Below are 48,766 nucleotides of genomic sequence, written 5' to 3' on the forward strand. Positions count from 1 at the left end.
GGATCAAACTCTCCAAATTGGTATTTAGAAAGAGCGATTGCTCAATTTGAAACATCTGACGAGAATTTACATTCTCTCGATGAAATTTCTAAAGCGTATAAATACGCTGTGAAACTCATCAGTTTTGGATCTCACTTACGTGATTTCCCACTCACTCGTTGTTCAGTTTTCAAAGATCAATGTCTCTTTTTTCGTCGTCGTTGCTTGTCAGCAGCGACCTTTATAATATATCACAGCACCCTTGCTTCAGTCAAGCGTTTTTTTAATTTCTTTTTTCGCTTTCCTTATTGGCAAGTTATCAAGTGATATCTTGTCCAAAGGGCCGAGACTTAATGTATCATAAATTAATAACATGCGTCAACCATTAAAACAAAGTTATTTTTAAACCGAGCAGCATCAGGACTCCCGGAAGTCCAAGAACCGTTACGGCGCCTATGGTTGCCGGGTTTAAGGGAAGATAAACTTCCGTAAGCAATCCGGAGAAATTCACTATATAAATACCCAGTGCAGCAAGAATAAGATGAGTTCCAAACAAACTGAGCCAGGCCCAGCCCAATTTTTTACGAAAAACTATTAATATCAATAATAACCCGGATAATATCAATACACCCATTGCAGCCAATCTTAGCATTGTGCCCCCCCTTTACATATCTTGTCCAAGCTTATAATAGACTGCGGTTAAGCCCCAAGCTTTTAGCATGCTTAAGATGAATCTGATATTTGCGTTCTGCTGCCTCCAGAATATATATCGCGTAGTCAATTTGATCCTGTCCCAGCGCCTCATCAAACATCAAATAAGCTCTTTGCCACTCCGCTTGTGCTTTGCACACGTCGAGGAATACATTCCAGTGCTCATCCAAGTCTGACACTTGAACATCTTTTGCATCGTTTCGCTGCTTTCTGGAGCCCCACCAACCCATTTGCGATTCCCCCTCAAGAATAATTCTATGCTTTGATAACGCAGCTTCCGCGTTTTGCATATTCTCATTCATATAAAGATGGGGACAAACTTAGAACTAAAAAAGTCCCACAAGGTAAGATGGCGGTTCATAGCTTATCTTGTATGTAATGTATCGTTAAAAGGACGTATGCGCCCTCGTAAACAAAAAAGAAGCCCTCACGGGCTTCCTTTGCTGATTATGATGTCAGAACTGCTTAGAGCTCACGACGGCCTTCCAAAGCTTTGGATAAGGTAACCTCGTCCGCATACTCCAAATCGCCCCCCACGGGCAAGCCATGGGCTATTCTGGTGATTTTAATATCGAACGGACGGACCAGACGGGAGATATACATGGCCGTAGCTTCACCCTCAATATTGGGGTTAGTGGCCATAATAAGCTCTTTCACTCTCTCGTCGCTCAGACGGGTCAACAGTTCCTTGAGTCTTATATCGTCAGGACCTATGCCCTCCATCGGTGAAATTGCACCCTGAAGCACATGATAGTAGCCGTCGAACTCCTTGGTTCTCTCTATGGCTACAAGATCCTTGGAGTCTTGTACCACACAGATCACTGAGGTATCTCGGGTTTTGTCCTGACATATACGGCATGGATCGGTGTCCGTAATGTTGCAGCAGACCGAGCAGTAATGAAGATTGCGTTTGACACTGACAAGCGCTTTGGCAAAATCAATAACTTCATCCTCTTTCATGTTGAGTACATGAAAAGCCAGCCGGGCTGCTGTCTTCGGGCCGATCCCGGGCAAACGTGTAAAAGCTTCGATCAGCTTGGCTAGCGGTTCTGGATAATACAAATTGATGGTTCTCCTTTGGTCTGGAGTGGAGTAGGCCTAGAATAAGCCAGGGATCTTCATTCCGCCGGTGAATTTACCCATATCGTTGTTAGCCAGCTCTTCAGCCTGGGTAAGGGCGTCGTTTACAGCTGTGATGACAAGATCCTGCAGCATTTCGATATCTTCCGGATCAACAGCCTCAGGTTTGATTTGCATGGACAGCAGCTTCTTATGGCCATTCACTTGAACGGTAACCACGCCGCCGCCGGAAGAACCTTCGATCGTCTTGCTTCCCAGCTCTTCTTGGGCTTTGAGCATTTGCTCCTGCATTTTTTTAACCTGTTTCATCATTTGGTTCATATTATTCATAAGTCGTCTCTCCTTTGGAATGCGCTTATTGCGCTCATAGGCTTAAATGCTACTCTTTTATGACAACAAGGTCTTCTCCAAAGAGCTGGATGGCCTCGTCAATCCATGGTTCAGTCTTTGTCTCCGCAGTTTCATGCTCATGCTCGAGACGAAGCTCCTCCTTGCCCGGTTGTGCAGCAGACTTCTGCGCCGCTTCATTCCAGTCGCGCAGAAGTATCGTGACCAGACGGTAGGGTTTACCCAGCCGTGCAGCTAACACATTCTCAATCACCTGTCTGTTAGCCGGTTTCTCTGTGGTATCCCGGTGAATTGTGTTCTTAAAGGCCACAAGCACCGCATCTTCCATTACAGACACAGGTTCACCGTCAACAAACCAGGCATGCACGGTTACCTTCTCCTCCTTCACCCCTTGCAAGACGACACTCCATTGTTTAAACACCGAAGCGAAATCAGCACTGTCTTTACTGGCGATGAATTTATCCAGCTGCGGAGGCAGCTTGGAGGGTGAGGAGATTCGTGGAGCCGAGCTTTGGGCTGGCTTCTGGGCGGAAGCCTGATCTCTTGAGCCGTTACCGGATATCCCCCCGGACTGCATAGCCTGCTCGAGCTTCTTCTCCAATGCGGCAATCTGACGCTTGAGAAGCTCCAGTTCCCCCGAATCCACGGAGGAGCTGCCCCCTGAAGGCTGCAGGGAGGTCGCTGAGCCAGGGGCAGCCGCCAGAATCGGAGCCCCTCCGCCCTGCTGCAGGCTGCATAACTTCATCAGCGCCACTTCAAACAAAGTCTGCGGATGAGTGGCATATTTCATTTCTCCCAGATAGCGGTTCAGGGTCTCGACAATTTCAAACAGCCGCTCCCGGGAGAACGCTGCTGCCATATCGCGGAATTCAGCCGGATTGAGAACCCGGTCTGTTAGCTGATCCGCGCCCGGCACCATCTTGATCATCAGCAGATCACGGAAATAATACAGCAGGTTCTCCAGACATTTGTCGGCGCTTTTGCCTTCGTGCATAAGCTGCTCGACAAGTTCCAGAAGCAGACCCATATCACCTTCCAGAATGGCTGTTGCAAGGCGGGCAAACTGCTCAGAAGGAATTCCGCCCGTCATCCCCAGCACTTGCTGGTAAGTCACATTTCCGTCTGTAAAGGAAGAAATCTGGTCCAGTATGCTGAGAGCATCGCGCATCCCCCCATCGGAAAGACGGGCAATGTACTGCAATGCATCTACATCTGCAGTAATGCCTTCCTTCTCACAGATTTCAGTCAGCCGGCCAGTCTGCTCTTCGAGCGATACTCTTCGAAAGTCAAAACGCTGGCAGCGGGAAATAATCGTTGCCGGCAATTTATGAGGTTCTGTCGTCGCCAAAATGAACATGACATGGGGCGGCGGCTCCTCCAGCGTCTTTAGCAGAGCGTTGAACGCTTCTGTTGTCAGCATATGCACTTCATCAATAATATACACTTTACGGCGTACTTCGGTAGGCGCATATTTCACCTTATCCCGCAGATCGCGAATCTCTTCAACACCCCGGTTGGAGGCCGCATCAATTTCCTGCACATCCATTACGTTGCCAGCAGAAATCCGTACACAGGATGGACATTCATTGCATGGCTCCGGACCCGGACCGCGCTCGCAATTGACCGCTTTGGCGAGCACTTTGGCAGCACTCGTCTTGCCGGTTCCCCGCGGGCCGCTGAACAGGTAGGCATGCGAAACCCGCTGTTCACGAATCGCATTCTGCAGCGTCTGGATAATGTGCTGTTGTCCTACCATGTCTTGAAACGACTGCGGCCGCCAAGCACGGTACAGCGCGATATGTTCCACTATGCATTACCCTTTCTTAGGCTGCCGCTTTCCGGCATTTGTCGCTAATTTATTATACTATATTCCCCAGACTTTGACCAAAAACAAAAAGCATCTTTGCTTGTGGCAAAGACGCTATCATTAACGATATGTTTATAATATAAAACCGTGCACCTGTTATTGATGGCTGCGATCCAAGCGGCAACCCTACAAGACTGCTCGGGCTAGGCCACCCTCCGGCACAAGAGTAAACTTGCTTATGGCTGCTTCCTTCCGGACCTGACCAGGTTCACAAGCACTCATTGCGGAGGACCCAACCGTCAACACAGTCCATAGGGACCAAGGCCTCACATCGACAGCACCTCTAACAGGAATTCAACCTCGCTACAGCGGATTGCGAGTTACAGGGCACCGCTACCTCCCCGTCTAGCACGGCGAAGATAAGTATAGCTCACCGCCTGGTAAAAATCAACCCGACAAGCGGTAATGGCATTATTTTCCTCTAGTATATAAAAACCCCCTGGCTAAAAAGCCAAGGGGCAGTCCAATCTTATGCCACTGAAAGGCAAGGCTGATTAGATGCCGTATTTCTTCTTGAATTTATCAACGCGACCACCGGCATCAAGGAATTTCTGCTTGCCAGTGAAGAACGGATGGCAGTTAGAGCAAATTTCGACGCGCAGCTCTTGTTTAACAGAACCGGATTCGAATGTGTTGCCACATGCGCAGGTTACCTTAGTAAGGTTGTACTTTGGTTGGATTGCTTGTTGCATTTCAATTTCACCTCTCATGCCCTAGGACTCATGCGGACCCAGAGTTATTAAACATACAACGGTATTTTAGCATGAAAGGTAGAAGTCTGCAATATATTTAAAGCCCATATTTCCGTGCTACATATGGACTCTGCGCTGTTTGGCACGGGCCAAATCCGCTGGAGGGACATGAGTGAAGGAGCCTATAACCACACCCGGAAGTTCCTCGCGGAAAATCTCAAGCATGGTCTTCATACCCAGAATTTCGCCTTGCGCCGGAGGAATGAGTTCTAAATAGCTCTCGGGATCAATGTTCAGATTACGCATCTGAATGAGTTTCAGATCCGTTCGTCTTACAAACTCCACCATGGCCTCAATTTCTTCCTCGCGATCCGTGACCCCGGGGAAAATCAGATAATTGATAGACGTATATACACCCTGGGCCGCAGCGTATTTCAGCGACTTCTCCACATTCGCCAAAGTGTAGCCGCGAGGCTTGTAGTAAGCGTTGTAATGGTCATCCAAGGCACTGATCGTACTCACCCGCATCAAATCAAGCCCTGCGTCAACAATCCCGCGGATATGGTCGCTCAGCCCGGCGTTGGTGTTGATATTGATGTAGCCCATATCGGTAACCGAACGCACTTCACGAATAGACTCAATGATTAATTTGGCCTGTGTGGAAGGCTCGCCTTCACACCCCTGACCGAAGCTGATGATGGACTGGGGCGTCTTCAGATGCTCCAGCATGACTTGAGAAATTTCATCCACCGTAGGCCGGAAGTTCATACGGGTCTGCGGCGATACAAACCCGCTGTCATCAGGCTGTTCGGAAATACAGCCAAAGCACCCGGCATTGCAAGAATAGGAGACCGGAACTGCACCTTCCCAACGACCTAAAAAGGTATTTGAGGAAGTCAGGCATTCATAGCCCAGCGCGCAGTTGGAAAGATGATCATATAGACGGTTCTCCGGATACTTGGCGGTCAAATCACCGACTCCGGCTTCCACATTCTCCCGGTCACAATTCAAAGGGTTCCATTGTTCGGGATCATCCGTAAGATCAGCAGCTACATAGAAGCCGCCATCCTTCCACACTACAGCGGAATATCCGAACAGCGGAAGCTTATATGACTTGTCTGTCTTGACATAACCAGGAAGACAGAGCCTTGTAAAACCCTGCGGCAACAGTGCACCTACAGCCTGCAAACCTTCCGGCAACGGCAGCATTTCCCCTGTCTCGGGGTTCATGCCCACTGCCCGCGTATTAGGCAGTCCTACCAGTGTCGCGCCTTCCGGCAGCGGAATCAATTCTTCCTCCAGCATCTCAACAATCATATCTCCGCTGCGGGCAAGCCCGTACAGCTCGGGATGATCATATACGTTTCCTTGCCCGTCGGCATATACCAAATACATGTTAGTCTCCTCTTATATCAATTCTCAGGTTGTAGGAACAGTAGGTGTCTTGGGCCGTGTTGTCCGGCGCGCCGACGAGCCGCTATTGGAAGTCCCGCCATTGCTGGCTGTACCGCTTGCCGATGAACCCTCTTTGCCTCCGGCCACATCAAAAGACGCCAGGAATTCGGCATTGGTCTTGGTGTCACGCAGCTTTTTGATGAATCCCTCTACAAAATCGTACGACTCGTTCATATTTTTGCGAATCGCCCAAATGGTATCGAGTTCTTCCTTGCTCAGCAGCACCTCTTCGCGGCGTGTGCCTGAACGGCGGATGTCGATTGCCGGGAAGATGCGGCGTTCCGCCAGCTTGCGGTCCAAATGCAGCTCCATGTTGCCCGTACCTTTAAATTCTTCATAAATGATATCATCCATACGCGATCCGGTATCAATCAGCGCTGTTGCAAGGATCGTCAGGCTTCCGCCTTCTTCTACATTCCGCGCAGAGCCAAAGAAACGCTTCGGACGGTGGAACGCCGCAGGATCTATCCCCCCGCTAAGTGTCCGGCCAGAAGGAGGAACCACAAGGTTATAGGCGCGCGCCAACCGGGTAATGCTATCCAGCAGAATAACAACATCCTTTTTATGCTCAACCAAACGCAGTGCCCGCTGCAGGACAAGCTCAGCTACCTTAATATGATTCTCCGGAAGCTCATCAAATGTGGATGCAACCACTTCGCCTTTTACAGAGCGCTGCATATCAGTTACTTCTTCTGGACGTTCATCAATCAGCAATACAAACAGTTCAATCTCGGGATTATTAGTGGAGATACTGTTGGCTATTTCTTTCAGAAGGAGCGTTTTTCCTGCCTTGGGAGGTGCTACAATCAAACCGCGCTGCCCCAAACCTACAGGAGCAAGTAAATCCATTATTCGGGTAGATAAATGAGTAGGGGATGTTTCGAGCGGCAGCTTGTCTTGCGGATAAAGAGGTGTCAGCGCCGGGAAATGCAAGCGCTCCGCTGCACTGGCAGGATTCTCGCCATTCACGGCATTTACTTGAAGCAATCCAAAATAACGTTCATTTTCTTTCGGTGTGCGGCATTTCCCGGAAACAAGATCGCCGCTTCTTAAATCAAATTTGCGAATTTGCGAAGCCGAGATATAAATATCCTCCGCGCTGGGCAAATAGTTAATCGGCCTCAGGAAACCATAACCTTCAGGCAAAATTTCCAGTACGCCTTCCATGAACATGAGCCCGCTTTGCTCCGCCTGTGCACGAAGAATCGCAAAGATCAGTTCCCGTTTCTTGAGCGTTCCGTAGTAGGGAATCTGGTATTTCTTAGCCAGCTTATACAGATCGGTCAGCTTCATTTCTTCCAGATCGGAAATTTGAAGATCCATGTAATAACCACCTATTCAATTTTTGTATGAGTTCGGGCAAAATATGAGTCTATTAAATTGCTCATTAGGATAGGATTACCCAAATTGGAAGGAGATATGCAGTTAAGAGGCAAATATTACTCCTCCCAATTCCTCAGGCAACCTCAATTTCTATTCGTTCTCGCGCCAGACCTCGGCACCCAAATTACGGAGATTGCTAACAAGATTATCATATCCGCGGTCAATATATTCCACACCCGTCACCTCGGTAATGCCTTCCTGAACAGTCAGTCCGGCAATGACCAGCGCCGCACCCGCGCGCAAATCGGCAGCCTTTACTTTAGCAGCGTTAAGCCTGCCGCCTTCAATAATGGCGGATCGCCCTTCTACGCGGATCTTTGCGCCCATCCGCACGAGTTCCGGTACATGCTTAAACCGGTTGCTGTAGACAAAATCGCTAAGGACGCTAACTCCCTCAGCCTGGGTCAATATACTTGTCATCGGGGATTGAAGATCGGTGGCAAAACCGGGGTATACCAAAGCCTTAACATCGACATGCTCATATTGGGCTCTGCCGATAACACGAATGCTTTCGTCCAGTTCTTCAATTTCTACGCCCATCTCCAGCAGTTTGGCGGTTAATGCCTCCAAATGTTTGGGGATAACGTTATCTATTAACACGTTGCCGCGCGTCGCTGCAGCAGCAATCATATATGTCCCAGCTTGAATCCGGTCGGGAATGATGGAATGACGGCAGCCATGCATTTCCGTAACGCCTTCGATCCGGATGGTTTCGGTACCGGCGCCTTTAATAACTGCGCCCATAGAGTTTAATAGGGTAGCTACATCTATAATCTCAGGCTCTTTAGCCGCATTTTCAATAATTGTAGAGCCTTTGGCCCGTGAAGCCGCAAGCATAATGTTAATGGTCGCACCAACGCTGGACACATCCAGATAAATTTTCGCACCGCGCAGTTCCTTGGCATAAAGATGAATCGAACCATGATCATTGGTTACGGTCGCTCCCAGCGCCTCAAAACCTTTAATGTGCTGGTCAATGGGGCGGGGTTCAAAATTACAGCCGCCGGGAAGACCAATTGTCGCTTCTTTGAATCTTCCAAGAAGTGCTCCCATCATATAATATGAAGCCCGCAATTTCTTGACGGGGCCATTAGGCATTGGAATGGAGACGATACGGGAGGGATCAATTCTCATCTGGTTGCCTGACCACGACACAGTCGCACCAAGCTCTTCCAGAATTTCAGAGTAAACAGCCACATCACTAAGGGAGGGCAAATTATCCAGAACAACTTCAGATTCGGCTAAAATCGCCGCAGGAATAAGCGCAATTGCGCTATTCTTCGCTCCGCTGATGGTTACAACGCCCTCTAGCGGACGTCCACCGCCAATCATTAATTTTTCCATAGATTTATCTGGTTCCCCCTACGTGTATTGCAACTTATCCGGCAATACCTGCTGTGGCATTTTTGGTGAATAAAATGGAAAGACACCGGCTAAGCGGTGTGCTTTCCATATCAAACTATTCAACTGGACAGCGTTAAATAACCTGTCCCGGTGCATAAAGATATTAATCTGTGCAGATGCACAAAGGAAAGAGCACTCTAAACAAGGGTAGCTCGTCCGTTAAGGGCTGAAATAAATTACGCTTTGTTGCTGGATCCGAACTCGCGGATTTTGCCAATAACGGTTTGTTTGATGGCATCGCGGCCTGGTGCGATAAATGTACGTGGATCGTAAGCATCAGGTTTAGCAGCAAGAACTTCGCGAACTACTTTAGCAAATGCGATTTGGTTCTCAGTGTTTACGTTGATTTTGGAAGTACCCAGGGAGATCGATTTCTTGATATCGTGCTCAGGGATACCTGTACCACCGTGCAGAACCAGTGGAAGTTTAACCGCATTGCGGATTTCTTCCATTTCTTTGAATCCGAGGTTAGGCTCGCCATGGTAAGGACCGTGTACAGAACCAAGTGCCGGAGCCAAAGTGTCGATGCCGGTTTCTTTAACGATGCTTACGCATTCGTTCAGGTCAGCATATTGAATGCCGCCAATAACGTCATCTTCTTGTCCGCCAACTGTACCTACTTCGGCTTCTACAGAAACACCTTTAGCGTGTGCATAGTCAACGACTTTTTTAGTCATTTCAATGTTTTCGCTGATTGGGTGGTGGGAACCGTCGATCATTACGGAAGTAAATCCGGCATCAATGGCTTCTTTACATTTGTCAAAGCTAGAACCGTGATCCAGGTGAATCGCTACAGGAACGGTGATTTTCATGTCATGAACAAGACCTTCAACCATCTTTACAACAGTGTAGAATCCGCCCATGTGACGAGCTGCGCCTTCGGATACACCAAGGATAACCGGTGATTTCTCTTCTTCTGCGGCACCAAGAATCGCTTGAGTCCACTCCAGGTTGTTGATGTTGAACTGGCCTACTGCATATTTTCCTTCAAGTGCTTTGTTTAACATGTCTGTCATAGATACTAATGGCATGGTTTCAATCCTCCTAAGAATGTTGGTTGCTTATATATAAGCCGACATCACATACAGGCTTATTATAGCACATCCTGTGTTAAATACTAAATAGGGCACACAAAAAAATGTCCCGGTGGGACGATATTCATCCAGCCCATATCCTTAGCGGAACTCATCCTCTTTAGACTGTCCATTTCAGGAGCATCCCAAACCGCCTATTCCAACACTAGCTGCACTGGTCTATCGACTTGCTGTTAAGATGCATGTTCACGGCTACCCGCATCTCATCAATGTCAAAAGGTTTGGTAAAGTGCATCAGTGCTCCGAGTTTTGTCGCTTCCTTAATCATATCCAGCTCTCCGTAGGCAGTCATCATAATCACCTTTATGGCCGGATTGATCTCCTTCAAATGCTTCAGGATTTCGAGTCCGTCCATTCCCGGAATCTTCATATCAAGCAGAACCAAGTCTGGGGATTCACTACGAACAATGTCCAGTGCCAATTTTCCGTTAGCTGCTTGAAAAGTGGTATACCCTTCGCTATTAAAGACTTCCATGAGAAGAATCCGGATTCCGTTCTGATCGTCGACAATTAAAACTTTCTTCTTTTCCATATCATACCCTCCCAGATTTAAGGCAGATTGACTATACCGCGCTCCGCACAGCTAACGGCCCACTACAACTTAGTCTATACGAAACCTATAATTCGTGCTTTATAGCCAAAATCCTGCTAATTGGATAAAATGGGTAAATACAATCCATATAATGGTTAATACTGACTACCCGGGAATGGTAAATTCAAAACTATAAAAATTAAATTTCTCAACACCATTAAAGGTATACAAACCCTTATAACCAAAAAAAACGGCTTTGCCGTCCTTAACGAAGGACGACATCCGTTTCTGTAGAGATGAAGGAAAAGGTATAGCGCACAACCTGTACTGCCCCATATTTTGAAGAAAGCCTCCAGATGGAGGCTTTCAAAGACCCGTGAGGGCCGGTTTGACATATGAATTACAGCTGTTCGGAATGAGTCAGTGAAGCTTTGACAAATTCACGGAAGAGCGGCTGCGGACGGTTCGGACGGGAAGTGAATTCCGGATGGAATTGTACCGACAGGAACCAAGGATGACCCGGAAGCTCCACAATTTCCACCAGACGTCCATCAGGTGAAGTCCCGGAGATCACAAGACCCGCTTTTTCAATTTCGTCGCGGTAGGCGTTATTGAACTCATACCGGTGACGGTGGCGTTCATAGACCAATTCATCATCATAGCAGGACATAGCCAGTGAATCCGGCAAAAGCTTGCAAGGATACAGTCCAAGACGCATGGTGCCGCCCATATCTTCGATATCCTTCTGCTCAGGGAGCAGATCAATCAGCGGATGCGATGTAGTCGGATCAATCTCCGAACTGTTCGCCCCTGCCAGTCCCAACACGGAACGGCCGTATTCGATAACGGAAACCTGCATTCCCAGGCAAATCCCGAAGAACGGGATCAACTGCTTACGGGCATAACGGATTGCGGAGATTTTACCTTCAATCCCCCGGTCGCCGAAGCCGCCTGGCACCAGAATGCCGCCTACTCCGCCAAGCAGTTCGTCCACATTCTCGTCGGTCACCATCTCGGCGTCCACCCAGCGGAGCTTCACTTCCGCATTGGCTGCGAAACCTGCATGCGAAAGCGACTCCACCACACTCAGATATGCATCATGCAAAGCAACGTACTTGCCGACAATAGCGATCTCCACGGTGTGTTCCAGCTTCTGGATCCGCTCCAGCATGCTTTCCCATTCACGCATATCCGGCGCAGGTGTAGTCAGCTTCAAATGATTAACCACAATCTCATCCAGACCTTCATCGCGCAGGTTAAGCGGAACCTCATACAGTGTGGAAGCATCACGGCACTCAACTACTGCATTGGCGTCGATGTCACAGAACAAGGCGATTTTGGCTTTCATGTCATCAGAAAGCTGATATTCCGTACGGCACACGATCACATTCGGCTGAATCCCAATGCTGCGCAGCTCCTTGACACTATGTTGTGTCGGCTTTGTCTTTACTTCACCCGCAGCCTTAATATAAGGAATCAAGGTTACGTGGATATACATTACATTTTCCCGGCCAATATCACCCTTAATCTGACGGATAGCTTCCAGGAACGGAAGGCTCTCAATGTCACCCACAGTACCGCCGATCTCAGTAATAACTACATCAGAGCCAGTCTCGCGGCCGGCGCGGTATACCCGTTCCTTGATTTCATTCGTGATGTGAGGAATAACCTGAACCGTGCCGCCCAAATATTCCCCGCGCCGTTCTTTGCTGATTACGGAGGAATAAATTTTACCTGTCGTCACATTGCTGTTCTTAGACAGATTGATATCAATAAACCGTTCATAGTGTCCAAGATCGAGGTCAGTTTCCGCACCATCATCGGTGACAAATACTTCCCCGTGCTGATAAGGACTCATAGTTCCAGGGTCTACATTGATATAAGGATCAAATTTCTGGATCGTCACCTTCAGACCTCTGTTCTTGAGCAGCCTGCCCAGCGAAGCAGCGGTGATGCCCTTGCCCAGGGAAGACACAACGCCACCCGTTACAAAAATATACTTTGTCACTGTAAAACCCTCCTAAATAAAGTCCAGAAATTCAGGCGACGCATTTGTTTATCGTAACCCTTTTTTCCATCATCAAAACGGGGAACTTAAAAGTTACTTCTGCCATCCCAAAAAACCAGGGATGTGTTCATCCAATCACGGAAAAACCATCTAAAAAAACAAAAAAGTGACACCCGTAGAGCCGGGGCACTTTTTATTTTAGAAAATAATATTAACGTTCATTATAAGCCCATGCAATAGTTTACTCTGACGGTCCTACCCATGTCAAGGGAGGAATTCTGCCCTAGTGCACTATTCTAAAATTCGTCCTTCTCGTCCTCGTCGGCATCTTCGCCTTCGCCGTCTTCGGAGTCATCTTCATCCACTTCGTCTTCGTCAATGTCATCTTCATCAATGACAACATCCTCGTCAACTTCTTCTTCGCTGTCGTCGTCTGAATAGAGGTCGTCGCGATCTTCGTCGATAACGTCGAAGTCCTCTTCCTCAGCAGCATAGTTCTCTTCTTCTTCGGCAAAATCATCATCTTCCAAATCGTCGTCTTCATCGTTGATGATACGAACGCGTTTGGTATTGCCGACAGGATCATCGGAGCGTTCCAGAGGGTACCAGCGTTTCAGCCCCCACAGGTTGGTTCCGACACAGGCAAAACGCCCGTCAATGTTAATCTCGGTATATAACTGGGCAATAGTATCTTGGCTTTCTTGCTCGGTCATACCGCGCAGCTTGGCTACTTCAACCATCAGGTCACGGTAATAAAAAGGTGTGTTGGCTGCTTTAAGCACCAGGAAAGCCAGGTCCACCATCGGTATTTCTTTAACTTTCTCAGGGTCCAGCTTTAAATTGAGTGGCGTACTCACTAAAGGACACTTCCTCTCACGCATTGTTCACATTACAAATCATGCTTAATTTATCATATCCATTAACAAACCTAAGTAAAACCTATTTGCCAGCAAATTGCAAGTCAATTGCGGTGAGAGGCCGGAAGATTCGCTTTGCGGTCCTGGTATGGAGAATTGTTTCTGGCGTCCCTGAAGGATTGAAGCGCTTTCGGATGTCTCAGTCACTGCTTGCACGGGCACGTACGAAGCAGTTCGATCTGATCATATGTACCCGGCTGTCCCAACGCCAGGAAATTGTGTTAAGTACAACAGAATATGAAGATAGTATAGCGCCAAGCTTATACTTCTAATTTGCTAAAAAAGGCGGAGGAAATTCCTCCGCGCATGACTGTATCCACGCCAAGGATCGGCTCCTTACGGGATGTTGCAAAGAGAGGTTTAGATCTCTTCCGTTTATTTTATGTGAAGCGCCGCCTTTTGACACGATGGGCAGCCCATTTCGCTAAAAAAGGGCAAGTTCCCATTCGGACGTACGCCTTCTTTCATACAATATGGCAGCACGGCACCGAGGAGGGGACGGCGTATAACTTATGGACTATTACGGATTTTGGCAGATGCTGCTTGATGAGATATCGGCTGCCCCCAAAAATACTACTGAGCGGCGTATTGTTACCTTCAACGATGCCCGCCAGTATGCCGGAGCGCTGTCACAGTGGAAGGCGCTGAAGAAAAAGCGGCCCGGGCTGCGGCAGGTCCAGGTTTCCCCGCTGATTCGGGCCTTCTTTCTGCCTGCTGCGGGTGCAGAAAGACTGATGGATAAATTCTCCGATTTGCTGCGCATTGAAGATGACCTGCGGATACAGGTCCACTCCGTGACCCCGGACAAGAGCGGAACCGCCGTCATGCCATGGGGGGTGAAGGCGATACATGCTCCCCAGGCCTGGTCCAAATCAACCGGAGTGCATGTGAAAATAGGCGTCATTGACACGGGAGCCGATTACCGCCATCCCGATTTGAAGCATTCCCTGGCCTCCGGCGTGAATCTGCTGCACCGAGGCATGCTGCCGCTCGATGATAACGGGCATGGCACTCATATTGCCGGTACACTGGCCGCAGCGGGCGGCACTCGCGGAATGATGGGCGTAGCCCCGCGGGCACTGGTGTATCCGGTCAAAGCCTTTGACCACAGCGGCTCCGCCTATGTGTCAGATATTGTCCTCGGGATCGACTGGTGTGTACAGAACAAGATCGACATTATCAATATGAGCTTCGGGATGAAAACAAGAAGTAAAGCACTTCATGATGTGGTGATCAAGGCCTATCGGGCCGGGATCGCCATCATCGCTTCCTCCGGCAATGACGGCAAACGGGGCGGGGATTATCCCGCCCGTTACCCCGAGACGATCGCCGTCGGCGCTCTGGACAGAAGGCACCGCGTAGCGGCCTTCAGCAACCGCGGTCCGTACATCGATGTGTACGGACCAGGCGAAAGCGTGCCCTCCTGCTGGCTGAGGGAGGGCTACAAAGAGATGAGCGGCACCTCCATGGCGACCTCACATGTCACCGGTGCCGCTGCACTGCTGCTCGCACTGCGGCCGTCGCTTACGCCGCGCGAGCTGAAGCTGCTGCTGCGCCGCACGGCTTCGCCGGTGCGGCTGCGCAAGGGCCAGCGCCGCGCTTCCCTGGGCGGCGGCGCGGCCGATGCCCTGCGCCTGCTGCGGGCGGGCGCACGGGCGAAGCCCGTTGCCGCCGCCGCGAAGGCGTAGGCAACGGGCGGCAGCTGCCGCCGGGCGCTCTGCGGCGGCGCGCAGCAGCAGGCCCCTCGGCACGGGGGCCTGCAACCAGCCCGGACCGGGGGCCGCCCAGATTGCGGGCGGTCCCCGGCCCGGCGTTATTCAAGGCAGGACCCGGCGGCACCGGTACTGCCTCACGCCAAAAGCTCCGCCTTCCTTTCACCGGAAGGCGGAGCTTTTAAGTTGCTGGCGCAAGCTGCAGCTACATGCGGTCAGGTGCAGTGACACCGACAAGGCGCAGCACGTTGGCAATCGTCGTGCGCGCAGCGCCCAGCAGGGCGAGACGGGCCACGGTCTGTGCGGCATCCTCGGTGATCACGCGCTCGGCTTTGTAATAGCTGTGGAACAGCGCAGCCAGATCGTAGACATAGCGGATCAGGCGGTGCGGCGCATAGCCTTCGGCAGCAATGGCAATCTCCGCCGGTAATTCGCCGATTTTGCGGAGCAGGTCATATTCATGAGCTGCCGTCAGCTTCGTATAATCGATATCGGTGTAATCCGGCAATGTGATGCCCTGCTCTTCCGCCTGGCGGAAAATGCTGCAGATCCGCGCATGCGCGTATTGAACGTAGAATACAGGATTTTCATTGGACGTGGAAATTGCCAGGTCCATATCGAAGTCCAGATGCGAATCCATGCTGCGCATCGTGAAGAAATAACGGATCGCGTCGAGGCCGACTTCTTCCATCAAGTCTTCCATCGTAACCGCTTTGCCGGTACGTTTCGACATTTTGACCTTTTCGCCGTTCTGGAACAGACTGACCATTTGGGCAATCAGCACCACAAGCTTCTCCGAATCGTTGCCAAGGGCCGACATCGCGGCCTTCATCCGCGGAATGTAGCCGTGGTGGTCAGCGCCCCAGATATTGATCATTTTATCGTAGCCGCGGCTATATTTATCGCTGTGGTAAGCAATATCAGGCGTGAGATAGGTATAGGTTCCGTCGTTCTTGATCAGTACGCGGTCCTTGTCGTCGCCATATTTGGTCGTCTGCAGCCAGGTTGCCCCGTCCAGCTCGTATACCTCTCCGCGGTCGCGCAGCTCATCTAGTGAGCGCAGCACCTGTCCATTCTCATACAGCGAGGTTTCGCTGAACCAGATGTCGAAGTTGACACGGAAGCGGCCGAGGTCGCGTTTGATTTTGTCCAGCTCCTTGGTCAGACCGTAAGTGCGGAAGAAAGCGGCACGGTCCCCCGGAGTCAACGCAAGCAGAGAATCCCCCTTCTCAGCCACAAGCTCTTTAGCGAATCCCTTGATGTCTTCGCCATGGTAGCCGTCCTCCGGCATTTCGGCCGGCTGGCCCAGCTCCTGCAGGTAGCGGGTCTCAATCGACTTGCACAGATTGGCCACCTGGTTGCCGGCGTCGTTGATATAATACTCACGGGTTACTTTGTAGCCGGCATAATCCAGCACGTTGCAGAGTGCGTCGCCGACAGCAGCGCCGCGGGCATGCCCCAGGTGCAGGCTGCCGGTAGGATTCGCGCTGACGAATTCCACTTCAACCTTTTGCCCTTGGCCAACATCTATGCGGCCGTAGTTGTCACCCTGCTCGTGGGCAAGAGCGATTACCGGATAAAGGTAGCTCTTGGACAAAGTAAAGTTGATGAAGCCGGGTCCGGCAATTTCTGCTTTTTCAATAGAAGCACGGCCCGTATCCAGGTGCTCAATGATCGCCTCGGCGATCTGGCGCGGATTACGCTTTGCAATCTTGGTAAGCTGCATCGCGGCGTTGGTTGCCAGATCGCCATGCGCTTTGTCCTTCGGCACTTCCAGCACGATAGCGGGAAGCTCTTCTCTGGTCACCAGGCCTGCGGCAACAACTGCATCGGCGATGGCTTCTTTCACCCGTTCATTGGCAAGCTGAAGCGGATTTGAACTTTGTGTCATGATTGTGGTTCCTCCTGTATATGCAAACTGATCGCGAACTGTCCTGATAACTCCTCGTAAACGTACAGGTCATATTCCCATGAAACCGTCAGCGACCGCCCGTTCCGGACCATATCCAGCTTCCGTGTTTCTGTAGAGAGATTGAACTGTGTGTAAGGGGAGCGGTAGAATCCCGGCAGGCGGCGCCCCGGCGCAAAAGACTGCTCGGACTGGATTCCGCCGTGACGGATCAGCTTCAGCTCGCTGTCTGAAATCTTTATGGTGGTGCGGACGGAGACAGCCTCGCCCTGCGGGCCCTGACTGGATTCTTCATAACGGATATATAGCTGCGGCCCTCTGGCAGTAACTTCTCCGGCTGCTTTTACAACATTTCGCTGCCCGTCCTGCAGGCTTTCCAGTGTCACGGAAACACCGTATTTGTCGGACTGTACTTCAGCCATCACGTGTTCCTCGCTTATTCTTTCTTATATTTAATCAAAGTCATATTCGCTTTCCCATTGTACACTATATCCAGTTCAAGAGAGCAATTCAATGGCTAATTCGCCATGAGGAATAATTAAAGCGGCAGCAGTTCAAGCTTATCCTGGGCACGCAGACCTTCCACCATCGACAGCCAGGCCTCAGGCTTATCCTCCAGCACAGCATAATAGCGGGTCAGGAAATTGCCAACCAAAGATGCATCCAGCCGGTCCTGCTCCTCATCTGCGGGCATGAAACAAAGATCCAGTCCGGTTACCGCTTCCCCGTCGCCCGTCCACGAGGGATGTACATAAGGAAAATCAAGACGTTTATAGCCTAAGTGCGACAGCACCTCACGGCGTACAAACGGATCCATCGGCTTAACGCCTCCAAACTCATGATGCTCGGCCCGGTAAGGATCGTAGATTTCTGCGAACATACCGTACAGCATTTTGCCGCTATCCGCAGCAATCTTGTTCAAGTCTTTCAGCCGGTTCCGGGCCAGAAAACGCCCGATCCCCAGACCCTCACGGCCAATGATGGTGAAGTCGGTCATTGCCACATTCCAGTCCGAATAATAACGGTATTCCGTTGTGCCCACCACAGCTCCGTCATGGACGGCGGCAAATACGCGAATCCCGGGATCTTCAAGCGGCGCTTTCCACAAGCTATACTCCAGCACTTCCTCCGGCGGGAACACCTCTGCCAGCAATTGATGCACTTGTCTGAACAACGGGTCCCCAATATCGGTGATTCTTATATATTCCATATTCCATTTCCTCCTCCATCCGGTTATGAATTCACTACGACTTCATACACGTGAAACAAAGGGGTTGCGCCACTCCATCAGTGCAGCGAAATTGCCCGATTCTTCATCGTCCAGATAATCGGCTACGACCCCGACCGGCGTCCGCCCGCAGCGCAGCAGGAAGGTAATCACAGGATCAGCTAGTGTGCCGGCGGCCACTTCGGCCAGATACTTCTCCGCCGGCATCCGGGAAGCCTGCAGATGATAGCCGGGCATTCTTCCCGCTCCCAGTAGCCGCTCCAGCTTCTGCTCCACCACAACGTGATACAGCGACTGCACCAGTTCCTTGCCGAGTCCCAGCTTGCGGTATTTGGGACGTACGCATAAATCGGCGATATACAGCGTATTTCCATCCGGCTGATGCGTGGTAATATAACCGTCTGCTGTAACCTCCGACCACGTATGATGAAGCCCTTCACCCTCCGGCTCAAAATTAATTTTCAGCCCTGTCACCGAGCCAGCCAGTTCCCCGTTCACTTCCACAGCGAGCGCGCCTTCCGGAAAAAGCGTCACATGATTCAGCAGCTGCTCCCGGTTCCACCATAATTCAGCAGGATAAGGCGGCGGAAATGCTTCGGACTGAATGGTGATCAGCTCGGCAAAATCGTCTTCGGTATACTGGCAGATAACCGCAGGCACCGGGATTTTTCCGTCAAAAGCATAAAAGGTTTTGTAGTACATACCGTGCTCCACTCCTTACTTCCAATCTGTGTAGAGGTCTGTCCTGCGGTCCCGCCACGTCGTTACAGAACCTTTCTCGCGCACACTGTACAGCAGCTCCAGATCCAGATCGGCGGTAATGATCATATCGTCATTAATTTCACCTTCGGCGAGCAGACCTTGCGGCGGAAAAGGAATATCATTCGGCGTAATGACCGCTGCCTGGCCGAAATTGGCGCGCATCAGGTCGACAGTCGGCAAGGAGCCTACGGTCCCCGTCAGCACCACATAGATCTGATTCTCAATCGCGCGGGCGTGACTCGTATATCTTACCCGGTGGAATCCATGGCGGTCATCCGTACAGGAGGGACAGAAAATCACGTCTGCACCTTTGGCTCTGGCCATGCGTACAATTTCCGGAAATTCAATGTCATAGCAGGTCAGCATGGCGATGGTGCCTTTATCGGTCTGGAATACCTCCAGCCCTTCTCCCGCCCCCATATTCCAGCCTTCAACTTCCGCAGGTGTAATGTGCAGCTTGGCCTGCTCGGCAATTCTTCCATCCGGATAAAAGAGATGCGCCACATTGTACAGCTTGCCATTTCTGCGCAGTACGTGGGTTCCGCCAATAATATGTACACCGTACTTCCGGGCATAACCAGAGAACATTTCCCGGTAGCGGCCGGTAAACTGCGGCAGGTCGTTAATTCCCAGGGCCTTGCCCTGCTCATCACCTATGGACATTAGCTGCGTCGTTAAAAATTCGGGAAACAGGATGAAGTCGGCGCTATACTCCTCCGCTGTCTTTATGTAGTGCTCGCATTGAGCGGAAAACTCCTCAAATGAAGAGATCGTATGCAGATGATATTGCACAGCAGATACGCGAAAAGCCATATTGGAAGTCCTCCTAATGGTTATTCAAGATTGTTTGGATAAGCAACCCTTTCACACGCCGGGCGCCTACCTTAGAAAGTACATAAAATTTTACCATACCGGCGAAAAAAACACACTTTCCCGGGGTAGTAACTAGATGTTCGAAATACAAAAAGCGGCCCCCAGAGGAGCCGCCATCCGTGCAGGACCATGCGGTCCCGCTGCCGGATAATTATTCTGTTCCTTTAAAAGTCAATTTCAGCTTCCAGGTGGTACCGCCGTCTTCCGTAGCGTACAGGGAGGAACTATTGACGCCTTTCATGGCCATCCAGCCCACTTTGCTGCCGGTAAAAGAAATCATACCGTCAACCCCAGGAATGGCCGGCTGATTTGACCACTGCTTGCCGCTGTTATAAGTCCTGCCAACGGCTACCTTCTCTCCCGCCGGAGAGAAGCCGGACAGAAAAGCGGTGCTGTTGCCAACCAGCTGCATGTTGCCCGGTTTGCCGGAAGCAGGTCCCGTCTTGAGCGGCTCGGCGCCGCTGCCCGGCGCAGGTCCGCCACCAGCCGAATCCTCGGCAATTACTCTGCGCCAGCTGTTGCCCTTATTACCGCTGGCATACAGTGAATAAGAGGTCTGCGACATGCCGCTTCCCCCGTATAGTAAGGCGTATACTTGATCACCCTTCGCATAGATTCGTCCTGATTCAGGATAGGCAAAGGCGGACTTCAGGCTAAGCTTCCAAGTGGAGCCGCCATCTGTAGTCTTCATGATCCGGTAGCCGGAACCCGGTGCAGTTACAACTGCCCAACCGTTACTGCGGCTGTTGAACTCTGCGCCGCTGGTGTGGGCCGGTGTTGAGATCTTGCTCCAGCTAAGGCCGCCGTCCGCAGTGTAGTAGGAAGAGGTCCGGTTGTACCCAAAGCCGTGCATCCTGTCTGTAAAATCAATTCGCTCAAAAGTTACCGCCTTGTCCGAAAGTCTCTTCCAGGTAGAGCCTCCGTCAGAGGTTGTAATCAGATAGACCGCTGAACCGTCTTGAACTGAAGCCAGTGCCCAACCTTTGACGTTGTCCGGGAAATCCATTTGGCGGAAGTTCCATTGTCCCTTGTAGATCTCCTGAAAGTGACAACCGCCATCTGACGTACCGATCATAAAGCCGTTTCCTGCCGCCCGGCCTGTATCTGCGCCAAGAAATTGGAGATCGTTAAAGCTGGGCGGTGCGCTTTGGGTGCTGCTCAGTTTCGCCTGCAGTTCCTGCAACAATCCGTGATCGCCGCTGCCGCAGGCAGGTGCCGGTACTGACGCTGCCTGCGCCGGTGAAGCGGATGCTCCCCAGCCGGAAACCGCCAAAAGGCCCGCCGAGAGGAGCGTTAAGGCCGTGTGGTGTATTTTATGGGTCCAATTCATGAGAACACCTCCTGTAAGATATATACCCTTTTCTGTAAACACTACTCTGTTATACTCCCCCGCCGCTGCTCGATCCACCAGAGAAAATCACAAAAAGAAGACAATTTGGTCACCGTCCTTCAAACGGCTCCCTCTTGTCTCTTTTGATGCAAAGTACAGGTCTCCTGAATATCTGATCCCATCCTTCCCCATAATGAAAATTAATGAGGAAATAAGAATACAGCCGTCGTTTCCTATAATTTAGATATTTATAAAGAAGGAGCCTGATGCCATGCCGCGCGATTCTGATAAACCCAAGGCAAAGAAACACCGCTTCCGCGGGCTGTTCCGGCTGCTGGCCGTCATGACCGTACTGTTGCTGCTCGCTTCCGGGGCATTGATCGGCTATCTATATCAGAAAGACCTTCCTCCGATCGGAGATGATATCCGCTCCAAGCTGCTCGATTCCCGGGGCAATGTGCTGGCCACCTTCACCAACGACGGGCGCAGCCGGGACCCTGTAAAGCTGGAAGAGATTTCTCGGCTGCTCATACAGGCAACCCTGGCCGTGGAGGACCGTAAGTTCTATGACCACTCCGGCTTTGATCTAAAAGGTATGGCCCGGGCTGTACTCGTCAATCTGGAGGCGGGCAAACGCACGCAGGGGGCCAGCACCCTAACCCAGCAGCTTGCGCGCAATCTTTACCTGACCCATGAGAAGACCTGGACCCGTAAGGCGAAGGAAGCTTTATATACGATGCAGCTTGAGATGAAGTTTAGTAAAGACGAAATCCTGAACATGTATTTAAATGAAATCTATTACGGACATGGAGCCTACGGCATTGAAGCGGCTGCACGAATGTATTTCGGCAAAGCTGCGGCGGATTTGGATCTGGCCGAGAGCGCCATGCTTGCCGGGATTCCCAAGGGCCCGACCTACTATTCGCCGTATACGCATATGGAGAATGCCAAGAAGCGGCAGGGCATCATTTTGTCCGCTATGGCCAATGTTGGCGATATTACCGATGCGGAGGCCCAGGCAGCAGCCCGGGAAGGCTTGAAATTCAAGCCTCAGGGTCAGAAGGACACCACTGTGGCCGCACCCTATTTTCGCGATTATGTGCGCAGTCTTGTCATCGACACCCTGCATATCAGCAGCGATGAGCTGGACCAGGGCGGGCTGAAGGTCTATACCACCCTTGATTCCGATATGCAGCAGGCGGCAGAGGATGCTGTCGATAAAGGAATGGACGGCAGCAGTGAGCTGGAGACCGCCCTTGTCTCCATCGACCCCCGCACCGGTTATATCAAAGCGATGGTCGGAGGCACAAATTACCGCACCAACCCGTTCAACCATGCCTTAGCCACAACGCGCCAGCCGGGATCTTCCTTTAAGCCAATTATGTATTTAACCGCACTCTCGTCCAAGACGATGACCGGACTGTCTGTCTTTAACAGCCAGCCGACGCTGTTCCATTACGACAATAACCGCAAAACCTATCAGCCCCGCAACTTTGGCGACAAATATCTTGGAGAGATCAATATGCGTCAGGCGATTGCCGCCTCTGACAACATTTATGCCGTGAATACCATTATGAAGGTAGGGGCGGATAAGGTCGCCGAAATGGCCGCTAATATGGGTATCGGCAGCCCGCTGCAAAGCGTGCCCTCACTAGCGCTCGGCACCTCGCCGGTCAGTCCGCTGGAGATGGCCTCAGCCTTTGCGGTGATTGGCGGCGGAGGGACTAAGCTGCCTGTGACGGCTATCCTCAAGATTACCGACTCCAAAGGCAATCTGCTCTATGAGGCTCCGCAGGGCCGGGGGCAAAAGGTTGTCGAGCCGGCAGCGGCCTATGTGCTGACCCGGCTGATGGAAGGTGTATTCGAGAGCGGCGGAACGGGAAATCGTGTCGCCTCCGTTATCAAACGTCCCGTGGCCGGCAAGACCGGCACCACTGACACCGACGGCTGGATGGTCGGCTTCACCCCCGAGCTGTCTACCGCAGTCTGGGTAGGCTATGATAAAGGGCGTGAGATCGCCACGTCTGACGGAAGGCGGGCTGCGCCAATTTTTGCGGAGTTCACGGAAAAAGCACTGGCAAACGTCCCGCCAAAAACTTTTCCGATTCCCGACGGCGTGGTTAGCGTGTACATTAACCCGCAATCCGGTAAGCTGGCCACGGCCGCCTGCCCCGAGAAGGAGCTGGAAACCTTCATCAGCGGTACAGAACCTACGGAATATTGTGACCAGCATGGTGCAGGCGAAGACACCGCTCCATCCGGCGGATCAAAGGACAGCGCAGTCCCTGCCAAGGATGAACATTCCTTGTGGAGCGACATTAAGCGCTGGTGGATGAACTGATCCCTGTTGCAGCCATTGCCCCGTCTGCGCTACGATGGGACCAATGAACGGCAGAAGCACAGGCTTTAAGCCCTGCTTCGCCAGGGAGAGGTGCCATCAATCTATGAATGCGAATAACGCTGCCAGCGGCAGGGAACCGTTCCCTTCTTCTCCACTTCTGTCCCCGGAGATCTATGCGCATACAGCGCTTAGGGCCGCGCCGCTTCTTCTTGGCCAGCATCTGGTCCGGCGCACGGAAGACGGGGATATACGCTGCCGCATCGTGGAAACGGAAAGCTACGGAGGCGCCGAAGACAAAGGCAGCCATGCTTATGGAGGCCGCCGCACCGCCAGAACCGAAGTGATGTTCAGCTCCGGCGGCACCGCCTATGTATATCTCATATACGGCATGTACCACTGCCTCAATGTGGTTACCGCCGCGCAAGACGATCCGCATGCGGTATTGATCCGCGCGGTGGAGCCGCTCACTCCCGCCGATGCGGAGCGGATGGCATCTTACCGGGGCATAGCCGTCAAGAAGCCGGTCGACCTGTCGGGCGGTCCGGGCAAGCTCTGCCGGGCGCTGCGGATCGACAAAAGCCTGAATGAAATCCGCCTGGACGTACCGGGCGGGCCGCTCTGGCTGGAGCAAGGCGCAAGCCCCGAAACTCTTGATATTGTACAGGCTCCCCGCATCAATATTCCTTATGCTGAAGAATATGCGGAGCTGCCCTGGCGTTTCTATCTCAGGAACAATCCTTACGTTTCGGTAAATGCTAAGCAGGCCAGCTCTTTCAGAGTTTAAAGACTTCCCTGCCTGTTTCGGTATCCCGGAATTGGGTAAAAAATAATGAACCCTAATCAGCCTCTGCCAGCGGACCTCCGCCGGCAGAGGCTTTTCATCTCTTTAATCTCCAAATTCCTATAAATGTATGCGCTTCCCCCGTTCTCTTAACTTACAATTACTGTTATAATCATAGATATCCACACCAAAAATATAAAGATGCAAATGAGGGACATGAGATGAAAGATACAGGCATGATCCGGAGTTTAGACAGTCTTGGTAGAATTGTGGTTCCTGTAGAAATCCGCATGACACGTAATATTGACATTGGGGATCCTATCGAGTTTTTCATTCTGAATGAAGAGATTATTGTGCTCAGAAAGTACACCTCTACAGAATGCACTTTTTGCAGAAGCCTTGACCATGTAACTTACTTTAAAGATCAGTTTATTTGCAACAGCTGCCTCAAAGAGCTGGGGGATCCCGGGCTTGTTTCCGATGCGGCAGAGCAACCGGTAAGTCCTGTTGAAGACAACACTGCATTACTGCGTGGCGGCCGGAGAACAAAAACAGAGGAAATGAGCCAGCGTCTCGAGAAGGCCATCGCGGACCATCCGTATGCCAACCAGAAGGAGCTTGCCGAGGTTCTTGGCATCAGCCAGGCCAGAGTCAGCCAGCTAAAGCGCAAGATCAATGCAGCAGGCAAATAAAAGAACACAAACATCTTGATTCATCCCTCATGAGCATTCAAAAGGCTTGGCCTTTCCCGTTTCGGGAGGGCCAAGCCTTTTTAGCTTGAATCAAAGTATGTTGCGGGGGACATCTCCTATTCCGACAGCGCCGCTTTCAGCTCTTCCGGAGAGGCATTCCACCAAGCTTCATTATGAGAAATCAGCAATGATTTAAGCGCCGCTCTTTCCACCGTACCGAGCCCCTCCAGAATGATCTTCCGCTTCAGAGCAGCATCCAGCTTGTTCACATGATCGGCAAGAATTTTCCAGCCGCGCCGTGCCTCTGTATCAATCCACATCTCGCAAGCGGTAATGCCCCCGTAGAACTGGCCCTCCGCCGTACGGTCTACAGCTACCCAGACAACCCAAACCTGTCTGCCCGCCGGCACATCCTCGCGGTTCATGGAGAACTTAATCCCCTTCTCTACCTTGCTCTTGGCATGCATGGCACCGATATCGATAACTGCTTCACCGCCGTCAATAATAACGGGCGATACATTGTTCAAATCAATGGAGCCTGCGCCGAAGCCTTTATGTTTGCTCTTGGCATTCACAATATTTAAGGCAATCTGTTTCTTGCCCTCCGGTTGTATGTTATCCACAAGTGCACATCCTTCCCTTTCACTAATAATTTAATTTTAGCTAATAATGCGGCGAATGCAAACATATACATCCCGTAGATGCTTGTCACGGGAGGAATCACAGTATGAAGCCACTGTCATTAAGGTACGTTATCGTCTTTGCGGCCCTGTCCGCCCTCACTCTGCTGGGAGGGGGAATAGGGGTCCTTTCAGGGTATGGTGCAGAGCACAGCCCTGCCGTTCTGACTGCTGCTGTTCAAAAAGAGGCCAAGTCCCCCGCTGCCCTGCCTAAGCCCAAAGCCGTGCAGCCCGTTCTTCCCCAGAGCACTCCCCTTCCGGTCTCAGAAGCGTTAAGCCAGCGGGTAGTGGAGTATCATATCGACGTGCAGCTGCTGCCGGACACCACCTCTCTAAGAGCCTCAGAGACGGTGACCTGGACTCACCCGGGCCTAAAACCGGTACAAGAACTCTACTTTCATCTTTATCCAAACGCATTTGCTTCTGAAGATACTACGTTTATGAAAGAATCTGGAGGCGAACTCCGGGGTGATGCCATGCCAGCGAACGGATTTGGCAGCATAACCCTGACCGATCTCCGGACTACGGATGGAGTCTCGCTCATGCAGCGGCTGCAATACGTGCAGCCTGATGATGGCAATGGCAATGACAAGACACTCGTAAAGGTGCATCTCCCGCAGCCGGTTAACGGTGGGGAAAGTGTTACGCTTAGGGTCCAGTTTGAAGTTAAGCTGCCCAAAATATTCGCCCGCATGGGTTCCGCCGGCAATTTCGTGATGGCCGGGCAATGGTTTCCCAAACTGAGCGTCTATGAACCTGCCGGTACCCGGGGTGTACATGAGGAAGGCTGGAATGTGCACCAATATCACGGAACATCCGAATTTTACAGCGATTTCGGTATCTACAATGTAACCATCTCCGTCCCCCCCAATTATATCGTTGGCGCAAGCGGGTTCCCGGTCAAGAGCGCCAAGCTGAAGCAGGATCAGAAGGTGTATCAATTTTATGCGGATGATGTCCATGACTTCGCCTGGACCGCTTCCCCGGACTTTGTGGTAGCCGAAGAGGCCTTCTCTACAGACTATGTACCGGGCGTGAGAATCAAGCTTTATCTGGACCCGCTACATAAACATCTGCAGGAGCGTTATTTCCAGGCAGCGAAGGCCGCTCTGACCAATTTCAGCAAATGGTACGGACCTTATCCTTACTCTACATTATCCATCGTCGTACCTCCCAAAGAGGGCAACGGCGCCGGCGGGATGGAATATCCCACACTGGTTACTGCTTTTGGCGCGGCCGAGGCTTCTCCAGGCACCTCTCTGGAGCGCACGGTCATTCATGAGATCGGCCATCAATATTTCTACGGGATGTTAGCCAGCAATGAATTCGAGGAGGCCTGGCTGGACGAAAGCTTCACTTCCTACGCTGAAGACAGGCTAATGGAGCAGGAGTATGGGGTATCATCCAATCATGTCCTGCAGGCCAGCCTGGTGACATCCTCCCAGCCGCTTAACCTGGAAACCTGGAAATACACTCCTGCCGATGCCTATGCCCGAAATGTGTACATCCGCGGCAAGCTGGTGCTGAAGGATATCGAACAGCAGGTCGGAACCAAGACGATGGATGCCATAATGGCGGCCTATACCCGTAAGTTCCGCTTCCGGCATCCTTCTACCGCCGACTTCCAGAAAATCGTGGAGAAGGTAACCAAAAAATCCTGGCAAGCCTACTTCGACCAATATGTATACAGCGGCGGTTCTCCGGATTTTTCAATTGATCACATTAAAATCTCTGACCCCAAAAAAGAGGGCGGCGATGATAATGCCCGTTACGAAAGCTCAGTAGCGGTCAGCAATAAAGGAAATCAGTATGGTGACGTCCCCATAAAGTTCACCTTCCTGGATGGCTATACTGTCCAGCAGTTTTGGAATGGGACAGAGAAGGAAACCACCTTTCAGCTAGCCTACAAAGCGCCTCTTTTGTCTGCAGAGATTGATCCGGAGCACTCCATTCTGCTGGAGAGTAAGCATCTCAACAATTTTAGACTGGCGGAGCTGGAGCGAAAGACGCTCTCCCGCTGGACGCTTAGCGTAACGAAGCTGCTTGAAACCCTGCTCGGAACTCTTGTCTGGTGAGGTGAAGGATTGTGAAAAGATCGATAGTTCGCGGCTGGTACAGCATGAAAGAGCAATTTTATATTCTGATTCTGCTTTTTATCTATCGGCTGCTTTGGGGCTATTTCCTGTACAGATTCGTCAGGTCAGCCCTCATCCCGGTGCTGCTCCGTTATCCCGATACACACGCCGGCGGCAGCGGAATAGGCAGATTGCTGTATTATATCGAAGGACAGACTGCACTTAGCACAGACCCCGGGGTGCTGCGCTGGCTCTGGCTGCTGCTGGCCCTCTCAGCGCTACGGCTGCTATGCTCCCCCTTTATCCGCGCAGGGCTGCTGCATGAGCTGCACCAGGAGCGCAAAGGGGAGCGGGGAATGTTCTTTTTTCCCGGAATGAAGCTTTACGGACTCCCCGTACTGCTGTTCAGTCTAGCGGAATGGCTTCTGGCCGCAACACCGCTGTATTGGCTTCTCCCCAAAATGTATGGGCTTCTCCTCAGCGGTATTCTCGATTATACTCTGCTGCTGAGACTGGTTCCTTATGTTCTGGCCTGGCTCCTGTACTTCTACCTGATCCGCATTCTGCTGCTGTACATGCAGTTTGGCTTCACCGGAGGAACAGGCATGTTTTCTTCCTTGCTGGTTGGCCTGAGGGTAATCCTCCCTTCCACCTGTATATCTGCACTGTTCGGCGCCGGCGGCCTGCTTCTGCTGCTGCTCTCTGGAGTGACCGCACTTTTCTGTCCAGGCCTGCCCGCACTGCTGTTCCGGCAATTTTCACCGCTTCCCTCAACGCTGTTCAAAATGTGGAGCCTAGCGGGGCAGTATCACCTTTGGTGCAGTAAAACATTTCCACAATAATAACGCCAGTCCCTTGGCATAATAGAAGAGTCACTGCCCCAGATAAAGGGCGGGACTCTTCTTTTGGTTACAACGTGATTTAGGGTATTTGCAAAACTGTAAATCCTCTGGTACAATGATGCCTGTACCAGTAGTAACAACTTTGTAATCTTTTGAAACTAATTTGAAGCAAATGAATGTGCCTTTAAGCATTTAACCTTGTCGACACGTCACTGTTTCGGTGCATAAAACGCCAAATTCCCGGCACCGGGAAGTGGGGGAACCATATTTTGGGTGAATTGATCTCGCTTTAGAGGGGTCATAGGGGAACCTTCTACCGAATCCTTAAGCTAACCTCGCAGGCCTTGGAAGGAGTACATCTTTTGAAAAGTCATAATTTTAAGAAGAAATGCACCGCAGCAGCATTAGGGCTGGTGATGGTGTTCACGCTTGGAGCAGGGAGCGCTTTCGCCGACTCCAGAATGGATACGGTTATTACAAAAACACTCGGAACGACATATAAAACCGGGGGCACAAGCACTGCCGGCTTTGATTGTTCTGGATTCACCAAATATGTATTTAAGAACGTTGGCCTTACCTTGCCCCGCACTTCCAAAGCACAATTCAGCGTTGGAACCGCCGTATCACGGAGTAACCTCCGTTCAGGCGATCTGGTATTCTTCAATACCCTTGGCAATGGAGTCTCCCATGTCGGTATTTATGTCGGCAACGGAAAATTCGCCCAATCCTCTTCATCCCGTGGTGTAACTATCAGTTCAATGAGTCAATCCTATTGGGCCAACCGCTACGTTGGAGCCAAACGAGTAATGAGCACAACAGCTTACAAAGCTATCGCTTACGATTGACATCCCTCAGGAATTCCATCCTCCAATAAATAATTGTAACTTATAGAAATCCGGAAACTGATTATTGCCGTAATCATTTCCGGGTTTTTCCTTTTTGTCTTCCTTATTCTACCTTTTACACGTATTTGAGGCCTGTGAAACACCTTTTTACTAAAAATCCCAACAATTCTAAGTTAAAGCTTACTCAGCGTGTAAATATAAGACCTTTTTAGCAAAATCAACTCTTAAAAAGCGTAAATATTATGCATTAATATGTTTTAAGTGATTGCCAACTGGCGAAGTCTTTGTTACAATTATCGCAGTGAGTTTTTAGTAACATTTTTGTAATTATTCAATCGGGTTTTACAAAGGTTTTGTCATGTATTGGTTAACAAGCTAATCCTAATCAACAGTCATGCCGAGTTCCCTAACCATTAGGGAAACGGGGGAACCGATTTTGGGTGAATTGACCTCCTATTCACAGAGGGGTCATAGGGGACCTTCAACCGAACCCTTAAGCTAACCTCGTAGGCATTTGGAAGGGGTATTCACTTTTGAAGAAGAAGTTAGCAGCAGCAGTACTAAGCTTTTCCATTATGCTTACCATCGGAGCAGGAAGCGCTTTCGCGGATTCCAAAATGGATAAAGTCATCGACAAGACCATCGGAAGTAAATACGTATCCGGCGGTGTATCGACCAACGGCTTTGATTGCTCCGGATTTACAATGTACGTTTTTGATAAGATCGGTATCAATCTGCCACACCAATCCGGTTCCCAATACCAAATGGGTACCGCCATTTCCCGGGACGATCTGAGAGCGGGAGATCTTGTATTTTATAATACCAGCGGTAAAGGTGTATCCCATGTCGGCATTTATGTCGGTGAGGGCAAATTCGCACATGCTTCATCCTCCCGTGGTGTAACCATCAGCACGATGAGTGACAGCTACTACGTCAACCGTTACGTTGGCGCCAAACGTATCATGAGTACAGATGCTTACCAATCCGTTACTTCTGATTCCCAAGACAATGATGACGTGCAATAAGTTGTCGTAAAACGGGCACTCTTCCATGATTTTTGCCGAAATCTGGAGGGGGCCTGTTTTTTTTGTCTATAAAATTACTTACCCCTCTCAATATCCGCAAAACATAAATCTACCCAAATTTCCTCCATTTCATAAAATATTTTTCCCACTTTGTCAAGTTTCCGCCTTTCAGGAAATTTCTGAGTCGAATCAGGCCAGTTATGGATATAATTAGGTATAGCTAGTGCTGTTGCTCCCTATGAAAGGAGGCCGGTGGCCTTATGATTAGCTCCCCCGTTACATTCCATGTGGTTCCCATGGAGATCAGCCATGCTGAAGACATCGCCGCATGGAATTACAAAGCGCCTTATAATATTTACGAATGGATGCCTTGGTCCCAAATGGAGGCGCTTGGCATTGAATTTGGCGATCCAGAGCTCCGCAGGGACCAGTATGTTTCCGTGGTCAACGAGCAAGGCATCCTTTGCGGCTTTGCGCAGTTGTTTCCGATGGAGGGTGTCGTCAGGCTGGGTATTGGAATGCGCCCCGAGCTTTGCGGACACGGTCTTGGCCACATTTTCATGGAAGCCATCGTTCAGGCCGCGCTAAAGCGGTATCCCGGGCGGGAGATTGATTTGGAAGTATTGACCTGGAACCAGCGGGCGATCCGAACATACCAAAAATGCGGCTTCACGATCACGGATACTTATGAACGCCTTACTCCAACCGGAAATAAGCCATTTTATTGCATGGTCTATGATAAACAACATAACGTTCCATTAAATTGAAAATTTTAGTGTTGAAATCGTCCACTTTTTTGACACAAATGCTATGATAACGCTTCACCATCCTATATAATGTAGGAAGCAGCTTACATGGAGGGGACGGATGAAGATGCAGAAATGGATCATGGGCGGTTTGTTTTTCGCAGCCTGTGCCTTTGCGGTAGTGCTCTTGTTCACATTGCCCGGCAAAGCAGAGGTAGCCGAAGAAAATAACCCGACGATGCCGCAAGTCACACTGGATGCCACCAGCGCCGAAGCGATTGTACAGGCAAGCTGCATTACCTGCCACGGTGATCAGCTACAGGGCGGTCTAGGCCCTAGTCTGCAGCAGGAAGGCGGCCAGCATAACGCAGAAGAAATCTACACCATTGTTACGAAGGGACGCGGCCAAATGCCGTCTTTCAAGGATAAGCTTGCTCCCGAAGAGATTGCGAATGTTGCCATGTGGCTTGCAGAGAAGAAATAAACCTGACCTTAAAAATACAGAATGCCCGTACAAAGGATATTCAGACATCCTTGCACGGGCATTTTTATATCTATTCCTATGATAAGTCGGTTTCTCCTGCGCCTAACGCGTTTTGTCGAAAGCTTCGTTAAATTCATGCGCCTGGCGGAACTCTAGCGCGGCAAGCCCGCTCTCTTCTTTTGCGGACAAGCGCAGAATTACCGTTTTGTAATCAATTGTAATATGCGGATGATGATCAAAGGCTTCCGAGATCGCAGCCACCTCATCCACAAAGGCGATACCCTTCATATATTCATTAAACATATATTTACGCACCATCATATTCGGCTCCAGCTTCCAGCCCTCCAGCTTACTTACCTGCTCACGCAGCTCTTCCTCCGTAAAATGCAATTTGTTTCCTCCCTTACTAAGTTAGCCGTAAAGTCCGTACAGCCCAGCTCCCCATATCCCTTAAACAAAACATCCCTCAGCTTCGGTAAAGTCCAAGGGATGCGCCAGGATGAAGGCTTTTTTTCGGTTTAATGTATTCTAAGATCCCGGCAAATAGTACTCGGCATCTTCAATTTTACCACGGGCCGCAGACAGGGGGCAAACCGTCCTCCTGTTACTCTGCTGTTCTGCTGCTCTAAACGAGTACAACCGAGGCCAAATCCTCTTCACCCAGCAAAATATTGATACGGTGCGTCTCCTTGTCATAGATAACCACACCACTGCCTACCTGAATAACAGGCTCGTTGCCCAGCGCGTAGAATAGATCCTCTGCGAGCGCTTCCCATACCTCCAGCTTGGATTCCTGCGGCAGTTCCTGCCACTCATCCGGCTCCATCTCAAAAAACACATACCCGTCAGAAATACGTCCGACTGCTTCCGTCAAATCACTAAGAATCTCGCTGTAATCTCTGCCATGTTTCACACCCACGTGTATCACTCCGTTTTCTTCACAGATGAATAATAACTTACCTTATCATTATAGCCGAAAAAATGACTTCACAAAAAACGGAATACTGACGATAAATAAGAATATACGTGATTTGGTTACGTGCAGGGTGTCCCGCCGCTGTTCAAGGATGAAATATGCGGTCTGAACGGATCACTTCTTAATTCTCATGGACGAGGTGCATAATGGAAATTTCAACATTACTAGGCTTAGTATTTGGTCTCATCGCAGTTGTCTGGGGAATGATGCTCAAACATGCCCCGCTTACCAGCTTGGAAAATCCGGCAGCTTATGTCATTATCTTTCTTGGTACGACTGCCTCAATCTTTGTGGCCTTTCCCATGTCGGAGGTCAAGAATGTACCCAAGCTGTTCAAGATCCTCTTTATTAAGAAAAAGATGGTCAGCAAAGCTGAACTGATTACAATGTTCATGGAATGGGCTTCCATTACACGGCGCGAAGGTCTGTTGGCGCTGGAGTCCAAGGTCGATGAGATCGAAGATAACTTCCTCCGTAACGGTATGCGGATGATTATCGACGGCAACGACCAGGAATTTGTCCGCGATGTGTTAATGGAAGATATTCATGCTACAGAAGACCGGCATAAAGCGGGAGCCCTGATCTTCTCACAAGCGGGGATGTACGCTCCTACCCTAGGGGTATTGGGTGCCGTTATCGGGCTGATTGCCGCTCTGGCGGATATGAGTGATATGGACGTTCTGGCGCACGCAATTGCCGGAGCCTTTATTGCTACATTGCTCGGTATTTTCACCGGTTATGTAATGTGGCATCCGATGTCCAACAAGCTCAAAAGAATTTCCAAGCGTGAAATTGAAATCCGGCTGATGATGGTAGAGGGTCTGCTGTCTATTCAATCCGGAGTATCCACAATCGCTATCAATCAGAAGCTTTCCGTCTTCCTAACACCTTCTGAACGTGTCAAGCTAATCGAAAAGGGAGGCGGCTCAAGTGAGCAAAAAGACTAGGCATGAAGAACACGAAGAGCATGCCGATGAATCCTGGCTATTACCCTATTCCGACCTGATGACGCTCCTAGTGGCGCTGTTCCTCGTTATGTATGCCATGAGTGCTACAGACGCCAAGAAATTTGAAGACATGGCTGATGCCTTTAGCTCTGCGCTCAGTGGTGGTGGCGGTGTTCTGGAGTATCGTTCCGATGCCCCGACAAATACCCAGCTTGATCAGGGTAAGCAAGATAAAATGAACAGTGTTATTGATAAGAATACCGGCGAATCCGACATGGCCAAGCTGCGGGCGAAAGAGCAAGAGGATCTGGAGAAACTAAAAAAGCAGTTTGATCAGTATATTGAAAAGAACGGGCTGACCGATTTGCTCAGCACCAAGCTGAATCAATCGCAATTGATGATTACCATCAGCGACAACGCCCTCTTTGCTTCAGGACAGGCAGACGTAAAGGATGATTCCCGCCAGCTTGCCAAATCAATCTCGAACATGCTGCAGCAATTCCCTGATTATGACGTCCTTGTACAAGGGCATACGGATAATATTCCGATTTCCAATACCAGCTATTCATCTAACTGGGACCTCAGCGTAGACCGTGCACTGCATTTCATGAAAATCCTGCTGCTGAATCCGAATCTGAATCCCGTTAAATTCAGTCCTATCGGATATGGGGAATACCATCCAATCGCACCCAATGACACTACTGCCGGACGGGCCAAGAACCGCCGCGTAGAAGTTTCTATTCTGCGCAAATATCAAGAAGTCACTGAACCAAAGGGCATTACCCTCCCTAACCAATAATAGGCACTCAGATAAAAGAGCTGTTCCAACGATCCCGCGAGAGATCTTCTGGAACAGCTCTTTGCTTTCTTCGGCAGCACTTTCTAATGGCTACTGCAGCTCATAGTTTAGCATTTCCCCAAGTTCTTGCTTCTCCTGAGGGGACAGCTCACGCCACTCTCCGGTTTGCAGCGTCCCAAGGCGGATATTCATAACCCGGATGCGCTGCAGCTTTCTGACCTCATAACCAAAGGCGCTACACATGCGGCGTATTTGCCGGTTCTTGCCTTCAGTCAGGATGATGCGGAATACCCGCTCTGTCATTCTTGTCACTTCACAGGGCAGCGTTCTGCCGCCCAGGATCTTCACTCCACTCGACATCCCGGAAATGAAGGAAGGCGTGACAGGCCGGTCTACAGTGACTACGTATTCCTTCTCATGCTTGCCTTCGGCCCGCAATATCTTGTTAACAATGTCTCCATCATTGGTAAGTAAAATTAACCCCTCTGAGTCCTTGTCCAGCCGGCCGATCGGAAAGATGCGCTCCTGATGTCCGACAAAGTCAACAATATTCCCCTGAATGTGGCTTTCCGTGGTCGATGTGATGCCCACCGGCTTATTAAGCGCAATGTAGACGATCTGGCTTCCCGTTTCCAGCGGCTTGCCATCAATCCGTACTTCATCGCCAGGAACGGCCTGACTGCCGAGTACGGCCGGCTCACCGTTAATGGTAACCCTGCCGCCTTCCACCAGCTTGTCTGCTTCACGGCGTGAACAATAGCCTGTCTCACTGATGAATTTATTAATTCTCATGATTGTCTTCACTCCGTTCTTTATTCATGCCCTGCTCTGCAGCAGGCTCAACTGGTGCGGGCAGTTTAATAATAACCTCCGTCCCGCAACCGTATTCACTGCGAATCTCCAGACTGCCTTTGTGAGCCTGGATAATCCGCTGGCTGACCATCAGCCCAAGTCCCGTCCCTGACTCTTTATTGGTATAGAACGGCTCGCCCAGCTTGGGCAGCATATAATCGGGAATGCCGCCTCCCTCGTCAGAGATCACAATAACAACAGAGTCTTCATCCATATACTGCTCCAGTGTGATGGTTCCGCCGTCCGGCATGGCTTCAATGGCATTCTTGACGATATTAATAAACACCTGCTTGAGCTGGTTCTCCTCGCAATGCACCGTTGCCGGCAGCTCTGCGAACCGTGACTCAAACTCTATGCCAAAGAGATGGGCCTGGCTGCTCAGAAGGGAAATTACATCATTTAGAATGTGCCGGACATCCTTTTGCTGAAAGTGAACTGCCTGCGGCTTGGCCAATATCAGAAATTCACTCACAATGAGATTAATTCGTTCCAGTTCGGAGAGCATTAAGTCAATATGCAGCGGGACCAGCACCTGCTTTTCTTGTTGAAGCTGCAGGAATCCCCGTAGCGTTGTCAGCGGATTACGGATTTCATGGGCAACCCCGGCGGCAAGCTGTCCTACCGTCGTCAGCTTCTCAGAGCGTCTCAGCAGCTCTTCGATCCGGTTGCGCTCTGTCATGTCACGGGATACGTGGACAAAGGCCTGTGGCCGTCCCTCTTCGTCGCGAATGATCGAGGTGCTGACACTGACTTCGACCATCGAACCGTCTCGCTTCAGCCTTACAGTCTCTACCGGAGGCAGAACAGCGCCATTCTTCAGCTCCCTAAGCCTTTCTTCTTCCTGTTTCTGCACCGTAGCCGGTACCAGATAAGGCGGCTTAACCAGGGCATCTGCGGCACTCCAGCCGTACAGATCCTCAAATGCTCTGTTCGTACTGGTGATCCGTCCATCCATATCTACAGTATGAATCGCATCGGAGGTGCCGTTGATCACCGATTCCAAATGTTCCTTAACCGCCCGGTTCTCTTCCAGCGTCTGCCCTAACCGGTTCGTATGCTGGGAAAGATGGGAGGTCATCGCATTAATCCTGTGGGCCAGCTGTCCCAGCTCATCCCGGCTGTCCACCTTTAACGGCGGCTCAAATTTGCCTTTTGCCACATCATTGACCTTGGCCAGAATATCCTGAATCGGACGCGTTACCACACCGGCAAGCACATAGCTGCACACGAAAAAAATGATAAGCAGCAACAATGAAGTAGTGATATTATTGAACAATTGGTCTTTGATGACCGAAGAAATGACCGAATAGTCCATGACTACAGAGACGACATAATCATCAGCACCCGGCTGGTTGATCGGGATGAAGCTTTTGAGCACTCTTTTGCCAAGAGCCTCCGTATCCAGCGTGACCGGCTGCCCTTTGCCGAGGGCTGCCATCATCGCCGACTTATCCTCTTCCACATTGCCAAAGATATAGGTGCCGAATTTAATGGGACGGCTGCGCAGCTTCTCATTCACGCGGTCTTCACCATTAGGCATCATGCTTGCAGAGGCAAAGGTTTTGGGATTGATTCCTGTGACCTCCAGAAGTCCCGGATTGACCTCTTTGGACTGCTGAACGATCTCATCGGGATTCATAATTTTGACGTAATCACTCACTGCTGTACTCCGTATGTAAGGATCTATGATGTAGTTAGTCGAGGCATCGTGATAATATCCCCACTTTTCAATGAACTTAGGATTGGAAGTCGAAAATTCAAAAGGTCCGGACCAGAAATTCTCAAGGCTCTGCCCCTGCTGAACGGATACTTTCTGACCGGCAAACAGCTCGAGAAATGCGACGTACCAATACCCCATTCCTTTGGTAGGCAGTCCAATCTCATTAGGATCAGACGATTTGGCAACCACTATATCATCATCAGTCTTGACCAGAAGTGAAATATTAGACACACCAAGCTTATCCGCCAGGTACACCAGCTGTTCATTCTTCACATTCTTGATATCCGGGTCAAGCTCTTCAGAGGCTAGAATGGCGGTCATCCGCAGGTTCTGAGCCAGCTGATACTGCACATAGTTCGAGCTATAGCTGCTCTGTTCGACTGAAACGGCAATCTGCATGGCGGTCATCTTCATATTATTTTCACTTTCAATACGCAGATTATCACGGGCCGCGTAAAGATTCAGTGTAAGATTGAGCGCCAAGATCAGCAGTACCGAACCAAAAATAATAGCCGATAATTTCGTTTTTATGGACAAGCTGCTTTTTCACCTCTTATCCGCTGGTAAATCCTAGCGGAGTGTTCATGAATATCATACCTTTTGCCTATCCATTTGAAAAGACATTTCAGAGACGGGGCATATTTTGCGAAGCATTGAATTTTATAGGGAGTTTCTCTACAATGGATAAGAAAAACATAAGGTTAATCCACAGGATATACACATATAAACATTTTATTAAATTCTAATGTGTACAATATTGTGTATAAGTCGGCGGTTATCCACAGACTTATACACAATTTGTTCAGAACGAATATTTGTTCGTTGCACAAGGTACAGAATAAGAAGGGAAGATGCACTTGAATATATTACTTGATGAACTGCCGCCCGAAGAGCGGGAGGCTCATGAATATTGGATGCGGGAGGCGATTGCGGAAGCCCGCAAAGCAGAAGCACTGGGCGAGGTTCCCATCGGAGCAGTAATTGTCCGCCATGGCGAAATCATCGGGCGCGGCTACAATCTGCGTGAGACCACAATGGACTCCACGGCTCATGCTGAAATGGTAGCCATCCGCAAGGCCAGTATAGCTATGAATTCCTGGAGGCTGCTCGATTGCCGGCTCTACGTTACCCTTGAGCCCTGTCCGATGTGTGCGGGGGCCATGGTTCAATCTAGAGTCCCTCTCACGGTATATGGCACAACAGACCCTAAAGCCGGCTGTGCAGGCACCCTCATGAATCTGCTGGAGGAACCGCGGTTCAATCACCGGACCGAAGTCATTCAAGGGATCTTGCAGGAGGAGTGTGCGGATCTGCTGACTTCCTTTTTCCGCCGCTTGCGCCAGAAGCCGTCCAAGCTATAGTTATTCGCAAAAATGACCAAGGAGGATTATATGTCTCTTAAACTGTACAATACGTCTCAAGGTATCTATCTCTCCCTGCTGCAGCTCCATGATGCGGATGAACTGCTTCAGCTGCGCCTGCGTAACAAGGTACAGCATCAGCCGTTTGAACCACTGCGCGAGGACGATTATTTTACCCTTGAAAGCCAGAAGCAGCTCATTGGCCAGCGTTTGGAGGATGCCCGTCAGGATAGAGCCTATATGTTTGGCATCTTTCTGCTGGACGGACAATTAATTGGGCAGGTTACCATTTCCAATGTGGTACGTGGCGTCGGACAGTATGCCGATATCGGCTATTTTATTGACCATGAGGTACAAGGAAAAGGGTATACCAGCGCCGCTGTAGGCTTAATCCTGGAGTATGCCTTCCATGCTCTTGGGCTGCATCGGGTACAGGCTTGCATCCTGCTGCATAACGAAGGCTCCCGCCGTGTATTGGAGAAGAACAGGTTTCAGGCAGAAGGAATTGCCCGGCGTTTCATTAAAATCAACGGCCAGTGGCAGGACCACCGCACCTACGCTATTCTGAGCGATGATTACTATCCGGAGAAGGGACAGCATTAGCCCTCACTACATATTGCAGCCAAACTATGTAAACCAGTGGAAACGGTTCGCCGTCCTCAAAAGCATATAAATTTTTATATTTGAACAAAAAAATCCCGCATGAGCGCGAACAATACGCACGCATGCGGGATTTCTATGCTGCTTAGATTAATAAGTGCCCATTCCACCGAACTGCTGTTGCAGCTCTTCCATTGTAACTACATCATCGCCCTGCGGGATGCCAATCGTGAAGGTCTGCTTCTCATTAACTTTGCTGTATTGGTTGCTTCCGGTTAATGACAGGCTGACGTTCGTTCCTTGCTCAGGATCTTTGACGATGATATCCATCAGCAGGTTTTGGTATACAGGGAAGCTATCTTTGTCGATCGCGGTATCGAGTTTGAATTGGTTGATCGTCAGATACTTGTTCAAATCAGCCAATCCTTTGTCGACCTCAGCTCGGGTCTCGCTGGACTGCAGCTCTTCTTTGGCTTTGGCTAAATCAGCCTCGTCAATTTGCAGCATAGTCTTGTATTCTTCCTTACCCACAATATCAATAATCTTCGGCAGTGCATTATTCACGAGGATTGTAAGTGCTTCTTTGACATTGTCATTGGTCACCTGGAACTGAACCACTTGTTTAGCCTTGACGTCCTCCGGTAATGCTGCATCTTTAGGTTTGATGTCGGTAAAATATTTTTCTTCATCATACTCAGCCAACAGTGTGCTTACCACTTCATTGGAGAGCTTTTGCATTTTTTGCGTGTCTACTGAAGCCGGGCTCCATTCGGTGCCGCCCTGCTCTGCCAGTTCCTTCAGGTCAAGTTCTACGTATTTCCCTACAATTGTCTCCGGAAGCGGCAAGAACGGAATCGACGGTACTTTGACGTACATCTTCTCTGCGGTCATTACCATAGGGATGTTAAAGGACATCGCCATATCGCCCTTCAGGTTCAGTACCATAGTCATTTCTGTCTGCATCGGATCCGCTTGGTATACCCCATTCACGGAAATATCAGCGTTCTTCAGCATACTGAGCACCATACCTGTCGTGGCATCCGTTGTACCTTCACCGGCTTCCACAGTCAGGTTGTTAATGACTAGCTTGCTCTTCATTTCATATGAAGTCAATGCAGTCGCTTTAGCGGCAGCCGATTTCAGGGCCTCTTTTGGTGCCTCTTGTTTGTTCGCGCATCCCGGCAAAATAATTGCAGCTGCAAGCAGCAATGCGGAAGCGGATAACCCCCATTTTTTGTTCATTGTTGTTCTCCTCTCCCATGTAAAAAAATTGTTTCCCCTTCCTAATGATAAACCATTTGGCAAAAAGGGGAAACAGTTCATTTCTCCTTTCTTTTCCGGAGGTGTTATCCCTGCGGATTATGATGATCTACATGGTTAGCCTGTTTGACCTTTTTGGAGCCGGAAAGCGGCTTGGGCGCTGAAGAATGATGTTCTCCTCTAGGCTCGTGATTGGTGTCTACCCCGGGAACCGGCATACTTTTAGGCTTGCTCATTTTTAATTCCCTCCCTATGGATTAGTCAAATCTTGTAGCGCTTGTGCACATTCATGAATCTGTCTTGAATACTGCTGAGCGAGTAATTGTACGGCATCGGTACGCTCATCGGTATGCCTTCCGGCTTGCTCGGCATCAATCAGATTCACAGCCACTTCACGGCTATCGACATAAGTGCAGCGAAAATCAAGAGAATAATCCTGCCGCCCTGCCGCATTGAAATGAATCAGCAGACTGTTCTGGTCAGCTGCATCTCCCTGCACACTAAAGCTGTCTCCATCCTCCATCAGTGCAGGCAGACGCTCCTGCCATGCGGTAACCAGACTTTGCTGGTCCAGTTGCAATTGTCGGTTCATTGTTCTTATCAGCCTCCCTTCTTTAATACATTGCGGAGAAAAGAGGGTTTTTATTCCCTCTGGAACAGGTTCCAAAAATAAGAATAAAAAAAGATCACTCCTCCTAAGAGGAATGACCTTCGTATATGCAGGACTTTTATCCTTTAACCGATCTTCCGGATCGAGTTCAAATGCTCAACCAGTCTGTTCCAGGTATCGGTGATACCCTGCAGCATACCCATATCCAGTACCTGCTGCAATGCTTCTCTTGTAGCATATTCCGCGCGATTAATGACTTTAGTCCCATTTTCTGTTTCGACGAAGATTAAGGTAACGAGCGTCTCAGGCATATTATCTGCAACGTTGCCCTCCGCATCGGAGAAATAATCTACATACACGATCTTCTCTGGTGCAACGATCTCACGGTATACACCCTTGCCCCATGATTCCATGCCATAGAAATCGCCCTGGTTCTTGTCCTCGCACTTCATACAATAATGCCAAACGCCGCCCACACGGAAATCCATATGGCATACCGGAAGCGTCCAGCCTCTAGGCCCCCACCAATGCTTCAGATGCTCTGCCTGCGAAAACGCCTGAAATACCAGCTCCCGAGGGGCATTGAACTCACGTTCCAGAATAAGCACCTTATCCTCTACCTTGGATACCATTTCATTTGCCATTTTTAAATTCCTCCTCGATCTTCCTAGTGGGTTAAGACAGTTCTACCACAGCGTTCGCAAAGCTAATCCATCATCTCTTATTCAATCTTGCTGCTCTTCTACTGCTTGCTTACCTTGTACTTTCTGTAAGTAGTCATCCAGCCGGTCGAACCGTTCCTCCCAGATGTGACGATAGCTGCTCAGCCAATCCTCCAGCTCCTGAAAAGGTTCGGGCAGCAGGCTATAGATCCGGCGGTTAGCGTCCACCCGGGCCTCCACAATGCCAGCCTCACTTAGAACACGCAAATGTTTGGATGCTTGAGGCTGGCGCAGTTGCAGCCTTTCAGCGATTTCCCCTACAGTTAGCGGGCGTTCGCGCAAAAGCTCAACAATCTGCAGGCGGTTAGGCTCTGCCAAGGCACTCATGACATTCGAATTCATAGTCATCATCCATTCTTAGCTGTGAAGGTACGTACCCTTCATTAAGTGTCTGGCTTTTGTATTCCCTTGCTCGATATAAATATACCATTATGAGAATATTCCTGTAAAGGAATATTTAAAAAATTAAATTCCACAACCTTATTTTTCTCAACCTGCTGTACAAAAAAAGCCGCCTTCCAAGGAAGGCGACTTCTATCTGTAATTTATTTAATTAAAAGGAATGGCGGAGAGGATGGGATTCGAACCCATGTGGGCTTGCACCCTAACGGTTTTCAAGACCGCCCCGTTATGACCGCTTCGGTACCTCTCCAATGCATCTAAATTTCACATGCATTAGGAATTGTACCACACAATACAAACAATAAGCAACTGTTTTATTAAGAAACTTTAGGACTAATACATTTTACATTACGCATATACGGCTGAAGGGCCTCTGGAATCTGGATACTGCCATCTTCTTGCTGGTAGTTCTCCAGAATAGCGGCGACCGTCCGGCCGACAGCAAGTGCAGAGCCATTCAGCGTATGAACAAACTCCGGCTTGGATTTGGGTTCCTTGCGGAAACGGATATTCGCCCGGCGCGCCTGGAAGTCCTCAGTATTGGAGCAAGAGGAGATTTCACGGTACATGCCGCTCTCTGGCAGCCAAACCTCCAAATCGTAAGTCTTAGCCGAAGTAAAGCCCATATCTCCCGTGCACAGGCCCAGGACACGGTATGGCAGCCCCAGAAGCTGCAGTACACGCTCAGCATCCGCAGTCATCTTCTCAAGCTCCTCATACGAGGTCTCAGGGGTGGTGAGCTTCACCAGCTCCACCTTGTTGAACTGGTGCTGGCGGATAAGTCCGCGGGTATCACGTCCTGCCGCCCCTGCTTCAGAACGGAAACAGGAGCTGTAAGCGACATGATATTTGGGTAGGTCTGCCGCTGTCAAAATCTCCTCACGATAATAATTCGTCACCGGGACTTCAGCCGTAGGAATTAAGTAGTACTCTGTATCCCGCAACTTGAACAGATCCTCTTCAAACTTCGGAAGCTGGCCTGTACCATATAAGCTATCCTTGTTGACGATATACGGCGGCAGCATTTCTTCATAATTATGCTCTCCACTGTGAAGGTCCATCATAAAGTTAATCAGGGCACGTTCAAGACGCGCTCCAAGTCCCTTATAGAAAACAAATCTGGAGCCGGTTACCTTAGCAGCAGCTTCAAAATCAATGATATCCAGCTGTTGTGCCAGCTCCCAATGTGATTTTGGTGTAAATCCGAATTCTCTTGGCTGCGACCAGCGGCGCAATTCAACATTCTCTTCCTCGGATTTACCTACTGGTACAGATTCATGTGGAATGTTCGGAATACTCATCGTCAGTTCGTCAATCTGAGTCTCCAGAACACGCACTTCATCATCGAGTTCTTTAATGCGGTCAGAAACGGTCCGCATCTCTGCAATTAAATCATCAGCCGGTTCGCCGTTTTTCTTCTTCTTAGCAACATCACCGGAAACAATATTCCGGCGGTTCTTCAAACCCTCTGTCTCTTGCAGCAGCTCACGGCGGCGCAGATCCAGCTGCGGAAATCCGGCGATCAAATCGAGCGATTTACCGCGTTTGTTAAGCGCCTCTTCTACCTTTGCGTAATCACTGCGCAATACTTTTACATCTAGCACAAAGTTTCCCTCCTGAAAACAGCCTAAACTCTTTCAAATTGCTGTTTTGCAGCACTGAAAGAGTCAGAATGTTCTTATATGCAGTTCTATTGTTTGGCTGCCAGACTTGCCTCTACCATATCGGCAAAATACTGGTGCAGCCGGTAATCTTCTGTCAGTTCCGGATGAAAGGAGGAGACCAGCAGATTGCCCTCACGCGCAGTTACAATCTCATCCTTGTAAACCGTGAGCACATCCACATTCGGACCCGTCTCATTAATAAGAGGAGCACGGATAAAGACGGCACGCACCGGCTCATCTATCCCTTTAACCTTCAGATCACATTCAAAACTTTCCCGCTGGCGGCCAAAGGCATTCCGGGCAACGGTAATGTCCATCAGTTCGAGATGTCCGGGCTCACCGCCGGCGATTCTCTTCGCCAGTACAATCATGCCGGCACATGTTCCAAAAATAGGCTTGCCCAAGCCTGCAAAATCGCGTATCGCTTCTATGAAGCCATACTTGCGCATCAGCTTGCCTATCGTTGTACTTTCTCCACCAGGTATAATGAGCCCCTGGACCTCATCCAGCTGCTCTACACGCTTGATGGGCAGGCCCTCAGCCCCGGCCTTCTCTATACTGACAATATGTTCTGTTACGGCGCCTTGAAGCGCCAACACTCCTATTTTCATCCGGACAACCTTCTCTCTATTAACGGCCGCGCTCCGACATACGTTCAGCCGGAGTCAGAGTTGCGATATCAATCCCCTTCATTGGCGTGCCAAGGTTCTTGGATACTTCAGCGATCAGTTTATAGTCAGTGAAGTGAGTAGTTGCCTCTACAATCGCACGGGCGAATTTCTCGGGGTTGTCCGATTTGAATATACCGGAACCGACGAATACGCCATCCGCACCAAGATGCATCATCAAGGCTGCATCAGCCGGAGTAGCTACACCCCCTGCGGCAAAGTTAACAACCGGCAGCTTGCCGAGCTCGTGAACTTCAAGCAGCAGCTCGTAAGGAACACCTAAAGTCTTAGCTTCGTGAAAAAGCTCGTCTTTGGACAAGTTGGTTACCTTGCGGATCTGGCTGTTGATAAAACGCATATGGCGCACGGCTTCCACGATGTTGCCCGTTCCCGGTTCACCCTTAGTACGGATCATCGAAGCTCCTTCATTAATGCGGCGCAGCGCTTCACCCAGATCTTTCGCTCCGCAGACAAAAGGGACTGTAAACTCACGTTTGTTGATATGGAATACTTCATCGGCAGGCGTGAGCACTTCGCTTTCATCCAAATAATCTACGCCCAGAGATTCAAGAACCTTCGCTTCTACATAATGACCGATACGGGCTTTGGCCATAACGGGAATGCTCACCACTTTGATAACTTCTTCTACGATTGTAGGATCAGCCATCCGGGCTACACCGCCTGCTGCGCGGATATCAGAGGGTACACGTTCCAGAGCCATTACAGCTACTGCACCCGCAGCCTCGGCAATTTTCGCTTGCTCTGCATTCATGACGTCCATAATGACGCCGCCTTTTTGCATTTCTGCCATGCCTCTTTTAACTCGCGATGTTCCAGTTTCCATGATTCAAGCCTCCCGATTGATCTTATCTAACTTGCCACTTTACCGCAAGGCGGCTATATATACAACCTATTTACTCGAATTATTCACTGCACCAGACATTACTGCCCTAGAACAGGTTCTTAATTCCTGTAAACAAATCGCTGAAAAAATCGCCTATTGCTCTCATCAGCAGCTTGAACCAGCCAGCCTTCTCCGCTTCCTCTGCGGTAATCAGATTGACCGTTTTCTCCTGAACCTGAGACATGCCTTCAACCTTGTAGGAGTAAGTAACCTTGCCCACTTTGGAAGCATTGGCAATTGGGGCTACCAGTGTTGCTGCATCATTAACCGCAACCGCCGTGTTAATCTGTGGTGCAACCGTTCCTTTAGGCACGATAAAAGTAACTCCGGCATCGGTAACGATGGACACATCTTTCTTTTTGCCTTTTTGCACGGGCACTGTTTCATTGCCGGCAATCACGGCTTTAGGGGCCACTACCTGTTTGATTTCGAAATTATTGAAGCCAAAATCAAGTACCTTCTTGGTTTCTGTGAAACGGTGTGCTTCCGAGTTGGCGCCCATAACGACACTGATCAGCCGCATGCCGTCGCGAACAGCCGTACCAGTGAAACAGTTGCCGGCATTGTTGGTATGTCCTGTCTTCAGCCCGTCAAGGCCGGGATAAGCGTATGCCTTAAAGTTGGCGATATCCTTGTTCGCTTCCAGCATCCAGTTGTAGTTAACCATCGGTTTGTCATCCCGTTGACGGAACTTATAAGACTGAATGGTTGTGAATTCTGTGAAATCAGGGTGGTCCGTTACGATATATTTGGCAAGAATCGCTGCGTCCATGGCTGACATTACGGTTTCACGATCGACTTTGGGCTGGAACTTAGCTGGCATATCGGCACGGTCAAGACCGGTAGAATTGATAAAGTAAGCCGTCTTCATTCCCATCTTCTTTGCAGTTTCATTCATTAGAGCTACAAATTCCTGCTCCGATGACGAAACAAGCTCAGCCAACGCTACGGTGGCATCATTAGCAGAACCAACGGCCATCGCTATGTATAGCTCTCTTACCGTATGTTCATCGCCTTCAGCCAAAAAAATACGCGAGCCGATCTGCTTGGAGGCATTTTCCTGAACAACTACTTTCTGATCCCAGGAAATCTGGCCATTCTTCACGGCATCTGCAACCAGATATTCGGTCATCATCTTCGTCATGCTTGCCGGAGGCAGAGGCTTATCGGCATTCAGGGACAAAAGAACCTCGCCTGTAGTGGGTTCGATCAACACTGCCGAATCTACTTCGAGCTTCAGTGATTCTATATTAGGAATCTTGACTGCAGCTTTCGCCGCAGTAGTGCCAGCGGCAGTACCCTTTTCTGTCGTTGCCGGTGTCTTCACTTCATCAGCGAACACCGAATGTACTGGAGAAGCTAACATATTTAAAAGCAGACCTACTGTCGCTGTCTTAATTACAAATTGTTTACTGCTAAATTTCCGCTTGTGCTTCAATGATTACTACTCTCCTTTTGATCCTCATATCCATTGCTTGTTCTATTCTAACACAGGGGTACCTGCAAAAAAAGACAGACAGGACGAATTTAGTCCTGTCTGTCCGTAATTTATCGAAACCGCCTAATTATAGGGAATAGTTGGGAGCTTCCTTGGTGATTTGTACATCATGAGGGTGACTTTCGCGCAATCCGGCTCCTGTAATCCGGATGAAAGATGTATCATTGCGCAGTTCCTCCAGTGTCTTCGTTCCACAATACCCCATGCCAGAACGAAGCCCGCCGATCAGCTGATGAACTGTATCGGAGAGAGAACCTTTGAATGCGACTCTACCTTCAATACCTTCTGGAACAAGCTTCTTGTCATCATCCTGGAAGTAACGGTCTTTACTGCCCTGCTTCATGGCGCTCATACTGCCCATGCCGCGGTATACCTTGAATTTACGTCCTTGGTAAATCTCGGATTCGCCCGGGCTTTCTTCCGTTCCGGCGAACAGGCTTCCCATCATAACCGCAGATGCTCCCGCAGCAATTGCTTTGGTAACCTCACCGGAATATTTGATACCCCCGTCAGCAATAATCGGAATGCCGTACTCACGGGCAACCGTTGCACAGTCGTAAATGGCCGTAATTTGCGGAACACCGATACCGGCAATTACGCGTGTGGTACAAATTGATCCTGGTCCAATACCCACTTTGACTACAGAAGCGCCAGCTTCAATCAATTCACGGGTTGCGTCTCCGGTTGCCACGTTACCGGCAACAATCGTAAGATCCGGGTACAGTTCACGCAATTTGCGGACAGCATCAATAATATTAATATGATGTCCGTGTGCGGAATCTACTGTAATCAGATCCACGCCGGCTTTCACTAACGCCTCTGTACGTTCAAAAGTATCTTTGGAAATACCAATTGCCGCACCTACCAGCAGACGGCCGTGAGCATCTTTTGCTCCGTTCGGGAATTGAATTGCTTTTTCTATATCTTTAATCGTGATCAGACCTTTAAGAATGTTGTTCTCATCTACAAGCGGCAGTTTCTCGATCTTATGGCGTTGAAGGATACCTTCTGCTTCCTGGAGAGTAGTCCCAACCGCAGCAGTGACCAGATTCTCATGGGTCATCACTTCTTTAATTTGAATATTAAAATCATGGATGAAACGCAGATCTCTATTGGTCAGAATCCCAACAAGCTTGTTGCTTTGATCAACGATAGGTACTCCGGAAATACGGTATTTACCCATTAGGACTTCAGCGTCGGAGACCCAGTGTTCTGGCGTTAGAGAAAAGGGATTAGTAATAACACCGCTCTCGGAGCGCTTTACGCGGTCTACTTCTTCAGCCTGCTGCTCCACTGACATATTCTTATGAATAATGCCAATGCCTCCCTCGCGGGCGATTGCAATCGCCATAGCTGCTTCTGTGACTGTATCCATGCCTGCACTCATCAGAGGGATATTCAGCTTCACATTTTTGCTCAGTACCGTGGCAAGATCCACTTCCTTCGGCAGTACCTCGGATTTGCGCGGCACCAACAGCACATCGTCAAACGTGAAACCTTCTTTACCAAACTTATCTTCCCACACCTGGGTCATTCCTCCTCGATTATCTTTATTCTAACCGCCCACAAACTTTATAAATGAAGAAACTCCGGTTTGAAGTCCATATCCGATAGACACCGAACTAAACAGCGAAGTTATACATATCCGTATCTTCAATTAAGGTTTGAGATGCTTGTCCAAAAATATATTATTGCCATCTTAGCAAAGGGTTTTTGGCCTGTCAAGAATATTACATCATCGGAGGAGGGAATCGGAAAACGGTCACCGGGTAAGCGAATTCTTGGACGAAAGTCCGTATCCAGTGGACATTATCTCCGTATGAATCCATTTATTTTATATGTGCATTCGTTGTTTCAGTGAGCAAAATTAGCCTATATATTGCTTTTGCTACCATCATTTGCACTTTAATCCAACAAAAAAGCCACTGTTGAGAAACTCAACAATGGCTTTGTGTGCTTGGCGGCGTCCTACTCTCCCAGGACCCTTC

Annotated in this window: 49 protein-coding genes, 1 tRNA gene, 1 other RNA gene and 2 riboswitches; of the genes, 15 read left to right on the forward strand and 36 right to left on the reverse strand. The window is 49.8% G+C overall.

The window, feature by feature from the left end; all coding sequences use genetic code 11:
- Window positions 1-306: hypothetical protein (locus AC3WT9_RS33595; RefSeq protein ID WP_492408867.1), on the forward strand; the 306-nt coding region annotated here is incomplete at its 5' end.
- A 58-nt stretch (window positions 307-364) separates the two neighbouring features.
- Here the strand turns inward: AC3WT9_RS33595 and AC3WT9_RS33600 are convergent.
- The 14 genes from AC3WT9_RS33600 to rpoE all read right to left on the reverse strand — a co-directional run bounded on the left by AC3WT9_RS33600 (window position 365) and on the right by rpoE (window position 13,410).
- Complete coding sequence (locus tag AC3WT9_RS33600) at window positions 365-631, reverse strand: pro-sigmaK processing inhibitor BofA family protein (protein ID WP_341089113.1); 267 nt, start codon at window positions 629-631, stop codon at window positions 365-367.
- Between the two features lie 31 nt (window positions 632-662).
- Complete coding sequence (locus AC3WT9_RS33605; RefSeq protein WP_492408869.1) at window positions 663-920, reverse strand: hypothetical protein; 258 nt, start codon at window positions 918-920, stop codon at window positions 663-665.
- Window positions 921-1,155: 235 nt separating this feature from the next.
- Window positions 1,156-1,752 carry a recombination mediator RecR gene (gene recR / locus AC3WT9_RS33610; RefSeq protein WP_038584584.1) on the reverse strand — a complete coding sequence of 199 codons (597 nt, stop codon included), beginning with the start codon at window positions 1,750-1,752 and terminating at the stop codon, window positions 1,156-1,158.
- A 36-nt stretch (window positions 1,753-1,788) separates the two neighbouring features.
- Window positions 1,789-2,100: a YbaB/EbfC family nucleoid-associated protein gene (locus AC3WT9_RS33615; protein WP_038584581.1), complete on the reverse strand. Its 312-nt coding sequence runs from the start codon at window positions 2,098-2,100 to the stop codon at window positions 1,789-1,791.
- 49 nt (window positions 2,101-2,149) lie between these two features.
- Entirely contained in the window at window positions 2,150-3,925 is a 1,776-nt protein-coding gene (gene dnaX, locus AC3WT9_RS33620) for a DNA polymerase III subunit gamma/tau (protein ID WP_341377000.1), read from the reverse strand.
- A 145-nt stretch (window positions 3,926-4,070) separates the two neighbouring features.
- An RNA gene (ffs, locus tag AC3WT9_RS33625) (signal recognition particle sRNA large type) lies at window positions 4,071-4,339 on the reverse strand.
- Window positions 4,340-4,479: 140 nt separating this feature from the next.
- Window positions 4,480-4,677 carry a 50S ribosomal protein L31 gene (rpmE, locus tag AC3WT9_RS33630; protein ID WP_038598301.1) on the reverse strand — a complete coding sequence of 66 codons (198 nt, stop codon included), beginning with the start codon at window positions 4,675-4,677 and terminating at the stop codon, window positions 4,480-4,482.
- 117 nt (window positions 4,678-4,794) lie between these two features.
- Window positions 4,795-6,072, reverse strand: a complete 1,278-nt coding sequence (locus tag AC3WT9_RS33635) for a radical SAM family protein (RefSeq protein WP_341376999.1) — start codon at window positions 6,070-6,072, stop codon at window positions 4,795-4,797.
- Window positions 6,073-6,096: 24 nt separating this feature from the next.
- The gene (gene rho, locus AC3WT9_RS33640) at window positions 6,097-7,455 is read right to left on the reverse strand and encodes a transcription termination factor Rho (RefSeq protein WP_341089107.1); all 1,359 of its coding nucleotides are present in this window, start codon (window positions 7,453-7,455) and stop codon (window positions 6,097-6,099) included.
- Window positions 7,456-7,605: 150 nt separating this feature from the next.
- Window positions 7,606-8,859, reverse strand: a complete 1,254-nt coding sequence (gene murA / locus AC3WT9_RS33645; protein ID WP_341089106.1) for a UDP-N-acetylglucosamine 1-carboxyvinyltransferase — start codon at window positions 8,857-8,859, stop codon at window positions 7,606-7,608.
- Window positions 8,860-9,095: 236 nt separating this feature from the next.
- Window positions 9,096-9,950: a class II fructose-1,6-bisphosphate aldolase gene (fba, locus tag AC3WT9_RS33650; protein WP_038584566.1), complete on the reverse strand. Its 855-nt coding sequence runs from the start codon at window positions 9,948-9,950 to the stop codon at window positions 9,096-9,098.
- A 208-nt stretch (window positions 9,951-10,158) separates the two neighbouring features.
- Window positions 10,159-10,545: a response regulator gene (locus AC3WT9_RS33655; protein WP_038584563.1), complete on the reverse strand. Its 387-nt coding sequence runs from the start codon at window positions 10,543-10,545 to the stop codon at window positions 10,159-10,161.
- Window positions 10,546-10,945: 400 nt separating this feature from the next.
- Window positions 10,946-12,553: a CTP synthase gene (pyrG, locus tag AC3WT9_RS33660; protein ID WP_341089104.1), complete on the reverse strand. Its 1,608-nt coding sequence runs from the start codon at window positions 12,551-12,553 to the stop codon at window positions 10,946-10,948.
- Between the two features lie 296 nt (window positions 12,554-12,849).
- Window positions 12,850-13,410 (reverse strand): DNA-directed RNA polymerase subunit delta, encoded by a 561-nt coding sequence (rpoE, locus tag AC3WT9_RS33665; protein ID WP_341089102.1) that lies wholly within the window; start codon window positions 13,408-13,410, stop codon window positions 12,850-12,852.
- A gap of 572 nt (window positions 13,411-13,982) precedes the next feature.
- Between rpoE and AC3WT9_RS33670 the strand changes: the two genes are divergently transcribed.
- On the forward strand, window positions 13,983-15,158 hold the full coding sequence (locus AC3WT9_RS33670; protein WP_341089100.1) for a S8 family peptidase: 1,176 nt from the start codon (window positions 13,983-13,985) through the stop codon (window positions 15,156-15,158).
- Between the two features lie 229 nt (window positions 15,159-15,387).
- Here the strand turns inward: AC3WT9_RS33670 and argS are convergent, their stop codons facing one another.
- The 6 genes from argS to AC3WT9_RS33700 form a co-directional block, all read right to left on the reverse strand.
- Complete coding sequence (gene argS, locus AC3WT9_RS33675; RefSeq protein ID WP_341089099.1) at window positions 15,388-17,073, reverse strand: arginine--tRNA ligase; 1,686 nt, start codon at window positions 17,071-17,073, stop codon at window positions 15,388-15,390.
- Complete coding sequence (locus tag AC3WT9_RS33680) at window positions 17,070-17,513, reverse strand: YwiB family protein (RefSeq protein ID WP_038584542.1); 444 nt, start codon at window positions 17,511-17,513, stop codon at window positions 17,070-17,072. Before AC3WT9_RS33680 ends, argS begins: the two co-directional genes overlap by 4 nt.
- Before the next feature lie 116 nt (window positions 17,514-17,629).
- A complete protein-coding gene (locus AC3WT9_RS33685) occupies window positions 17,630-18,301 on the reverse strand; it encodes a GNAT family N-acetyltransferase (RefSeq protein WP_492408876.1) in 672 nt (223 codons plus the stop codon).
- A gap of 42 nt (window positions 18,302-18,343) precedes the next feature.
- Window positions 18,344-19,021, reverse strand: coding sequence for a GNAT family N-acetyltransferase (locus tag AC3WT9_RS33690; protein WP_492408878.1), 678 nt, complete (start codon window positions 19,019-19,021; stop codon window positions 18,344-18,346).
- 15 nt (window positions 19,022-19,036) lie between these two features.
- Complete coding sequence (locus AC3WT9_RS33695; RefSeq protein WP_341089094.1) at window positions 19,037-19,894, reverse strand: carbon-nitrogen hydrolase family protein; 858 nt, start codon at window positions 19,892-19,894, stop codon at window positions 19,037-19,039.
- Between the two features lie 211 nt (window positions 19,895-20,105).
- On the reverse strand, window positions 20,106-21,284 hold the full coding sequence (locus AC3WT9_RS33700) for a WD40/YVTN/BNR-like repeat-containing protein (protein ID WP_492408880.1): 1,179 nt from the start codon (window positions 21,282-21,284) through the stop codon (window positions 20,106-20,108).
- A gap of 271 nt (window positions 21,285-21,555) precedes the next feature.
- Between AC3WT9_RS33700 and AC3WT9_RS33705 the strand changes: the two genes are divergently transcribed.
- The 3 genes from AC3WT9_RS33705 to AC3WT9_RS33715 all read left to right on the forward strand — a co-directional run bounded on the left by AC3WT9_RS33705 (window position 21,556) and on the right by AC3WT9_RS33715 (window position 25,098).
- Complete coding sequence (locus tag AC3WT9_RS33705) at window positions 21,556-23,625, forward strand: transglycosylase domain-containing protein (protein ID WP_341089090.1); 2,070 nt, start codon at window positions 21,556-21,558, stop codon at window positions 23,623-23,625.
- A 103-nt stretch (window positions 23,626-23,728) separates the two neighbouring features.
- Window positions 23,729-24,409, forward strand: a complete 681-nt coding sequence (locus AC3WT9_RS33710; RefSeq protein ID WP_492408882.1) for a DNA-3-methyladenine glycosylase — start codon at window positions 23,729-23,731, stop codon at window positions 24,407-24,409.
- A gap of 218 nt (window positions 24,410-24,627) precedes the next feature.
- Window positions 24,628-25,098, forward strand: a complete 471-nt coding sequence (locus AC3WT9_RS33715; RefSeq protein ID WP_341089086.1) for an AbrB/MazE/SpoVT family DNA-binding domain-containing protein — start codon at window positions 24,628-24,630, stop codon at window positions 25,096-25,098.
- Window positions 25,099-25,214: 116 nt separating this feature from the next.
- Here AC3WT9_RS33715 and AC3WT9_RS33720 read toward each other — a convergent pair whose 3' ends face one another.
- Window positions 25,215-25,721, reverse strand: coding sequence for a YwhD family protein (locus AC3WT9_RS33720; protein ID WP_340895636.1), 507 nt, complete (start codon window positions 25,719-25,721; stop codon window positions 25,215-25,217).
- 104 nt (window positions 25,722-25,825) lie between these two features.
- On the opposite strand from AC3WT9_RS33720, the gene AC3WT9_RS33725 reads away from it, so the two are divergent.
- The 6 genes from AC3WT9_RS33725 (at window position 25,826) to AC3WT9_RS33750 (ending at window position 31,795) form a co-directional block, all read left to right on the forward strand.
- Window positions 25,826-27,853, forward strand: coding sequence for a M1 family metallopeptidase (locus tag AC3WT9_RS33725; protein WP_492408885.1), 2,028 nt, complete (start codon window positions 25,826-25,828; stop codon window positions 27,851-27,853).
- An 11-nt stretch (window positions 27,854-27,864) separates the two neighbouring features.
- Window positions 27,865-28,695: a hypothetical protein gene (locus AC3WT9_RS33730; RefSeq protein WP_341089082.1), complete on the forward strand. Its 831-nt coding sequence runs from the start codon at window positions 27,865-27,867 to the stop codon at window positions 28,693-28,695.
- 220 nt (window positions 28,696-28,915) lie between these two features.
- A riboswitch (cyclic di-AMP (ydaO/yuaA leader) is annotated at window positions 28,916-29,054 on the forward strand.
- 57 nt (window positions 29,055-29,111) lie between these two features.
- Entirely contained in the window at window positions 29,112-29,540 is a 429-nt protein-coding gene (locus AC3WT9_RS33735) for a C40 family peptidase (protein ID WP_341097502.1), read from the forward strand.
- A 385-nt stretch (window positions 29,541-29,925) separates the two neighbouring features.
- Window positions 29,926-30,068, forward strand: a riboswitch (cyclic di-AMP (ydaO/yuaA leader).
- Window positions 30,069-30,073: 5 nt separating this feature from the next.
- Window positions 30,074-30,565: a C40 family peptidase gene (locus AC3WT9_RS33740; protein ID WP_038584516.1), complete on the forward strand. Its 492-nt coding sequence runs from the start codon at window positions 30,074-30,076 to the stop codon at window positions 30,563-30,565.
- 260 nt (window positions 30,566-30,825) lie between these two features.
- A complete protein-coding gene (locus tag AC3WT9_RS33745) occupies window positions 30,826-31,332 on the forward strand; it encodes a GNAT family N-acetyltransferase (protein WP_341089080.1) in 507 nt (168 codons plus the stop codon).
- 106 nt (window positions 31,333-31,438) lie between these two features.
- Window positions 31,439-31,795, forward strand: a complete 357-nt coding sequence (locus AC3WT9_RS33750) for a c-type cytochrome (protein ID WP_341097501.1) — start codon at window positions 31,439-31,441, stop codon at window positions 31,793-31,795.
- 102 nt (window positions 31,796-31,897) lie between these two features.
- Here the strand turns inward: AC3WT9_RS33750 and AC3WT9_RS33755 are convergent, their stop codons facing one another.
- Both AC3WT9_RS33755 and AC3WT9_RS33760 read right to left on the reverse strand, forming a co-directional pair.
- Window positions 31,898-32,185, reverse strand: a complete 288-nt coding sequence (locus AC3WT9_RS33755; protein WP_038584508.1) for a 4a-hydroxytetrahydrobiopterin dehydratase — start codon at window positions 32,183-32,185, stop codon at window positions 31,898-31,900.
- Window positions 32,186-32,420: 235 nt separating this feature from the next.
- Entirely contained in the window at window positions 32,421-32,714 is a 294-nt protein-coding gene (locus AC3WT9_RS33760; protein WP_038584505.1) for a hypothetical protein, read from the reverse strand.
- Window positions 32,715-32,917: 203 nt separating this feature from the next.
- On the opposite strand from AC3WT9_RS33760, the gene motA reads away from it, so the two are divergent.
- Both motA and motB read left to right on the forward strand, forming a co-directional pair.
- Complete coding sequence (gene motA / locus AC3WT9_RS33765) at window positions 32,918-33,718, forward strand: flagellar motor stator protein MotA (RefSeq protein WP_076114081.1); 801 nt, start codon at window positions 32,918-32,920, stop codon at window positions 33,716-33,718.
- A complete protein-coding gene (motB, locus tag AC3WT9_RS33770) occupies window positions 33,702-34,517 on the forward strand; it encodes a flagellar motor protein MotB (RefSeq protein WP_341089076.1) in 816 nt (271 codons plus the stop codon). Before motA ends, motB begins: the two co-directional genes overlap by 17 nt.
- 90 nt (window positions 34,518-34,607) lie before the next feature.
- On the opposite strand, the gene rluF is transcribed toward motB, so the two are convergent.
- Both rluF and AC3WT9_RS33780 read right to left on the reverse strand, forming a co-directional pair.
- A complete protein-coding gene (gene rluF / locus AC3WT9_RS33775; RefSeq protein WP_038584496.1) occupies window positions 34,608-35,309 on the reverse strand; it encodes a 23S rRNA pseudouridine(2604) synthase RluF in 702 nt (233 codons plus the stop codon).
- Window positions 35,299-37,626 (reverse strand): ATP-binding protein, encoded by a 2,328-nt coding sequence (locus AC3WT9_RS33780; protein WP_341089075.1) that lies wholly within the window; start codon window positions 37,624-37,626, stop codon window positions 35,299-35,301. The genes rluF and AC3WT9_RS33780 overlap by 11 nt, the downstream gene beginning before the upstream one ends.
- Window positions 37,627-37,946: 320 nt before the next feature.
- On the opposite strand from AC3WT9_RS33780, the gene tadA reads away from it, so the two are divergent.
- Entirely contained in the window at window positions 37,947-38,450 is a 504-nt protein-coding gene (tadA, locus tag AC3WT9_RS33785; RefSeq protein WP_341089074.1) for a tRNA adenosine(34) deaminase TadA, read from the forward strand.
- A gap of 30 nt (window positions 38,451-38,480) precedes the next feature.
- Window positions 38,481-39,053: a GNAT family N-acetyltransferase gene (locus tag AC3WT9_RS33790; protein ID WP_341376991.1), complete on the forward strand. Its 573-nt coding sequence runs from the start codon at window positions 38,481-38,483 to the stop codon at window positions 39,051-39,053.
- 147 nt (window positions 39,054-39,200) lie between these two features.
- Here the strand turns inward: AC3WT9_RS33790 and AC3WT9_RS33795 are convergent, their stop codons facing one another.
- The 11 genes from AC3WT9_RS33795 to guaB form a co-directional block, all read right to left on the reverse strand.
- Window positions 39,201-40,292 carry a hypothetical protein gene (locus AC3WT9_RS33795; protein WP_038584489.1) on the reverse strand — a complete coding sequence of 364 codons (1,092 nt, stop codon included), beginning with the start codon at window positions 40,290-40,292 and terminating at the stop codon, window positions 39,201-39,203.
- Window positions 40,293-40,396: 104 nt separating this feature from the next.
- The gene (locus AC3WT9_RS33800) at window positions 40,397-40,546 is read right to left on the reverse strand and encodes a small acid-soluble spore protein P (RefSeq protein WP_038584486.1); all 150 of its coding nucleotides are present in this window, start codon (window positions 40,544-40,546) and stop codon (window positions 40,397-40,399) included.
- Window positions 40,547-40,560: 14 nt separating this feature from the next.
- Window positions 40,561-40,902, reverse strand: coding sequence for a hypothetical protein (locus tag AC3WT9_RS33805; RefSeq protein WP_341089069.1), 342 nt, complete (start codon window positions 40,900-40,902; stop codon window positions 40,561-40,563).
- 143 nt (window positions 40,903-41,045) lie between these two features.
- On the reverse strand, window positions 41,046-41,564 hold the full coding sequence (locus tag AC3WT9_RS33810) for an SRPBCC domain-containing protein (RefSeq protein ID WP_341089068.1): 519 nt from the start codon (window positions 41,562-41,564) through the stop codon (window positions 41,046-41,048).
- An 81-nt stretch (window positions 41,565-41,645) separates the two neighbouring features.
- On the reverse strand, window positions 41,646-41,984 hold the full coding sequence (locus tag AC3WT9_RS33815; protein ID WP_341089066.1) for an ArsR/SmtB family transcription factor: 339 nt from the start codon (window positions 41,982-41,984) through the stop codon (window positions 41,646-41,648).
- Window positions 41,985-42,205: 221 nt separating this feature from the next.
- Window positions 42,206-42,294: transfer RNA gene (locus AC3WT9_RS33820), tRNA-Ser, on the reverse strand.
- 67 nt (window positions 42,295-42,361) lie between these two features.
- Complete coding sequence (gene serS, locus AC3WT9_RS33825; RefSeq protein WP_341376990.1) at window positions 42,362-43,648, reverse strand: serine--tRNA ligase; 1,287 nt, start codon at window positions 43,646-43,648, stop codon at window positions 42,362-42,364.
- An 86-nt stretch (window positions 43,649-43,734) separates the two neighbouring features.
- Window positions 43,735-44,319, reverse strand: coding sequence for a pyridoxal 5'-phosphate synthase glutaminase subunit PdxT (pdxT, locus tag AC3WT9_RS33830; RefSeq protein ID WP_341089063.1), 585 nt, complete (start codon window positions 44,317-44,319; stop codon window positions 43,735-43,737).
- A 19-nt stretch (window positions 44,320-44,338) separates the two neighbouring features.
- Entirely contained in the window at window positions 44,339-45,220 is an 882-nt protein-coding gene (pdxS, locus tag AC3WT9_RS33835; RefSeq protein ID WP_492408893.1) for a pyridoxal 5'-phosphate synthase lyase subunit PdxS, read from the reverse strand.
- A 106-nt stretch (window positions 45,221-45,326) separates the two neighbouring features.
- On the reverse strand, window positions 45,327-46,718 hold the full coding sequence (locus AC3WT9_RS33840) for a D-alanyl-D-alanine carboxypeptidase family protein (protein WP_341089060.1): 1,392 nt from the start codon (window positions 46,716-46,718) through the stop codon (window positions 45,327-45,329).
- 127 nt (window positions 46,719-46,845) lie between these two features.
- Entirely contained in the window at window positions 46,846-48,303 is a 1,458-nt protein-coding gene (gene guaB, locus AC3WT9_RS33845; RefSeq protein WP_492408896.1) for an IMP dehydrogenase, read from the reverse strand.
- Between the last annotated feature and the right edge of the window lie 463 nt (window positions 48,304-48,766).

The sequence above is a fragment of the Paenibacillus sp. EB106-06-01-XG199 genome (assembly GCF_058791575.1).

Bases quoted from the DNA above. Each gene is read 5' to 3' on its own strand.
- AC3WT9_RS33600 (WP_341089113.1), bottom strand. From the start codon at position 631: ATGCTAAGATTGGCTGCAATGGGTGTATTGATATTATCCGGGTTATTA.
- AC3WT9_RS33605 (WP_492408869.1), bottom strand. From the start codon at position 920: ATGGGTTGGTGGGGCTCCAGAAAGCAGCGAAACGATGCAAAAGATGTT.
- AC3WT9_RS33615 (WP_038584581.1), bottom strand. From the start codon at position 2,100: ATGAATAATATGAACCAAATGATGAAACAGGTTAAAAAAATGCAGGAG.
- rpmE (WP_038598301.1), bottom strand. From the start codon at position 4,677: ATGCAACAAGCAATCCAACCAAAGTACAACCTTACTAAGGTAACCTGC.
- AC3WT9_RS33635 (WP_341376999.1), bottom strand. From the start codon at position 6,072: ATGTATTTGGTATATGCCGACGGGCAAGGAAACGTATATGATCATCCC.
- rho (WP_341089107.1), bottom strand. From the start codon at position 7,455: ATGGATCTTCAAATTTCCGATCTGGAAGAAATGAAGCTGACCGATCTG.
- murA (WP_341089106.1), bottom strand. From the start codon at position 8,859: ATGGAAAAATTAATGATTGGCGGTGGACGTCCGCTAGAGGGCGTTGTA.
- fba (WP_038584566.1), bottom strand. From the start codon at position 9,950: ATGCCATTAGTATCTATGACAGACATGTTAAACAAAGCACTTGAAGGA.
- AC3WT9_RS33655 (WP_038584563.1), bottom strand. From the start codon at position 10,545: ATGGAAAAGAAGAAAGTTTTAATTGTCGACGATCAGAACGGAATCCGG.
- AC3WT9_RS33670 (WP_341089100.1), top strand. From the start codon at position 13,983: ATGGACTATTACGGATTTTGGCAGATGCTGCTTGATGAGATATCGGCT.
- argS (WP_341089099.1), bottom strand. From the start codon at position 17,073: ATGACACAAAGTTCAAATCCGCTTCAGCTTGCCAATGAACGGGTGAAA.
- AC3WT9_RS33680 (WP_038584542.1), bottom strand. From the start codon at position 17,513: ATGGCTGAAGTACAGTCCGACAAATACGGTGTTTCCGTGACACTGGAA.
- AC3WT9_RS33685 (WP_492408876.1), bottom strand. From the start codon at position 18,301: ATGGAATATATAAGAATCACCGATATTGGGGACCCGTTGTTCAGACAA.
- AC3WT9_RS33690 (WP_492408878.1), bottom strand. From the start codon at position 19,021: ATGTACTACAAAACCTTTTATGCTTTTGACGGAAAAATCCCGGTGCCT.
- AC3WT9_RS33695 (WP_341089094.1), bottom strand. From the start codon at position 19,894: ATGGCTTTTCGCGTATCTGCTGTGCAATATCATCTGCATACGATCTCT.
- AC3WT9_RS33700 (WP_492408880.1), bottom strand. From the start codon at position 21,284: ATGAATTGGACCCATAAAATACACCACACGGCCTTAACGCTCCTCTCG.
- AC3WT9_RS33705 (WP_341089090.1), top strand. From the start codon at position 21,556: ATGCCGCGCGATTCTGATAAACCCAAGGCAAAGAAACACCGCTTCCGC.
- AC3WT9_RS33710 (WP_492408882.1), top strand. From the start codon at position 23,729: ATGAATGCGAATAACGCTGCCAGCGGCAGGGAACCGTTCCCTTCTTCT.
- AC3WT9_RS33715 (WP_341089086.1), top strand. From the start codon at position 24,628: ATGAAAGATACAGGCATGATCCGGAGTTTAGACAGTCTTGGTAGAATT.
- AC3WT9_RS33725 (WP_492408885.1), top strand. From the start codon at position 25,826: ATGAAGCCACTGTCATTAAGGTACGTTATCGTCTTTGCGGCCCTGTCC.
- AC3WT9_RS33735 (WP_341097502.1), top strand. From the start codon at position 29,112: ATGGTGTTCACGCTTGGAGCAGGGAGCGCTTTCGCCGACTCCAGAATG.
- AC3WT9_RS33745 (WP_341089080.1), top strand. From the start codon at position 30,826: ATGATTAGCTCCCCCGTTACATTCCATGTGGTTCCCATGGAGATCAGC.
- AC3WT9_RS33750 (WP_341097501.1), top strand. From the start codon at position 31,439: ATGCAGAAATGGATCATGGGCGGTTTGTTTTTCGCAGCCTGTGCCTTT.
- motA (WP_076114081.1), top strand. From the start codon at position 32,918: ATGGAAATTTCAACATTACTAGGCTTAGTATTTGGTCTCATCGCAGTT.
- rluF (WP_038584496.1), bottom strand. From the start codon at position 35,309: ATGAGAATTAATAAATTCATCAGTGAGACAGGCTATTGTTCACGCCGT.
- AC3WT9_RS33790 (WP_341376991.1), top strand. From the start codon at position 38,481: ATGTCTCTTAAACTGTACAATACGTCTCAAGGTATCTATCTCTCCCTG.
- AC3WT9_RS33795 (WP_038584489.1), bottom strand. From the start codon at position 40,292: ATGAACAAAAAATGGGGGTTATCCGCTTCCGCATTGCTGCTTGCAGCT.
- AC3WT9_RS33800 (WP_038584486.1), bottom strand. From the start codon at position 40,546: ATGAGCAAGCCTAAAAGTATGCCGGTTCCCGGGGTAGACACCAATCAC.
- AC3WT9_RS33805 (WP_341089069.1), bottom strand. From the start codon at position 40,902: ATGAACCGACAATTGCAACTGGACCAGCAAAGTCTGGTTACCGCATGG.
- AC3WT9_RS33810 (WP_341089068.1), bottom strand. From the start codon at position 41,564: ATGGCAAATGAAATGGTATCCAAGGTAGAGGATAAGGTGCTTATTCTG.
- AC3WT9_RS33815 (WP_341089066.1), bottom strand. From the start codon at position 41,984: ATGAATTCGAATGTCATGAGTGCCTTGGCAGAGCCTAACCGCCTGCAG.
- pdxT (WP_341089063.1), bottom strand. From the start codon at position 44,319: ATGAAAATAGGAGTGTTGGCGCTTCAAGGCGCCGTAACAGAACATATT.
- pdxS (WP_492408893.1), bottom strand. From the start codon at position 45,220: ATGGAAACTGGAACATCGCGAGTTAAAAGAGGCATGGCAGAAATGCAA.